Genomic DNA, 56,214 nt, shown 5'->3' on the forward strand with positions numbered 1-56,214 from the left:
TCAGGGGTGGTGACGAGTGGCTTTGGCAAAAGCTCGGCTCCTTTGGGGCCCGCAGGCTGCGGGCCCCTTTTTTTATGCGTGGATGGCAACAAAGGGGGCAGGAATGACAAGCGTGACCGGTGAGCACACGCAGAACGTGAATGGCAGGCACAGGGCAAGGGACTGGACCAGATGGCTGCCCTTGGCCGCCGTGCTGGCCGCAGCCTGGCCTGTGGCGGCGCAGCTGCAGCTGCAAGGCGGCGGGCGCACCCTGGTCTTTGCGCTGGCGCTGGGCCTGCTGCTGGGGCTGGTGCTGCAGCGCTCGCGCTTTTGCTTTTACTGCCATGCGCGCGACTGGTTCGAGTTCGGCGATCCGCGCGGCGTGCTCTCCATCCTGCTGGCGCTGGCCGTGGGATCGGCGGGCATGACCGTGGTGCTGGGCAGCTGGGTGGCCGTGCCCCAGCCGGGCCAGTTGCCGCCCGACATGCACATAGGTCCCGTGAGCTGGGTGCTGGTCCTTGCGGGCCTGGCCTTTGGCGCGGGCATGTCGGTCTCGGGCTCGTGCATCAGCGCCCACTGGTACCGGCTGGGCGAGGGATCGCCCGTGGCGCCGTTTGCCCTGGTCGGCACGGGCCTGGGCTTCGTGCTGGGGTTTCGCAGCTGGAACCCGCTGTACAGCCTGGCCATTGCCGATGCGCCCGTCATCTGGCTGCCGGCCCATCTGGGCTATGGCGGCGCGCTGGCGCTGCAACTGGCCGTGCTGGGCCTGCTGGCGGCCTGGGTCTGGCGCATTCATGGGCGCTCGGGCCGCGCACAGCCACGGCCTGCGGCAGAACCGGCGCAGCCACCGGGCCTGCGCCAGCTGTGGCTGTCACTGTGGCAAGGCCGCTGGAACGCCGCGCTGGGCGGCCTGGCCGTGGGCCTGATCGCGGCCGCCGCCATCGTGCGCATGCGGCCGCTGGGCGTGACCACCACGCTGGGCAGCACCGTGCGCGGCTGGGCCCAGGCGGGCGGCTGGGTGCCCGAGCGCCTGCACGGCCTCGACACCCTGGGCGGATGCGCCACGGCCGTACTCAACAGCCTGCTCACGCCCCATGCCGTGCTGCTGCTGGGCCTGGTGGCCGGCGCCTGGGGCGCTGCCGTGGCCAGCCGCCAGTGGACGCCGCGCCGCCCCACCTGGCGCGATGCGGCACGCGGCCTGGCCGGTGGCGCCTTGCTGGGCTGGGGCGCCATGACGGGGCTGGGCTGCACCATCGGCACGCTGCTGTCGGGCAGCATGGCGGGCGCGCTGTCGGGCTGGGTCTTTGGCGCGGCCGTGTTCACGGCGCTGTGGGCGGGTTTCGTGCTGCGGCGCTGGCAGGCCAGCCGGGACTGAGGGCCTTCAGCCGGCAGCCACCCCCAGCAGCAGATCCGCGATCTCCTCCGGATACCGCTGCCGGCTTCCGTCGATGAGCACGCAGCCGGGCGCCTCGGGGTCGGGCCTGGCCAGGGGCATGCCGTGGTCGATGAGGGCCTGGGCGCAGCCCAGCCAGTCGCCGCCGCCGGGTTCCGTGGATTCGGGCCGGTTCAGCGAAGCCCAGCACAGGGTGCCTGCGCAGTTGTCGCCGTAGGCGTGGCGCTCGGTCCATTGCGCGCCGTGCTCCAGCAGGAAGCGCGCCATGGCGGCATCGCCACGGAACACGGCCTGGTTCAGTGCGGATGCATCCCAGTCGCCGCCGCGCGCGGCGATGGGCCAGCCCAGTTCCACCATGCAGCGCACGGCGTCCATGCAGCCCAGGGCCGCCAGTTCGGGCAGCATGCGCAGTTGTTCGGGTGCCAGGCCCTGGAGCAGCCCGGGGTGGGCTGCGGCAAGACGGCGGGCCTGTGCTGCGTCGCCCACGGCGCAGGCGGCCAGGAGTTGCTCCTGCGGCGTGGTGGGCTCGCTGCCCGCCGCCTGTTCCAGCAGGGCGGCCACGTCGGCCAGGCCAAAGCGCCGCGCCAGTGCCGCGGCACTCAGGCCCTGCGGCGTGCGCACCGACGGATCGGCGCCGGCATCCAGCAGCGCCTGCACATGGGCGGGCGAGCGGCGCCGGCGGATGGCCCACAGCAGCGGGCGGCCCCATTCGCCCTGGCCGTTGTCCTCGTTCGGATTGGCGCCGTGGTCCAGCAGCAGGCGCAGGGCCTGCACATCGTCCAGGTCCAGCACGCGGAACAGGGCATTGCTGCCGTCCACGCGTGCGCCGGCTTGCAGCAGCAGCCGCGTGCATTCGCGGCTGGCGGGCGTGCCTTCCAGCGAGTGGTAGAGCGATTCGCCGTCGTTGGGGTCGGCGCCGGCCTGTAGCAGCATCTGCGTCAGTTGCGCATCATGGTTCTGGCCTGCTGCGCCATAGAGGGCCGACAGCCGCTCGGTATCTGAGGGGGCCTGCAGCGAGGCGGGTGGCCAGCGGTTGCCTATGGTCTGCAGCGGGTCGGCGCCTGCGTCCAGCAGCCAGCGCGCGCATGCGTGCAGGTGCTCGGTGAATTCGGGCAGGCGCAGCAGGCAGGAATGGGTGACGGCCATCAGCGGCGGCAGCGCCAACGGCCCGCCTGCACGGCGCAGCCAGCCGGGGTCGTTGCGCCCGGCCTCGCGCAGCACGGCCAGATTGCCGGTGGCGCAGGCTACCCAGGGATCACCGCCATCACTGCCCGCCAGTTCCGGCCGCTCGTCCAGCAGGCGCCGGGCCAGCGCGGGCTGCGCGCGGTGCGTGCCGCCCGCCACATCGCCGGCATAGACCAGGGCCAGCCAGTGCAGCCGGGATTTCTCTGGGTCCGCCGCCAGGCGCTGGCATGCCTCGACGTAGCCTGACAGCTCGCTCCATGAAGCGAAACCGTGCTCGCGCGCCACGCAGGACTGGGCGTCGTGCAGCCGCAGGTCCTTGGCGGCCAGTGCCTCATCGGCAAGGCCTTTGGTCGCTGGCAGGTGGGAGCGCAATTGCTCCATGGCCTGGGCCGAGCCTGAGCGATAGGCGGCCAGCAGTTGCTTGGCCTGTTTCTTGAGGTGGCCCATGTCGGGCCGGGCGGGGATGCGTTTCACAGGGATACCTCCGTGCACGAAGGCCAATGACCTGCAGCTTGGCGCACAAAGGCATGTGGCAAGAGAAAAACGCCGGGAGGCGCATACAGGTGGGTTCAACCCTTCCCGCAGGTCCGGGTGCGGCCTGCACCGCAAGCGCGGATGTTAGCGCAAGGCGACAGTCATCTGGGTGACAGCCGGCAGCCCCTGCTTGCGGGTTCCTACCCGCATGGCGGGCCAGTTGTCTGGCATAGGCTGCGTCGGCAATCCCGCTTGAACCTGATTTTTTGCGCGCGTTTCCCTCAACACCTTCATCCCAAGGAGACAGTCTTATGCGAGCCCTGCGTTGGAATCGTTGGAAGTATCTCGGTCTGCTGGCGGCCACGGGCCTTGCGGCCTGCGGCGGGGGGGACGGTGATGCGCCCGAGGAGACGCGGGCACAGGACAGCCGCAGCTTTGCGCCGGCCAATCCTTCGGCCACCAGCTTCGAAGCGCTGGCCGCCGCTTCGGGCGATGTGGTCGACAACGCCAGCACCAGCCGCTGGGCCGGTGTGCTGGAAGGCGCGGCCTACCGCATCGAGGTGCCGGCCAACTGGAATGGCCGCCTGGTGATGTATGCGCACGGCTATGCGGGCGAGGGCAGTGCGCTCAGCGTCACCAATCCGTCCATACGCCGGTACCTGATCCAGAACGGCTATGCCTGGGCGGCGTCCAGCTACAGCAAGAACTACTACGACGTGCGCGCCGGCGTGGAGGACACGAATGCGCTGGCGCTGGCCTTCAACCGCCTGGCCGCATCTCACGGCCGGCCGCTGGCGCAGCCGCAGCGCCTGTACATCACCGGCCATTCCATGGGCGGCCATGTCACGGCGGCGGCCATCGAGGCCGAGGCCCAGGCCACCGCGAGGAACAAGGTGCGCTACCAGGGCGCCGTGCCCATGTGCGGCGTGACGGGAGATACCGAACTGTTCGACTACTTCGCCGCGGCCCAGGTCACCGCGCAGGCCATGGCCGGCGTGGCCCAGCGCCCTGTCACCGAGTGGGCCGCCATCCAGGGCCAGGTGACCTCGGCCCTGTTCACCACCTTTCCGTCGGCTCCCACCGCGACGGGGCGCGCCTATCTGTCGGTCATCCAGAACCTCACGGGTGGCCCGCGCCCGCTGTTCGATCTGGGCGTGGCCGTGGGCGGCTCGTTCGCGCCGGTCTGGGGCGTGTTCGGCAGCGATGGCTCGGTCAACGGCATCCTGAACCGCAATGTGACCGACACCAACCGCTTCACCTACCGCATCGACGGGGATGCCGCGGCCTCGGCCGCGCTCAATGCCGCTGCGCAAAAGCGCACGGCCGCGCCCGATGCCAACCGGCCGCGCCGCGACGGCCTGCGCTGGATTCCCGTGACTTCCGGCGATATCAACATTCCCGTGGTGACCCTGCATACGCTGGGCGATCTGTATGTGCCCTTCAGCATGGAGCAGATCTACCAGCGCCGCGTGGCCGACAAGGGCCGGAGCCAGTGGCTGGTGCAGCGCGCCATCCGCGGCGCATCGCACTGCGACTTCACCGTGGCAGAACAGGTGGAAGCCTTCGATGCCATGGTGCAGTGGGAGCAGGGCGGCGCCAAGCCGGGCGGTGACGATGTGCAGACGGCCGCCACGGTGGCCGCGCCCACCTATGGCTGCCGCTACACGCGCAACACGCTGGGCCCGGATGACAGCACCACCACGCGGCAGTTGCGCGCCGTGATCTCGCAGAACGCGGCAAGCTGCCCGTAGCGTGGAAGGCGGCGCAGGCTGCGCCGCTCAGCGCGGGCTTGCTGGCGCGGTGGGCGCCTGTGCGAGCAGGCGCAGCCCGAACAGCTCGTCCAGCGCCTGCCGGTATTGCTCCATGGCGCGCGACTGGGTGTTGTGGTGGTTGCCGCCTTCGATGAGCACGAAGCGCTTGGGCTCGCTGGCCGCGTCGAAAAGCTGGCGGCCCAGCGTGGCGGGGATCAGCGGGTCGGCGCTGCCATGCACGACCAGCAGCGGCGAGCCTATGCCGGCCACCTTATCGATGGAGGCAAAGCGCTGCGTGATCAGCGGCCCCACGGGCAGCCAGCCCCAGCGGAAGCTGCGGACCACGTCGGGAATGCTGGTGAAGGTCGCCTCGACCATGACGCCGGCCTCATCCTGGACGCTGCGCGCCAGGTCGATGGCGATGGCGCCGCCCAGCGAATGGCCGAAGATGAAGCGCGGCCGGCCCGGAGCGTGCCGGCCCAGCCAGTCCCAGCCTGCGCGTGCGTCCTCGGCGGCCGATTCCTCGGACGGCAGGCCGGCGCTGCTCTTGCCAAAGCCCCGGTAGTCGATGGCCAGCACCGAAAAGCCCAGTTCGTGCAGCCGCCGGATGCGCGGCGAGGAGCCGGCAACGTTCCAGCGCGCGCCATGCAGGTACAGCAGCACGGGGGCGTTGCCGGCCGTGACCGGCTGGGGCAGCCACAGCGCATGCAGGCGGGCGCCGTCCTGCGCTGGCATGTCGATCCAGACATCTTCCATGCCGGCCGTGTTGGCGCCGGGCCAGCTGCGGTCGCTGGGCTGGAAGATCCATTCGCGCTGCTTGGTGTCCAGCACGGAGCAGCCGCTGGCCGCCAGCAGCGCGGCCACGCCCAGCGCCGCCGTGATCCGGTGCAGGCGCCTTCGGGGCCACAGAAAGGGAAGCATTGAGGGCATGACGCAACAATGGATGCACGGGCCGGCCAAAAGTTCAGCGCCGCTGCCCTGCGGGCCGGCGCTGTCATGGATTGGCGCTATTCTTGCCGCTGGTTCGCGGGCCGACAAGGCGATGCGGACCTCTCCCCACTGTTGATGAGTGAACCTGTATGCCGATACGCCTGGGCCTGGCCGCCAACCGAATCCACCACCAAACCGAGGATGCCGCACTGTTCGGCTGGCTGCGCGCCTGCGAGTCCGGCATCCGCGAGCTGCAGCTGGGCCTGCATGCCGTGGGCCGTACCTTCGACGCCATCCAGGCCGCCGGCATGCTGGCGTCCTACCGGGGCCTGCGCCGCTATCCCTATGGCCGCGAAGGCGGGCTGATGAAACTGGTGGCCGAGGTGGTGGGCGTGGAAGGCGACGAGCGTACGATTGACGGCGCCATTTATCTGACCGACCCGGTCGATCCGTCCTCCATCTTCCCCGAGGCCGTGGCGCTCAAGCGCCAATGCGTGATCCACGGCAAGCCCTTCCTGTCCACCGTGGCCTCGGCGCGGGACTGGATCGAGATGGAGCGCATCCATGCCGGCCTTCCCAGGGATGCGGGCGCGCAGCGCTTCCATGACTATGCGCAGCAGACGCTGGCGCTGATCGCCCACGATGCGCTCAAGCCCACCATGCTGGATTTCGCGGCGCGCAACTTCGAGCTGCTGTCGCGCTTTGGCCGGCGCGTGGGCACGGGCACCACGGGCCAGCGGCTCAACGAAATGGCCTGGAGCCGTGGCTGGCCCGAGGACCGGCCCTGGGTGGACCGCTACAACAGCGGCCCGCTGGGCGGCGATGCGCAGATCGCCGACCTGGTGCTGGACCGCCGCTGCCAGCGCGTGATCTTCTTCGAGGACCCGCATGTGGCGCGCCAGCACGAGGCCGACATCCAGCTGCTGGAGCGCGCCGTGACCACGGTGACGCACGACACGGTCTGCACCACTTCTCCGGCCGTGGCGCAGCGCTGGTGCGATGCGGCCTTGATGCGCCGCTGAAATCTTCGTCGCGCAGACGACAGCCTTGCGGCCTGCGGGCGGGCGAACACCCGTGACCGGCCGGAGGCTTTCTGCAAGACTGGCCGTTTCCAAAAAATCAAGGAGACAACGATGGTCAGTCAGCTCTTTCGGCGTTCCCGGCATGCCATGGCCCTGCTGGCGCTGCTGCCCGGCTGGGCTGCAGCCCAGGCCACCGCAGCGCCCGCGCTGCCGCCGCCCGACAGCGTGCGCCTGGAGCAACTGGGGCTGATGCAGGGCTTTCCTCCGGCCGCCGACAAGCGAGTGGACGTGTCCAACGGCTACCGCTATCCGCAACTGCGCTGGGTGGTGCAGCACCTGCGCGAAATCCAGCCCACGCAGAACATCCGGCGCGGCGCGGCGGCGCCCTCGGCCCTGCCCGAAGCGCCCATGGCCCTGGGCGGCCTGCGCTTTGACGACGACAAGGGCCAGCCCGTCACCGTGGACCAATGGCTGGACCGCACCTATACCGACGCCATCGTGGTGCTGCACAAGGGGCGGGTGGTCTTCGAACGCTACCAGAACCAGATGCAGGCCAGCTCGCCGCACCTGCTGTTCTCGGTCACCAAATCGTTCACCGGCCTGATGGCCGCGCAACTGGCCCACGAGGGGCGCATCGACCCCCAGGCGCTGGTGACGAAGTACGTGCCTGAGCTGGAAGGCTCGGCCTGGGGCGACATGACGGTGCGCCAGGTCATGGACATGACGGGCGCCGTGCGCTTTCGCGAGGACTACACCGACCCCAAGACCGAGATCTTCGGCTACTCCTGGGCCTCGGGCATGCTGCCGCGTCCGCCCGGCTACGCGGGGCCGACCAATGTCTACGACTTCCTCAAGACGCTGCCCAAGGAAGGCACGCATGGCGAGGGCTTTGTCTACCGCACCGTGCATTCCGAGGTGCTGGGCTGGATCGTCTCGCGCGTCACGGGCCGGCGCTGGAGCGATCTCATGAGCGAGAACATCTGGCAGAAGCTGGGCATGCAGGAAGACGCCTATGTGATGGTGGACAGCACCGGCACGCCGCTGCAGGGCGCGGGCCTGAACGCCACGGCGCGTGACCTGGCGCGCGTGGGCGAGATGCTGCGCCTGGGCGGCAGCTTCAACGGCCACAAGATCTTCGACAAGGCGGTGCTGGACGACATTGCGCGCGGCGGCGACCGCGAGCAGTTCAAGTTCCGCGGCATCCAGGCCGCGCGGCCCGGCTACAGCTACCGCAACCAGTGGTGGGTGCTGCACAACTCCGACGGCGCCTACGAGGCCGCCGGCATACACGGCCAGTTCATCCACGTGAACCCGGCCGCGCAGATGGTGGTGGTCAAGCTGTCATCGCACCCGGTGGCGGGCGCGGCCTTCACGCATGCGCTGACGCTCAAGGCCTGGGCGGCGCTGGCCGATGCGGTGCGCGACAGGTAGCAGGAACAGGCAGCAGGAACAGGTCGCAGGCAGCAAAAAAGGCAGCGTGCGCAAACACGTTGCCTTCGGCCCGTGGGCAGGCCGGGCCGGCTTCTGATCGCCTGGCACGGCCCGCAATGGAGCGCACGCGTCAGACCTGGCGGCGCCGCATCCGGGTCATGCCGAACAGGGCCAGCAGGGCCGACATGGCTATCAGGCACCACTGCGACAGGGTGGGTACCGCGGTGGTGGTGGCGGCTGCCGCAGGCATGGCCACGACCACGGGGTCGAGGATGGCGCCGTCCTGGGCTCCGTCATCGTCGCCATCGCCGCCGTCCGTGACGGTGTAGCTGGCAGTGCCAGCATTGAAGCTGGAAATCTTCACCCATTGGGCAGGCGTTGCCAGCGGCTTCCATTTCAGCAGAACGGCACCTGCGGGCACGTCTGCATGCGTGACCTGCATGGTCAGCGTGTCGCCGACGGTGCAGTCCCGGGTCTCAAACTCCAGCACGGGCCTGGGCATGTCGGGCACGGCCGTGAAGCCGGCGGGCAAGGGGCCGGGCAGGGCGCTGGTGAATGCGACATGGCGGAAGGTGCAGGTGCCATTGGGCTGGCCTTGCGTGAACTGTGTCCTGCTCGTTCCATCGGCGTGCTGTGTGAGGCCGAGAACAGTCACGGAGACGGTGCCGGTTGCGGCTGCGTAGTTCAAGGGATCGCTGCTGGCCTTGGTCCCCCGCACGACGCAGGTGCCGGTGGCCGTGCCGGTCAGCTGGTTGCCGCTGACCGTACATGGCCCGCTCAGGAGCTGGAAGGCGGGGGTGGCGTTGCCTATGCCGCCGCTCAGGGCCAGGGTGGTGGTTTCGCCCACGGCGACGGCTGTCGGCGTCGCGGTCACGATGGCTGCCTGGGGCTCGGGGATCTTGATGGGATTGAGCGTGTAGCTGCGGTCCAGCGTATTGGCTTTGCTGTCGGTGACCCGGATCGTGAACGAGGTGCTGCCTGCGGCCGTGGGCGTGCCGCTGATCGTGCCTGTGACGGGGTCCAGTTCAAGTCCTGCAGGCAGCGCTCCGCTTTGCAGTGCAAACGTGTAGGGTGCGCCCAGGCCGCCGGTTGCCGTCAGCGTCCGGGAGTACAGGCTGCCGACCTGGGGGCTGGGCAAGGTCGAGGGGCTGATGCTCAGGGGAATGAAGGGCTCGACGGAAACGGACTGCAGAGCCGCACCCACAATGTCGGCGGCCGAGAAAGTGATTTTCACGGTGCTGCTGTTGGTGATGGGCTCGTCCAGCGCAATGGTGGAGATGCCCACCGGCGCCGTCTTGGTGTATGTCACGGCGCCCGATGTGATGGTCAGTTGCAACGGATTGGCCGTGCTGTTGCGCATCACGAATGATTGGAAATTGATCTTTCCGGTGAGAGCCGATACCGACCAGGATGCAAAGGGATAGGCCGAGCCGCTGATTCGAAAGCTCATCCAGCCGTTGCTGTCGGTGCCGCAGCGGGTGGTGCCGCCGACCATCTGTGCGGAGAAAAAATAGTAGGGCGATGAAGGCGTCGTGTCAGTCGTGGATCTGCAGTTGCCGTTGACATCCAGATCGGGTTTGAAGCCGAGGGATTCGTAGGCGAAGGCATTGCCCAGCGACAGGGCAGCGGCGCCGACGAGCAGCGCTTTGGTGATGGGTCCAGGGAGCATGGGGAACGGGGTTGGAGACAGGGCGCGCTGAGTGTCCTCTCCCGTTGGCCGGCGAATCTGAGCAATTCTGAGAATTGGCTTTCAATAGCGAAGGCCGTCGCGCTTTCTGTGTGCGGGCCAGCCATGAAAAAAGCCCATGCAGCAGGCTGCATGGGCTTTCGTCAGGGATGGGGAGCGTTGATGCTCAGATCACGCCCTGGGCCAGCATGGCGTCGGCCACCTTGACGAAACCGGCGATGTTGGCGCCGTCGATGTAGCTGACCGTGCCGTCCTCGCGCTTGCCGTACTTCAGGCAGGCGGCATGGATGCCTTGCATGATCTGCAGCAGGCGGGCATCGACTTCTTCGGCCGGCCAGGACAGGCGGGCCGCGTTCTGGCTCATCTCCAGGCCCGAGGTGGCCACGCCACCGGCGTTGCTGGCCTTGCCCGGAGCGTACAGCACGCCGGCCTTCTCGAAGGCCTTGGCGGCTTCGATGGTCGAGGGCATGTTGGCGCCTTCGGCCACGCAGACCACGCCGTTGGCGATCAGCACCTTGGCGTCTTCCTCGGTCAGTTCGTTCTGCGTGGCGCAGGGCAGGGCCACGTCCACCTTCAGGTGCCACGGCGTCTTGCCGCGCAGGAACTCGGCGCCCACCAGCTTGGCGTACTCGTCCACGCGGCCGTAGCGGTGGTTCTTCACGTCCATCAGGATGGCCAGCTTCTCGGTGGTGAAGCCGTCCTGGTCATACACGGTGCCCGAGGAGTCGGAGACCGACACCACCTTGGCGCCCAGCTGCAGGGCCTTCTCCACGGCGTACTGGGCCACGTTGCCCGAACCCGAGACGGAGACGGTCTTGCCTGCGAAGGACTGGCCGCGCGTGGCCAGCATTTCCTGGGCGAAGTAGACGGTGCCGTAGCCGGTGGCTTCGGGGCGGATCAGCGAGCCGCCGAAGGACAGGCCCTTGCCCGTGAACACGCTGGCGGCGCTGTTGGACAGCTTCTTGTACATGCCGGCCATGAAGCCCACTTCGCGGCCGCCCACGCCGATGTCGCCTGCCGGCACGTCGGTGTCCGGGCCCACGTGGCGGAACAGCTCGGTGACGAAGGCCTGGCAAAAGCGCATGACTTCAGCGGGGCTCTTGCCCTTGGGATCGAAGTCCGAGCCGCCCTTGCCGCCGCCCATGGGCAGCGTGGTCAGCGCGTTCTTGAAGGTCTGCTCGAAGGCCAGGAACTTGAGCACGGACAGCGTGACCGAGGGGTGGAAACGCAGGCCGCCCTTGTAGGGGCCGATGGCCATGCTGTGCTGGATGCGGAAGCCGCGGTTGACCTGCACATGGCCCTTGTCGTCGGTCCAGCTCACGCGGAACATGACCACGCGCTCGGGCTCGACCAGACGCTCCAGCAGGCCGAGTTCGGCGTACTTGGGGTTCTTCTCGATGAAGGGCCAGAGGCTTTCCATCACTTCTGTGACGGCTTGCAGGAATTCGGGCTGGCCGGGGTTGCGTTGCGCCACTTCTTCAAGGAATTGGCCGACGGACTCGTACTTCATGGAAAAACCTCTGACTAAAAAACGGCTGCGGGAAGGGGTGAGTGCAAACCAAAATTATGCCAAAAAGTTATGCCGTCATGCATCGTTTTGGTGAACAGTGCCCGTGCTTGGTGCCTGAATGCCGTTTTTCGGTGCATTTCCAGAGAGGTGCCGACGGTATTTGGTGCATGGGCAGGGCCTGCGTGCCGCAGTGAGCGGGCAGGCAGCGGCCTGGATCAGCCGTATCCGGTGGCGTGCATGGCCATGGCGAATGGGAATGGCTGGCGCCATGCCAGCTGACATGAAGAGTGGCTAGGAAGGCCTTGCAGCCGGACGGGGCTTGGGCCCGCCCGGCCATCCCATCGACGGCCTTTCAGCTGCGCTGCAGCTGGGGATGGCGCGCGAACAGGTCGGCCGCCCAGTCCACGAAGGCCCGCACCTTGGCGCTGAGGTGGCGGTTGGGCGGATAGACCACGTGAATGGGCAGCGGCGGCTGGGTCCATTCGGGCAGCACCTCGACCAGTTCGCCGCTGTCGATCAGCGGCTGGGCAAAGGCCGTGACCAGCTGCGCGATGCCGAAGCCCGCCAGCACGGCGGCCGTGTAGGCATTGCTGTCGTTGGCCGCGATGCGGTAGTTGCCCGCCACCTCGATGGATTCATCGCCCCGCTGGAATTCCAGCGGGTACATGCGCCGCGTATGGCCCGCGAAGAAGGCGACGATCTGGTGCTTCGTATCCAGCTCGGAAGGGTGCTGGGGCACGCCGTGGCGCGCCAGGTAGGCGGGCGAGGCCACGGTGACCCAGTTCATCGAGCCGATGCGCCGCGCCACCAGGGACTGGTCGCTGAGCTCGCCCCCGCGGATCACGCAGTCCACGTTGTCGCTGATCAGGTCCACCAGGCGGTCGCCCACGCCCAGGTCGATCTGTATGTCGGGGTAGCGTTCGCAGAATTCGGTCAGCGCCGGAATGATGATCAGCCGGGCCATGGAGCTGCCCACGTCCAGCCGCAGTCGCCCGCTGGGCGCGGTCTGGGTGTTGACCATGCTGGCTTCGAGATCGTCGAAGTCATTGAGCAGGCGTGCCGCGCGTTCGTAGTAGGCCGCGCCATCGGGCGTGACGGTGACGCGCCGCGTCGTGCGGTTGAGCAGCTTGACGCGCACGCGCGCCTCCAGCGCCTGTATCTGTTTGGTGACCGTGCCCTTGGGCAGGTCGAGCGAATCGGCGGCGCGGGTGAAGTTGCCGGCTTCCACCACGCGAACGAAGACACGCATGGCCTGGATCTGGTCCATGGAAAGTTGCTCCTGCAGCGCCCGGCAAGGGAATGCCGGCTCGGCGGAATTCTCACATGCGCGGTATCGGGCGATTGTTCGTGAAACGGAAACAGAGCGATGGCTGCGTTGCTATTTCAGACATGGCCGGCGCCGCCTATATTCCAACCATCGACCATTGCCGCAGGTTCGCGCCATGTCCACTTCCCCGTCGCTTCCGAACGGCCCCGCCGCCGGGGCGCAGATTGCCGAAACAGAATTCTCCATCGAGCTGCCCGAGCACGGCACCGTGGCTGCGCGCGCCTATGGCCAGCGCAGGCCCGGCACGGTCTCGCCGCTGGTGCTGCATTTCCATGGCGGCACCTTTGTCTGCGGCACGCTGGACAACGGGCGCTACATCGGCCGGCTGCTGGCCGAGGCGGGCGCCGTCGTGGTGTCGCTGGCCTACCCGCTGGCGCCCGAGCATCCGTTTCCTCAGCCCATCGAGGTGGGCTACGCCGTGCTGCAGTGGCTGTACAAGCACCGCGTGAAGATGGCGGGCAAGGGCGCACCGCTGTTCCTCGCGGGTGAAGAAGCCGGCGGCAACCTGGCCGCTGCAGTGGCCGTGATCTCGCGCGACCGGGGCCATCCGCCGCTGGCGGGCCAGATCCTGGTGTCGCCCATGCTCGATCCCTGCACCGGCACCGCCTCGCAGCGCGAGGCCACGCCCGAGGCCGGCGAATGCCGCTGGGCCACGGGCTGGCGCGAGTACCTGAGCTGCCCCAAGGACGCCATGCATCCCTATGCCGTGCCCGGCAGCTCGCTGCGCCTGGCCCAGCTGCCGCCGGCCCTGGTGCTGGTGGGTGGTGACGACCCGCTGCGCGACGAGGCCCAGGCCTATGCGGCCCGCCTGCGCGCGGCCGGGGTGACAGCCAGCAGCCATGTGCTGCCCAGCGCGTCGAACTGGCCGCAGGCCCTGTCCGAGGCCGAGGCCTGTACGGCCTGCAGCGCCGCCGTGTCCCAGCATGTGCATGACTTCTTCGAGGCCACCATGAACAAGCCCGCAGCACCGGGCTAGGCCCCGCGCCGCCGCAGCCGGCGACACCTGCTGCCCCGTTTTCCCCTTCCGCCTTCCCGGCGCGTTCAGGCGCCGGGCGGGCATCGTGTTCCCTGAATTTCGCAAAAAAACACCATGTCCACCGAATCCACCTCATCCTCTTCTTCTGTCTCGGCCCAGCGCAAGGGCTGGAGGCTGCCTGCCGCCGCTGCGGCCATCCTCGCCGTCAGCGCCGGCCTGTTCGGCCTGCATGGCTTCGAGGCCAAGGCCGATGACGCGCCCGCCAGCGCCCAGCCCGCCGCCACGCCCGTGTCCGTGGCCACGGTCGCCGAAAGCGAAGTCACCGCCTGGGACGAGTTCTCGGGCCGCCTTGAAGCCGTGGAGCGCGTGGACATCCGCTCGCGCGTGGCTGGCGCCGTGCAGGCCGTGCACTTTCGCGAGGGCGCGCTGGTCAAGCAGGGCGATCTGCTGATCACCATCGATCCCGCACCGTATGCGGCCGAGGTCGAGCGGGCCGAAGCCCAGGTGGCCTCGGCCCAGGCACGCCAGTCCTATGCGCGCAGCGAGCAGGAGCGCGCACGCCGACTGTGGGACGAGCGGGCGATTGCCCAGCGTGAGCTGGACGAGCGCATCAACGCAGGCAGCGAGGCCGAGGCCAATCTGCGCGCGGCCCAGGCGTCCCTGCAATCGGCGCGGCTGAACCTGGGCTACACCCAGGTGCGCGCCCCCGTGTCGGGCCGCATCGGCAAGCGCGAGATCACCGTGGGCAACCTGGTGGCCGCAGGCCCGGGCGCGCCGGTGCTGACCACGCTGGTCTCGGTCAGCCCCATCTATGCGAGCTTCGATGCCGATGAGCAGGTCATCACGCGCGCACTCAAGGAGCTGGGCGGCGGCGCGGGCAACCGCGCCAAGATCGACAGCATTCCCGTGCAGATGGGCACGGCCACGGCCGGCAGCACGCCCTTCGAAGGCCGGCTGCAGCTGATCGACAACCAGGTCGATGCCCGAAGCGGCACGGTGCGCGTGCGCGCGGCCTTCGACAATAAGGACGGCGCCCTCATGCCCGGCCAGTTCGCCCGCATCCGCATGGGCCAGGCGCGCGACAGCAGCATGCTGCTGGTCAGCGAGCGCGCCATCGGCACGGACCAGAGCAAGAAGTACGTGATGGTGGTGGGCGGCGACAACAAGGCCGTCTACCGCGAGGTGGCCCTGGGCGCCTCGGTCAACGGCCTGCGCAACGTGACCCAGGGCCTGCAGCCCGGCGAGCGCGTGGTCGTCAACGGCCTGCAGCACATCCGCCCCGGCGCCCTGGTCGCGCCCAAGGAGGTGTCCATGGATGCGCGGGCCGATGCCCGCCAGCCGGGCACCCGGCAGGCAGCCGAACAAGTGGCTGACGCAACCAAGTCCTGATCTAGCCGCACACCTTTCCTGCCTCTGAAATGCCGCCTGACCGCAGGCGGCATGGGCCGCGCTTTGCCGTGGCGGAGCCAAACACCATGAACCTATCCAAATTCTTCATTGACCGGCCGATCTTCGCAGGCGTGCTTTCGCTGCTGATGCTGATCGCCGGCCTGATCGCCATGGGCGGGCTGCCGATCTCGGAATACCCCGAGGTCGCGCCGCCGTCCGTGGTGGTGCGCGCCCAGTACCCGGGCGCCAATCCCAAGGTGATCGCCGAGACCGTGGCCACGCCGCTGGAAGAGCAGATCAACGGCGTCGAAGGCATGCTCTACATGGGCAGCCAGGCCACCAGCGACGGCGTGATGACGCTGACCGTCACCTTCCGCCTGGGCACCGACCCCGACAAGGCGCAGCAGATGGTGCAAAACCGCGTCTCGCAGGCCGAGCCGCGCCTGCCGGAAGAGGTGCGCCGCCTGGGCATCACCACGGTCAAGAGCGCACCCGACCTGACCATGGTGGTGCACCTGGTCTCGCCCAACCAGCGCTATGACATCAACTACCTGCGCAACTACGCGGTGCTGAACGTGAAGGACCCGCTGGCGCGCATCGAAGGCGTGGGCCAGATCCAGATCTTCGGCGGCGGCGACTACGCCATGCGCGTGTGGCTGGACCCGCAGAAGGTGGCGCAGCGCGGCCTGTCGGCCAGCGATGTGGTGGCTGCCATCCGCGGCCAGAACGTGCAGGCTGCGGCCGGCGTGGTCGGCGCCTCGCCGGGGCTGCCGGGCGTGGACATGCAACTGTCCATCAACGCCCAGGGCCGCCTGCAAAGCGAGGAGGACTTCGGCGACATCATCGTCAAGAGCGGCTCCGACGGCGCCGTGACCCGCCTGCGCGACATCGGCCGCCTGGAGATGGGCGCGGCCGACTATTCGCTGCGCTCGCTGCTGAACAACGACCCGGCCGTGGGCATGGGCGTGTTCCAGGCGCCGGGCTCCAATGCGCTGGAGATCTCGGCCAACGTGCGCAAGACCATGGAGGCCCTGAACAAGAACATGCCCGAGGGCCTGGAGTACCGCATCGCCTACGACCCCACGCAGTTCGTGCGCGCCTCCATCGAATCGGTGGTGCACACGCTGCTGGAGGCCATCGTGCTCGTGGTGCTGGTGGTGATCCTGTTCCTGCAGACCTGGCGCGCCTCCATCATCCCGCTGCTGGCCGTGCCGGTGTCGGTGATCGGCACCTTCGCCGTGCTGCATCTGCTGGGCTTTTCCATCAACGCGCTGAGCCTGTTCGGCCTGGTGCTGGCCATCGGCATCGTGGTGGATGACGCCATCGTCGTGGTCGAGAACGTGGAGCGCAACATCGAGGCGGGCCTCACGCCGCGCAACGCCACCTACCGCGCCATGCGCGAAGTGTCCGGGCCCATCATCGCCATCGCCCTGGTGCTGGTGGCGGTGTTCGTGCCGCTGGCCTTCATCAGCGGCCTCACGGGCCAGTTCTACAAGCAGTTTGCGGTGACCATCGCCATCTCCACGGTGATCTCGGCCATCAACTCGCTGACGCTGTCGCCCGCGCTGGCGGCCCTGCTGCTGCGCGGCCACGATGCGCCCAAGGACGCGCTGACGCGCGGCATGGACCGGGCCTTCGGCTGGCTGTTCCGCGGCTTCAACCGCATGTTCCACCGGGGCTCCGAGGCCTACAGCGGCGGCGTGGGCCGCGTGATCTCGCGCAAGGCGCTGATGCTGGCCATCTACCTGGCGCTGATCGCCGTGACCTTCGGTCTGTTCAAGGCCGTGCCTTCGGGCTTCGTGCCCGCGCAGGACAAGCAGTACCTGATCGGCTTTGCCCAGTTGCCCGACGGCGCCACGCTGGACCGCACGGACGAGGTGATCCGCCGCATGGGCGAGATCATGAAGGACAACCCCAACGTGGAGGACACCATCGCCTTCCCGGGCCTGTCCATCAACGGCTTCACCAACAGCTCCAACTCGGGCATCGTCTTCGCCACGCTCAAGCCCTTCGACGAGCGCAAGCGCGCCGACCAGAGCGGCGGCGCCGTGGCCGGCCAGCTCAACCAGGCCTTCGCAGGCATCCAGGACGCCTTCATCGTCATGTTCCCGCCGCCACCCGTGGCGGGCCTGGGCACGACGGGCGGCTTCAAGCTGCAGCTGGAAGACCGCGCCTCCCTGGGCTATGACCAGATGGACGCTGCCGTGAAGGCCTTCATGGCCAAGGCCTACCAGACGCCCGAGCTGACCGGCATGTTCACCAGCTGGCAGGTCAACGTGCCCCAGCTGTATGCCGACATCGACCGCACCAAGGCGCGCCAGCTCGGCGTGCCGGTGACGGACATCTTCGACACCATGCAGATCTACCTGGGCAGCCTGTATGCGAACGACTTCAACAAGTTCGGCCGCACCTACAGCGTCCGCGTGCAGGCCGATGCGCCCTACCGCGCGCGTGCCGAGGACGTGGGCATGCTCAAAGTGCGCTCCAGCTCGGGCGAGATGATTCCGCTGTCGGCGCTGATGAAGGTGGACTCCAGCTTCGGCCCCGAGCGCGCCATGCGCTACAACGGCTACCTCACGGCCGACATCAACGGCGGTGCCGCACCGGGCTTCTCTTCGGGCCAGGCGCAGGACGCCATCAAGCGCATCGCGGCCGAGGCCCTGCCCAAGGGCATCGACTTCGAATGGACCGACCTGACCTACCAGGAAATCCTGGCCGGCAATTCGGCGGTGATCGTGTTCCCGCTGGCCCTGCTGCTGGTCTTCCTGGTGCTGGCCGCGCAGTACGAGAGCCTGACCCTGCCGATTGCCATCATCCTGATCGTTCCGATGGGCCTGCTGGCGGCCATGACCGGCGTCTGGCTGTCGGGCGGCGACAGCAATGTCTTCACGCAGATCGGGCTCATCGTGCTGGTGGGGTTGAGTGCGAAGAACGCCATCCTGATCGTGGAGTTCGCGCGGGAGCTGGAGTTCGAGGGCCGCACGCCCATACAGGCCGCCATCGAGGCCAGCCGGCTGCGCCTGCGCCCCATCCTGATGACTTCGCTGGCCTTCGTCATGGGCGTGCTGCCCCTGGTGCTGTCCACGGGCGCGGGCTCGGAAATGCGCCGTGCCATGGGCGTGGCCGTGTTCTCGGGAATGATCGGGGTGACGGCCTTCGGCCTGTTCCTGACGCCCGTGTTCTACGTGCTGATGCGCCGCCTGGCAGGCAACCGGCCGCTCAAGCAGCATGGGCCCGAGATGGAGGAAGAGGCCCCTGCACATGCACCCGCCCACGGCCATGCCTCGGGTGGCGGCGCGCGACCCATGCCCTCTGCTGCGCGTGGCGAGCATGAATGAGCCCACACCACAAGAACAGGAACCGATCATGAAGATCCCATCGCTTTCGAAACTGTCCAGGCGTCTGCTGCCCCTGGTGGCGGCGCTGGCCCTGGCCGGCTGCGCCAGCGTGTCCCAGAGCCTGCCAGAGCTGCCGGCCGCCCCTGCCTTCAAGGAGCAGGGCGCCGCGCCGCAGGCGGGCTGGACCCAGGCCCTGCCCGCTGAAGCCCAGGCACGCGGCCAATGGTGGCTGGCCTTTGCGGATCCGGCGCTGAACGCGCTGGTGGACAAGGCCACGCTGGACAACCAGGGCATCCAGGCCGCGGCCGCACGCCTGGCCGAGGCCCGCGCCCTGGCGCGCAGCGCCAATGCCGAGCGCCTGCCCCAACTGGGCCTGGGCGCAGGGGCCACGCGCGGCGCGGGGCTGGACAAGGCCTCGGGCACGCGGCCTGCCACCCTGGTCAATGCGGGACTGAACCTGTCGTATGAGGTCGATCTGTTCGGCCGCATTTCCCAGGCGGCCGACGCATCGAGGCTGGACGCCGAGGGCCGCGAGGCCCTGCTGCAAAGCACCCGGCTGGCCGTGCAGGCCGAGGTCGCACAGACCTATCTGCAGCTGCGCGCGCTGGACGCCGAGCGCGCTCTGATGCGCGAGACCGTGGAGGCCTACCGCGACACGCTGCGCCTGTCGGAGCGAAGGCTGCAGGCCGGCGACATTGCCGAGCTGGACGTGGCCCGCATCCAGGCCGAGCTGTCGGCCACCGAATCGGACGCGCTGGCACTGGACCGCCAGCGCGCCCAGGTCGAGCATGCGCTGGCCGTGCTGGTGGGTGACTCGGCCTCGCGCTTCGGCCTGGGCGAAGGCGCCTGGACCACGGCTCTGCCTTCTATTCCAGCCGGCGTGCCGGCCACGGTGCTGATGCGCCGGCCCGACATCTCGGCCGCCCAGCGCGCCGTGTTCGCCGCCCAGTCGCGCGTGGGCGTGGCGAAGACGGCATGGTTCCCCAGCATCTCGCTGACCGGCGCGGCCGGCCACGCCTCGCCCGAGGTCGGTGACCTGTTCAAGTGGTCCATGCGCTCCTGGGGCGTGGGGGCCCTGCTGTCGCTGCCGCTGTTCGACGGCGGCCGGCGCGAGGCCGGCGTGCAGGCCGCAGGCGCGCAGCTCGATGCCGCGCTGGCCGCCTACCGCCAGCAGGCGCTGGTGGCCTTCCAGGAGGTGGAGGACCAGCTGTCGTCCATCCGCATCCTGCAGGAGCAGTCCACCGTGCAGGGCCAGGCCGTGGTGGCCGCCAAGCGTGCCACCAGCCTTTCGGACACGCGCTACCGCAATGGCTATGTCAGCCAGCTGGACCTGCTGGATGCCCGCCGCAGCGAACTGCGCAACCGCCGCCAGGCGCTGCAGGTGAAGTCCGCGCAGTACCAGGCCGCCGTGGGCCTGATCCGCGCGCTGGGCGGGGGCTGGGATGTGCCGGCTGACGTGCCGGTGGCCCAGGCCACGTTGCGCTGAGGCACCCTCAGGCCAGCACGTCAATGGAGCGGAACACGCGCTGCAGCACCGGGTCCGGGCTGTGGCGGCAGGCGTGGACCTGCTCCATGAGGTGGTGCACGAAGCGCTCGGCCACCCAGGGCAGGGGGCCGTGGCCGCGCTGGACCACGCCCACCGTGTGGGGCTCGAACTGCTCGCGCAGGGACAGCGGCACCAGGGTGCCCTGGGGCACGCCCGATTCGATCAGCGGCCAGGGGCACAACGAGAGCATGTCGCTGTGCGCGATCAGGTGCAGCAGCAGCGATGCCGAATGCACCAGGTGGATGTGGCCCACGGGCACGGGCAGGCCATGGCGCAGGAACAGGCGCCGCACCAGGTCGTCTTCTTCAGGCGGGGTGTAGTTGAGCAGCCAGTCGCAGTTCATCAGCTCGGCCAGCGAGCGCGCGCCTGCCAGCGGATGGCCGGTGCGGGCCACGACGGTGGCGTCATAGCGGAACAGCGGCGTGCCATGCAGGTCGCCGCCTGAGGGGCCCGAGGGCACGCGGCCGATCAGCAGGTCCAGCGTGCCTTCGCGCAGGCGCGGATGGGCCACGGCCGACAGGCCCTCGAACAGCTCCAGCCGCACCTGGGGCAGTTCGGCGCGGAAGGCGCGCAGCACATGGGGCAGCAGGCTCTGGCCCACCCAGGGCGTCACGCCCACGCACAGGCGCGCCACGGCGCAGGTGTCGCGCAGGCGAGCCATTTCATCCTCGGCCTGGGCCATCTGCCCGGTGATCAGTTGGGCGTGGCGCAGCAGCGTGCGCCCGGCCGGCGTGAGGACGATGCCGCTGCTCTGGCGCTCGAACAGCGCAAGGCGGTGGCTTTCCTCCAGTTCGCGCAGGGCCTGGGTGATGGCCGACTGCGTGATGCCCAGCGCGCGTGACGCGGCGCGCACGCTGCCGCAGCCGGCCACGGCGACGAGGTAGCGCATCTGGTGCAGCTTCATTGCGGGGCCGGCATCGGGGTGGGGCTGGGAATGCATGGGCCGATCTTGCAGGTTTCGTGCCATGTGTGCCATGCCCGTGATTGGCGCGTGCATGTGTTCAGGGGATGACAGGCAATGCCTGGCAGGGCAGGCGCTGGCGGTCTTCCGCCCGCTGCCCACGCTTCCTAGACTGCGGGCATGAACATTGAACCGCCCGTTTCCACCATGGCCGAAGCCGCCGATCCGGTGCTTGCCGGCATACGCGCCACGCAGGCCGAGATGGTGGCCCTGCGCCATCACCTGCATGCCCATCCCGAGCTGGCATTCGAGGAGTTCGCCACCAGCGACTTGGTGGCCGAGCGCCTGGCCTCCTGGGGCTACGAAGTGCACCGGGGCCTGGGAGGCACGGGCGTTGTCGGCACGCTGCGGGTCGGGGCAGGCACGCGCCGGCTGGGCCTGCGTGCCGACATGGACGCGCTGCCCATCCACGAGCAGACCGGCCTGCCCTACGCCAGCCGCCACGCGGGCCGCATGCATGCCTGCGGGCATGACGGCCATACCGCCATCCTGCTGGCCGCCGCGCGCGAGCTGGCCCAGGCGCGCGGCTTCGACGGCACGCTGCACCTGATCTTCCAGCCGGCCGAGGAGGGCCTGGGCGGGGGCCGCAAGATGGTGGAGGATGGGCTGTTCGATCTTTTCCCCTGCGATGCCATCTTTGCGCTGCACAACATGCCGGGCTTTGCAGAGGGGCAGTTCGGCTTTCGCGAGGGCTCGTTCATGGCCTCGTCGGACACGGTGATCATCACCGTGCGCGGCAAGGGCGGCCATGGCTCGGCCCCCCATCTGTCGGCCGACCCGGTGGTGGCGGCGGCCCACCTGGTGCTGGCGCTGCAGACCGTGGTCTCGCGCAATGTCGATCCGCGCGACATGGCCGTGGTCAGCGTGGGCGCCATCCATGGCGGCGATGCGCCCAATGTGATTCCTGGCGAGGTGGAGCTGCGCCTGTCCGTGCGCGCCTACCGGCCCGAGGTGCGTGCCCTGCTGCGCGAACGCATCACCGCGCTGGCCCACGCCCAGGCCGCCACGCTGGGGGCCGAGGCCGTGGTGGACTACCGCTGGCGCTATCCGGCCCTGGTCAACGACGCGGCCAGCACGGCCTTCGCCCGCGAGGTGGCGCGCGACTGGCTGGGCGAGCAGGCGCTGATCCCCGACCTGCAGCCACTGACGGGCAGCGAGGACTTCTCCTTCATGCTCGAACAATGCCCGGGCAGCTACCTGATCGTGGGCAACGGCGTGGGCGACACGCATGGCACGGGCGGCTGCATGGTCCACAACCCCGGCTACGACTTCAACGACCGCATCCTGCCGCTGGCAGCCACCTACTGGGTGAAGCTGGCCCGGCGTTTTCTGTCCGCCGCCTGAGGCGCCGCGCCCGCACCGGATTCCTTTCACGACTTCACCTGCGATTGCCACCATGCGCACTGCATTTCCTCTCTCCTCCGAGGCCCGCCAGGTCCTGAGCCGCCGCAGCCTTCTGGGCGCCGCTGCGCTGGGGCTGGCCCTGCCGGCTGCTGCACAGGTCGGCTTTCCTGCCAAGCCCTTGAAGCTGGTCGTCGGATACCCGGCCGGTGGTTCGGTGGACCTGGTCGCCCGCGTGGTGGGCGATGCGCTGGCCGCGCGGCTGCGCGGCACGGTGGTGGTGGACAACGTGGGTGGGGCGGCCGGCGCCATTGCGGCCCAGCGCGTGGCCTCGGCACCGGCCGATGGCTACACGCTGCTGGTGGGGGCCAGCAACGAGCTGGTGGCCACGCGCATCGTCAACCCCGCGCAGCGCTACGACGGCCGCCGCGATTTCACGCCGCTGGGCCTGGTGGCCACCGGCCCGCTGATCCTGGCCGCACGCCCGGGCCTGGGCGTGAAGAGCATGGCCGACTTGCTGGAGCTGGCGCGCCGCCAGCCCGGCAAGCTCAGCTACGGCAGCTCGGGCGTGGGGTCGACCCTGCATTTCGCGGGAGAGCTGTTCAAGCAGCGCGCCGGTGTTTCCATCACCCATGTGCCCTACCGCGGCGTGGCGCCGTTGACCAGCGACCTGGCGGGCGGCAGCCTGGACCTGGCCATGCTCTCGCCCACGGCGGCGCAACCGTTTCTGCAGAGCGGGCGCATCGTGCCCCTGGCGGTCACCAGCGCGCAGCGCCTGTCCGCCTTGCCCCAGGTTCCGGCCATGGCCGAGCTGGCGCCGCTGCGCGGTTATGAATTGGTGGGCTGGTTTGCGCTGATGGCGCCGCGCGGGCTGCCCGCCGCCACCGCGCAGCACATCACGGCGGCCCTTCAGGAGGCGCTGGCCGAGCCCGCCGTGCGCAAGCGCCTGGAAGATGCAGGCATGGTGCCCGCCTCCGGCCGCGAGGACCTGGCGCGCCTGATCGCCGAGGAAGACCGCAAGTACGAGCAGCTCGCGGCCTTCGCGAACATGCGCGACTGACGGCGTTGACGGCAGCCGCGCAGGTTCAGCGACCGCGCAGGAACAGTGCGTCCAGCTCCTTCATGCTCATCTGCCGCCAGGTGGGGCGGCCGTGGTTGCATTGGTCGGAGCGCTCGGTGACTTCCATCTGGCGCAGCAGGGCGTTCATCTCGTCCAGCGTCAGGCGGCGGTTGGCGCGCACGGCGCCGTGGCAGGCCATGGTGGCCAGGATCTCATTGCGCGCGCGCTGAACCACGGTGCTGGCGTCGTGCTGGGCCAACTCGGCCAGCACGCTGCGCGCCAGCTCCACGGCATCGCCCTGGGCCAGGGTGGCGGGCACGGCACGCACGGCCAGCGTCTTGGGCGAGAAGGGGGAAACCTCCATGCCCAGGGCCTGCAGCGTGTCGCCATGGGCCTCGGCCGTGGCCACCTCCTCGGGCGTGGCGGCGAAGGTGGCGGGAATCAGCAGCGGCTGGCTGGGGATCTGCTCTGCCGCGTTGACGGCATTCTTGAGCTGCTCATAGACGATGCGCTCGTGCGCCGCATGCATGTCCACCACGACCATGCCCTGGGCGTTCTCGGCCAGGATGTACACGCCGTGGATCTGGGCGACGGCGCGGCCCAGGGGCCAGATGGTTTCCTCGGCAGCGGCAGGGGTGTCCGCTGCCGGGGGCGTGAAGTTCGCAGGTGAAGGCTCGGAGACGGTGACGGTGACGGTGACTGGCTGGGGCTGTGCAGCGGGTGCATAGCTGGCGGGCACATCGCCGGCAGGCCATTGCACGCCGGGCGTGTCCACCGCGACTTCGGCGGCACCGGCAGCCTGCATGGCCGTCTGGGCAGGAAGCGCCACGGAGTCCGGCGCGGCTTCGCGCATGGGTGCCCACAGGCCCGCCATGTTGCTGACCTTGTGGCCGCCCTGTTCATCGCCAAAGCTCATGCGCGCCTGGGGCCAGGCGGGAGCCGCCACCTTGGGCGCGGTGGCCGGTGCGGCAGGGGCCAGCTCCGGGGTGCGGGCGGCTTCCTCGGCGGCAGCGGCGGCGGCGGCCGCGCGCGGGGCGGCCAGCGCGTTCTCTATGGCGTGGCGCACGGCCTGGTGCACCTCGCGGCTGTCGCGAAAGCGCACCTCGATCTTGGTGGGGTGCACGTTCACGTCCACGCGCGCAGGGTCGATCTCCACATACAGCGCATAGACGGGCTGCTTGTGGCCGTGCAACACATCCTCGTAGGCGCTGCGCGAGGCGTGGGTCAGCACCTTGTCGCGCACGAAGCGGCCATTGACGTAGCAGAACTGGTGGTCGGGCCGGGAGCGCGCCGCATCGGGAATGCCCGCGCGGCCCGTGACGTGGACGGCGCCCGACCAATGCTCCACCGTCACGGAGTTCTGCACGAAGGCGTCGCCCAGCACATCGCCCAGGCGGCGCGCAAGGGCTTCATCCGACATGCTGCCGGCGGCACGCCACTGCTCGACCAGCTTGCCTTCGTGCCAGATGGCAAAGCCCACGTCGGGCCGGGCCAGCGCATGGCGGCGCACGGACTCGATGCAGTGGGCCAGCTCCGTGGCGTCGCTCTTGAGGAATTTGCGGCGGGCCGGGGTGGAGAAGAACAGCTCCTTGACCTCGACCGTCGTGCCCTGGTTGCGGGCGGCGGGGCGCAGCTCGCCGCTGCGCGCATCGAGCAGATAGGCAGAGTCCTGGCCCGCAGGGCGCGAGAGGATGGATGCCTCGGACACCGAGCAGATGGCCGCCAGCGCCTCGCCGCGAAAGCCCATGGTGGCCACGGTCTCCAGGTCGTGCAGATCGGTGATCTTGCTGGTGGCATGGCGGCGCAATGCCACGGGCAGCTCGTCGCGCGGGATGCCGCCGCCGTCGTCCTCCACCGAGATCAGCCGCACGCCGCCGGCCAGCAGCCGCACGTTGATCTGGCGGGCGCCCGCATCCAGTGCGTTGTCCACGAGTTCGCGCACCACCGAGGCAGGGCGCTCGACGACTTCGCCGGCCGCGATCTGGCTGATCAGCTCGTCGGGCAGGTCGCGGATGGGGCGGCGGGGGAGGGTGTCGGAGGATGGGATGGATGCGTTCACGCGGCAATTCTAGGGGCTCGCATCCACCGCTTGCGGGCTGTGGGAATGGGAGTGTGTGTCGCCTGCGCCCGAAAAAAAAAGGAGCCGCGAAAGCGGCTCCAAGAGGCGTCCCCGGCAACAAAGGCCGGAGCCGGGGGCACTCTTTGAATGAGGGGGGCTGCAGGGTCAGCGGCGGCGGCCTGCGCGGTCGCTGTTGCTGCCCATCTGGTTGCCGACCAGCGCACCGGCCGCGGCGCCGCCCACGGTGCCCAGCGTGGTGCCGAACAGCGCGCTGCCCAGCACACCACCAGCCACGGCGCCCACGCCCGTGCCCAGTTGCGCGTTGTTGGGACGGTGGGCGCAGCCGCCCATCGCGAGCGCGCCGGTCAGCAGGGCGGCGATGGCCAGGGTGCGGCCTATCGTGGAGCCGGACTGGCGTTCGGACTTGTGCGCGAAAGTGCGAAGGGTCTTGTTCATGGCTTGCTTCCTTGTGTCTTGGCGATGGTGGTGAGGCCGGGCCGGCATTGCCGACGGCATGGAAGCACTTTGCCTGCAAAAAGCTGACGCACTCATGAGTTTTTCGTAGAGTTTTATCAAGTTGTGTAACAAAACAAGCTTGATTTCAAGCATTTGTAGATTCCTGCAAGCGCCGGTGTGTGCGATAGCGTGACCGGCTCCGGCTCGGCCGTGGGGGCATGCCGGCGAAGTACAGTACGGGCCGGTGCGGCGCCCGCCGCGGAGGACTCTCTTTTGGAAATCATTCAGTTCCTGATCGACTTCATCCTGCACATCGACAAGCATCTGGAGGCCTTTGTCGTGGCCTATGGACCCTGGGTGTATGCGCTGCTGTTTCTCATCGTCTTCGTGGAGACGGGCGTGGTGGTCATGCCCTTTCTGCCCGGCGACTCGCTGCTGTTCATCGTCGGCGCGCTGTGCGGCGCGGGCCTCATGGACTATTCGATCGCCTGCACCGTGCTGCTGGTGGCGGCCGTGCTGGGCGACCAGTGCAACTACACCATCGGCCGCTACATAGGGCCCAAGGTGTTCCAGTGGGAGGACTCGCGCTGGTTCAACCGCCGCGCCTTCGACCAGGCCCACGCGTTCTACGAGCGCTATGGCGGCATCACCATCGTGCTGGCCCGCTTCATGCCGTTCATCCGCACCTTTGCGCCCTTCGTGGCCGGGGTGGCCGCGATGAACCGGGGCAAGTTCACTGCCTTCAATGTGGGCGGGGCGATTGTCTGGGTGTTCGGCATCAGCGCAGCCGGCTATTTCTTCGGCAACCTGCCCTGGGTGCGCGAGAACCTGGAGAAGATCATCTGGGGCCTGATCCTGGTGCCGGGCCTGATCGCCATCTTTGGCGCCTGGCGCGCGGGGCGCGCGCCCAAGACGGCTGCCTGAGCTTTCAGCGCATAGAAAAAACCCCTTGCACCTTCATGGCGCAAGGGGTTTTTTCATGGAGCGGGAGTGGGGATCAGCGGCGGTCGTTGCGCTTGCCCACCTCGTTACCGATCAGTGCACCGGCGGCTGCACCGCCCACGGTGCCCAGCGTGCTGCCGAACAGGGCATCCCCCACGACACCACCGGCCACGGCGCCTACGCCGGTACCGATCTGTGCACTGCTGGGATTGGTGGAACAGCCGGCAGAGAACAGGGCAATGGCTGCTGCGGCGGCAATGGAATAAAGGCGTGTCTTCATGTTCATCTCCTGTGATGGCCTGCCTTGTCGCCGTGAGTGGCGTGTGGCGCAAGCACTGTGTGGAACATGTTTGCATGCTCTCATTCAGGGCTTGCGGCAGCGGTAGGAGATCTGCCCGAGCTGCCGCCGGGCGGCTCGGAAGTGTCGCGTCTTTGCCGTCCGACAGCGGCTGCGGGCGGCATCGCCCGCGGCCTTCGCCCGTGCTCTACGCTCGTGCCTTTTGGCTCTGTCAGACGGAGCGGCTGCGTGCCAGCGGCGGGTTGTGCGCGAAGTAGTTGCGGATGCCGCGCATCAGCGCGTCGGCCAGTTGCACCTGGTAGGCGCTGCTGCGCAGCCGGGCCTCTTCCTCGGGGTTGCTGATGAAGGCGGTTTCCACCAGCACGCTGGGAATGTCGGGCGCCTTGAGCACGGCAAATCCGGCCTGCTCCACGCGCGGCTTGTGCAGCTTGGCCATGTTGCCGATCTCGCCCAGCAGGGCGCCGCCGAGCTTGAGGCTGTCCTTGATCTGGGCCGTGGTGCTCATGTCCAGCAGCATGCGCTGCACATGCTGGTCCTGCGAGCCCATGTTCAGGCCACCGACGATGTCGGACTGGTTTTCCTTGTTGGCCAGCCAGCGCGCGGCCGTGCTGGAGGCGCCCTTGTCGCTGAGCGCAAAGACGCTGGCACCACGCGCGGCCGGCGTGGTGAAGGCGTCGGCGTGGATGCTGATGAACAGGTCGGCCTGCACGCGCCGGGCCTTTTCCACGCGCGTGGCCAGGGGCACGAAGAAGTCGGCGTCGCGCGTCATGAAGGCGCGCATGGGGCTGCCGCCGATGCGGGTGTCGTTGATGCGGTCGCGCAGCAGGTGGGCGATCTTGAGCACCACGTCCTTTTCGCGCGTGCCGCTGGGGCCGGTGGCGCCGGGGTCCTCGCCGCCGTGGCCGGGGTCCAGCGCCACGATGATGATGCGGTCGGTCTGGCGCGAGGTGGCGATGTTGGGCGCGGCGATCGGGGCAGGGGCCGGAACGGGCGCAGGCGCGGGAGGGCGGGGCGCCGGGGCCGGAGCGGCTGGGGAAGGTGCCTGTGCCACCACGGCGGGCGGTGCAGGCGTCTTGCCGCCGGAGCCGCTGCTGTGCTGGGCGATCAGGTCGCCCAACGGGTCGGGGGCTGGCGCCGTGGGGCCTGAGGGCCGGGGCAGCGGTGGTGGAGGCGGCGGCGGTGCCGATGCGACAGCGGTATCGTCGCCGGAGGCATCGCGCAGGCGCTCGCTGATCAGCGCCTCCAGCGGGTCCACGGCCTTGGCGGGGTACAGGTCGAACACCAGCCTGTGCTTGTAGGCCGCCACGGGCTGCAGCGTGAAGACCTGGGGCTTGGCGGGCTGCTTGAGATCGATCACCAGGCGCACCACGCTGGGCGAGTTCTGGCCCACGCGTATGGAGGCGATGTTGGGATCGTCGGAGCGGACCTTGGCCACCAGTTCACGCAGCGCGGGATTGAGGTCGATGCCCTCGATGTCCACGGCCAGCCGCGGGGGCTGGTCCACGAAGAACTGCTTGGCAGCCAGCGGCCGGTCGGACTCAATGGTCACTCGCGTGTATTCGGGCGCGGGCCAGACGCGCACGGCCACGATGGTGGCGCCGTGCGCGATGTGCTGGCGGCCCAGCAGCAGCACGATGGAGCCCGCCTGCAAAAGATTGCGGCGCGACAGGCCGGACGGATAGGAGGAGGAGTTGGCGTCGCTCATGCCTTGAGTGCTTGGATCACGGCGCGTCCGACGGGCGTGCCGGCGAGCAAGGTCACCTGGCGCTGCGTCTCGTCGATTGCTTCGATATGAATAGCTATATCTGCCGCAGGCGTAAGCGCTGCGGCCTTTTCGGGCCATTCTGCCAGCTTGAGACCGGGGCTGGCGAAAATATCGCGAAATCCTGCATCCTCCCACTCGCGCGGATCATCGAAGCGGTAGAAGTCGAAGTGCCAGATGGCCAGGTCCGGCGCCTCATGCGGCTCCACCACGGCATAGGTGGGGCTTTTGATGCGGCCCTGCACACCCAGTGCGCGCAGCCAGTGCCGCACCAGCGTGGTCTTGCCTGCGCCCAGGTCGCCGTGCAGCGTGACGTAGGCGTTGCGCAGCGCGGGATGGTCTGCAAGCTGCTGCGCAAACCGCTGCGTGTCTTCCTCGCTGCCCCATATCCAGCGACGGCCCGCAGTTTCCGCATCCTGCGGCTGGGCGCTTTCTACAATCGAGGGAGTATGTTGTGCAGCAGTCAATTGGTTCCTTTGATGCAAGGCTGGGCCCGCGAACTGGGATTTTCCCAAATTGGCGTGGCCGGCGTGGATTTGTCTTCTGCGGAGCCGGGTTTGATGCAGTGGCTGGCCCAAGGGTTCCATGGCGAGATGGACTATATGCAGGCCCACGGCCTGCGCCGCGCCCGGCCTGCCGAGCTGGTGCCGGGCACGGTCAGCGTGATCACGGCGCGCATGGACTATCTGCCGCGCGACACGCCTGCCGATGCGCCGGGCGCCTGGCAAGCGGTGGAGTGGGCGCGGCTGCAGCGGCCCGACGAGGGCATTGTCTCCGTCTATGCCCGGGGGCGCGACTATCACAAGGTGCTGCGTAACCGGCTGCAGAAGCTGGCCGAGCGCATTGCACAGGAAGTCGGCCCCTTCGGGCACCGCGCCTTCACCGATTCCGCGCCCGTGCTGGAGGCCGAGCTGGCCCGGCGCAGCGGCCAGGGCTGGCGCGGCAAGCACACGCTGGTGCTCAATCGCGAAGCGGGCTCCATGTTCTTCCTGGGCGAGATCTATGTGGACCTTGCGCTGGAGCCCACGGCGCCGGTGACCGCGCACTGCGGCAGCTGCGCGGCCTGCATCACGGCCTGCCCCACGGGCGCCATCGTGGCGCCGCACCGGGTGGACGCGCGGCGCTGCATCTCCTATCTGACCATCGAGCATGCGGGCGCCATTCCCGAGGAGCTGCGGCCGCTGATGGCCAATCGCATCTATGGCTGCGACGACTGCCAGCTGGCCTGCCCCTGGAACAAGTTCGCCCAGCCCAGCCGCCTGCCCGACTTCGATGCGCGCGAGGCCCTGTCCGGCGGGCAGCTGGTGCACTTCTTTGCCTGGGACGAGCCGACCTTTCTGCGCCTGACCGAAGGCAGCCCCATCCGGCGCATAGGCCATGCGCGCTGGCTGCGCAATGTGGCCGTGGCGCTGGGCAATGCCTGGCGTGAAACCGGCAACGCGGCGTTGCAGCAGGCGCTGGCCAGCCGCGCCGAACATCCGGACGCTCTGGTGCGCGAGCACGTGGCCTGGGCGCTGTCGCAAAGATCGGATTGAGCTGATAAGACCAGGGCGCTTGTGTGTGAAACAATTGTTGCGCTCTGTCGGAGTGCCCCCCGGCGGCCTGTTGCGGGCCACTGCCCTTGAAGGCGCGGGGCCTGTGTGACTCAACATGATGTTTGATATGCGCGCAAAGCCTCCCCGCAGCCTGTCCCGCCTGCTGAACGCAGAACCGCTGACCCAGACCACGGTGGCCGTCTGGGTGGGCCTGTGCTGCGTGCTGCTGGCCACGGTGGCGTACTGGACGGTGCTGGTGGACAGCCACCGCACGCAGCGCAGCTTTACCGAGTCCCAGTCCTGGCTGCGGGTGGGGCAAATGTCGCATGCGGTGTCGGTGCAGGTGCAGACCCTGCTGTCCGGCCTGGACTACACCATGCGCGGGCTGGAGTCCGACTTTGCCGATGGCGATGTCGACGGGTTCCGGCGTGCCGTGCAGACCACGTTCGACGCCTACCCGGCCGGCACCTTCCTGCAGATCGCCGTGGCCGACGAGAAAGGGGACATCGTGTACTCCAACCTCCAGCAGGAAGCGGAGACGCGGGCTGCCAAGGTCTCCATCCGGGACCGCGAGCATTTCCAGGTGCATGCCAACCGCGAGAACATGGGCATGTTCATCGGCCGCCCCGTGCAGGGGCGTGTCTCGCACAAATGGACCATACAGCTGAGCCGCGCGCTGTACCGCCAGGGGCAGTTCTCGGGCGTGCTGGTGCTGTCGCTGTCGCCCGAATACATCTCGCGCTATTTCCAGTCCATCTTCGATGGCGCCAACGACGTCATCCTGCTGCTGCGCTCCGATGGCGCCTACCTGGCGCGCTCGCAGGGGCAGGAGCAGGTGATGGGCCGCTCGGTCTCCGATGTGCGCGTGGCGCTGTTTGCACCGGCCCTGGAGCGCGGCACCTACGAGGCCGAATCGTCCGTCGATGGCGTGCAGCGCATGTATGCCTGGAGCCGGGTGGAGGGCTATCCGCTGATCGTCAGTGCAGGGCTGGACAAGAAAGCCATCTTCGAGTCGCTGGAGGCATCGCTGGAGCGCGGCCTGCTGCGCAACGGCATAGGCACGGCCGTGCTGCTGCTGGGCATGCTGCTGACGCTGTGGCTGGCGCGCCAGCGCCAGCTCAGCGAGCGCATGCGGCTGCAGGGTGAGCGGCGCTTCGCGCGGCTGGCGCAGGAGGTGCCGGGCGGGCTGTTCCAGTTCCGCATAGGCGCGGATGGACAGTTCCGGTTCCCTTTCACCAGCCCCGGATTCTTCGAACTGCATGGCGCCAAGGCCGATGCCGCCAGGTTTGCCGACCATGAACTGCTCAAGCGGGTCCACCCCGAGGATTTGCCGGCCCTGGCGGCCTCGGTGCAGGCCAGCGTGGGCAGCAAGGGTGTCTGGGAGCACAAGTATCGCGTCTACGGCCCTGCAGGCGAGCTGCGCTGGCTGCATGGTCACGCCCGGCCGCAGCAGGAGGAAGACGGCTCCCTGCTGTGGCATGGCTATGTGCACGATGTGACGCAGGACCAGGCCATGCAGGAATCCATACGCCACAGCGAGGAACGCCTGCGTCTGACCGTGGGCGCCGTGCGCGACGGCCTGTGGCAGTGGGACTGCCGCAGCGGCCATGTGGAATGGGATGCCCGCTGCTACCAGATGCTGGGCTTCGAGGCCGCGCAGTTCCCCATGACCTATGACGCCTTCTGCGCCATGGTCCATCCCTCGGACAGGGCGCGGATGCTGGCGCGGCTGCAGCGCCATGCCGAGGCCGGTGCCGACTTCCGCGTGGAGATGCGGCTGCGCAGCTCGGCCGACAGCTGGCTGTGGGTGGAGTCGCGTGGCGAAATCACCCAGCGTGATGCCGACGGCAAGCCCGTGCGCATGCTGGGGACGCACACCGACATACAGCAGCGCGTGGAGCAGTCCCGGCTCATCAAGGCCTTGCTGGACCGGGGAAGCGCCCTGATCGTCATGGCCGGTCCCCAGCGCGAAATCCTCTATGCCAACGAGCGCGCGGTGCAGACCTTCGAGATCGAGACAGACCGGCTGCCCGGCGGCGTGAACTTTCGCGCCCTGCATGTCAGCGACGAGAGCTTCGAGCGCTTCGGCCAGCTCTACGCACAGCTGAACGCACGCGGCACGGTGCGCACGGAATGGATTTTGCGCATGCCTTCGGGCTCGGGCCACTGGTTCGACATGCAGGGCTCGCTGCTGGACCCCGACGAGGACGACGGCCGCGTCATCTGGACCATGATCGATACCGACGCGCGCCGGCGCGCCGAGACCGCGTTGGCCGAGACCCAGCACCGGCTGGAAGCCATCATCGACCGCTTTCCCGCAGGCATTCTGGTCACCGACGCCCAGGGCCGCCAGGTGCTGGCCGCCAACCGCATGCTGGCGGCCGCGCTGCGGCTGGACATGGCGCCTGCCGCCCTGGTGGGGCTGGGCATGCCGGCGCTGATCCAGCTGCTGCCGCCTTCGGTGGCTGGCGTGCTCAGTGCCGGGCCCGTGGCTGGCCGGTCCCTGCATGCGCTGCCCGACGACCACTATGTGGAGATCGAGGGCATGCAGCTGCGCGACGGTGACCGCTCCATCGGCCACTGCTGGGTCTTCCACGACGCGACGGAGCGGCAGCAGCGCGAATCCCAGCTGGAGACCCTGGCGCTGACCGACGCGCTGACCGGCATTCCCAACCGCCGCGCCTTCATGGAGCGGCTGGCGATGGAGCTGGACCATCTGCGCAGCGGACTGGTGGCGCACTCCACGCTGATCATGCTGGACATAGACCACTTCAAGCAGGTGAACGACGGCTACGGCCATGCGGTGGGCGATATCGTGCTCAAGGAGCTGCTGGCCTCGGTGGCGCAGGAAATGCGCAAGGAAGACATGGTGGGCCGGCTGGGCGGCGAGGAGTTTGCCGTGCTGCTGTCCGACACCGATGCCGAGGTGGGCCTGCGCCGCGCCGAAAGCCTGCGCGAAACCGTTGCCGCGCGCGCCATCGATGCGGGCCTGGCCGGCGACCTGCGCATCACCATCAGCCTGGGCGTGTACGAGCTGCAGCGCAGCGATGCCTCGGCCCAGGGCTGCCTGGAGCGTGCCGACGCAGCGCTGTACTACTCCAAGCGCAACGGCCGCAACCAGTCCACGCTGTGGAGCGAGCGGCTGCCTGCCATCGCGCGCTGATACGCGCTGATCCGGCTGGTGCGGGCTGGTGCGGGCTGGTGCGGCGCACAGGCCTAGGAATTCACCCCGGTGAATTTTCAGAATCATCCAATGGCCTGATCGGGCCGCAATCCCGAAAATCCTGGGTTCATGCTGTCGCGTGGACCTGCCGCCTCTTGCCTGGCCCCAACACTCGGGTGCGGCCGACTCTCCGTGCAACCCATCACAAAAAGAGGCTGCGCGCCGAGCGCAGGGCGAGGAATGTATGACGTACAACCGCTGGTCCACGGTGCATATCGCGCCGCTTTCGCGAGCGCAGTTCTGGAGCGATGCCAGCCGCGAGGCGCAGATGCCGCACACGCCCTTGGTCGCGCAGCCCGAGCGCTTCGAGGCCGTGCTGACATCGCGCGGCGTGGGCGCGGTGGTGCTCAACCGCATCCAGATGGCGGCCGAACATGGCATGGAGCGCCTGCATGACGATGGCCAGCGCGCAGGCCCGCCCTGCCTGCTGTGCGTGCTCTATGCCAAAGGTGGAGCCCAGGTATTCGCACCGGATGCACCTGACGTACCTGACCTGTCGGACGTGCTGGACGTACCGGATGCCTCGGCGTCATCCGGGGAACCGGGCATGGCGGTTGCGGGCAGGAGGCTGCAGGCGCAACCCGGCCAGCTGTTCCTGCTGGACGAGCGGCGCGGCTACCGCATCTGGCAGAAAGAGGCCGTGGACCTGGTGGTGCTGGCAGTGCCGCTGGCACTGATCGATCCGCGTGGCGGCCTGGCTTCGCAACTGCTGGCACGCAGCCTGCCCGACTGTGCATCGCTTCAACTGCTGGTTCAGCAGATGCAATTGCTGGCCGCGTGGCAGGACCCCTTGCCCGAGGCCGAATCCGCCAGGCTGTCCGACTTGGTCATCAACACCGTGAAGACCGTGCTGCAGGCCAGCGCCGACATGGCGACGGCCCGACCCGGCGCGCCCATGCACGTGCTGTTGCGCAGGGTGCGCCAGCTCATTGCCCGCCAGTACCCGGACCCGGCGCTGGGGCCCGAGCGCGTGGCGTCCAGGCTGGGGCTGTCCGTGCGCTCGCTGCAATCCCAGCTGTCGCGCGAAGGCACCAGCCTCAGCGCCGAACTCATGGCCTATCGCCTGGAGCGCGCCCATGCGCTGCTGCGTGGCACGGAGCCGGGAACGCTGGGCATTGCGGAGATCTCGCAGCACTGCGGTTTCAGCTCACCCGCGCATTTTTCCCGGCGGTTCAGGGCACGCTACGGCAGCACGCCGCTGGGGCTGCTGCGGGATGCGGAGGGCGGGCAGGGGGCCTAGGCAGGCTGGGTGGCGCCACTCCCGGCGTGGCGTGCGCAGATCAGGCCGAGGATTTCGAACATCATCTGCGCGCCCGCATGGGCGGTGTTGGTGGTGGCGTCGTAGGCTGGAGACACCTCGACCACATCGCCGCCCACGATGTGGATGCCGGCCAGGCCGCGCACCATGGCCTGTGCCTCACGCACGGTGAGACCACCGACCTCGGGCGTGCCCGTGCCGGGCGCAAAGGCCGGGTCCAGGCAGTCGATGTCGAAGGAGACGTAGACGGGCGCATCGCCCACCACCTCGCGTGCGCGGGCAATGACGCCGTCCACGCCCAGCGCGGGAATGTCTTCGGCATGGATCACGGTCATGCCCGACTCATAGGAAAACTCCCAGAGATATTCGGCCGCGCCGCGTATGCCGATCTGAATGGTCCGCGTGGGGTCGAGCACGCCGTCCAGCACGGCCTGACGAAACGGGCCGCCGTGGTGGAAGCGGCTGCCGTCGAAGGGGCCGCCGGTATCGCAGTGGGCATCGAAGTGGACCAGGGCCAGTGGCCGGTCGCGGCCCAGCGCCCGCAGTATGGGCAGGGTGATGGAGTGGTCTCCGCCCGCAGACAGCGGAATCACGCCGGCCGCATGGATCTTCGCGAAGGTCGACTCTATGTCGCGGTGCGACTGCTCTAGGCTGTAGCGGCTGGACAGCGGCACGTCGCCGATGTCCGCCACGCGCAGCTCGCGTGTGGGAGCGGATCGAAGCACATGGTTGTAGGGGCCCACGCGTTCGATGGAACGCAGGGCCCGGGGGCCGAAGCGGCAGCCGCTGCGGTTGCTGATGCCCAGGTCCATGGGCACGCCGATCAGCGCGGCCTGGAGGTCGCCAAAATCCGGGCGGCTCCAGTCCATGGGACGCATGGGCGCGTCCAGCAGCGTGGGCATGCCTGCGTAGGGCGCGTTGCGCGTGCCGCTGGCGTCGATGATGTGGGCGGCCACGGCGCGGAAATGCGGGTCGTGGATCACGGACTCGTTGGCGCCGCCGAAGCGTGCGCGCAGCGCCTGCAGCCTGTCTGGTGTGAAAAGCGTCATGTCGTCTCCGATTCAGTGCCGTGATCAGGATTGAATGCCCGACAGCGAACGCTGCTGCGTGCGCTGCGCCAGGCTGATGAGGATGAAGCTGGCCGTGCTCACGGCCAGGCTGGCATAGATGGGCGTGTTGGCGGCCAGGCCGTCCCTGACCATGAAGGCGACGGCCGTGGTGCAGCCCAGCAGCATGCTGGCGATGGCGCCCGCCGTGGTGGCCCGGCGCCAGTAGATGGCGCCGATCAGCGGCACCAGCATGCCGCCCACCAGCAGGTTGTAGGCGGTGGTCAGGGCATTGAGCACATCGTCCACCACCAGGGCGATGCCGAGCACGGCCAGCCCCACCAGCAGCGTCAGCAGCCGGTGCCAGCGCACATCGACCAGCGGCCGGCCGCCCCGCAGCAGGGGCACGAGGTCCTCGGCCAGCACGGTGGAGCCGGCCAGCATGGCGGCGCTGGCGGTGGACATCATGGCCGCCAGTGCGGCAGCGATCACCAGGCCGCGGATGCCGTCCGGCAGGCTGGCCTGCACGATGGCGGCAAAGGCATTGTTGGCGTTGTCCAGGTCCGGCAGCAGCACGCGCGCTGTCATGCCCACCAGGGCGCCGACCAGTCCGTAGACCACGCAGTACACGCCGGCGAGGCTGCCCGCCACGGCGGCCACCCGTTCGCTGCGGGCCGTGAACACGCGCTGCCACACGTCCTGGCCGATCATGATTCCGAAGAAATAGATGACGAAGTAGGTGGCAATGGTGTCCCAGCCGATGTGGGTGACATCGAAGCTGGACGCAGGCAGCCGTGCAACCAGCTGGTCCCAGCCACCCACGCGGTACAGGCAGATGGGCAGCAGGATCAGCATCAGGCCCGCGGTCTTGATCACGAACTGCACGATGTCCGTCAGCGTCAGCGACCACATGCCGCCCACGGCCGAGTAGATGACCACGACGCCCCCGCCCACCAGGATGGAGATCCACAGCGGCAGGTCGAACAGCACCTGCATCACGGTGCCGATGGCGATCACCGACGTGGCCGCCAGCATCAGCGAGTAGGCCAGCATCACCAGGGCACTGGCCTGCTTGGTGCGGGCGCTGTAGCGCCGCTCCAGCACCTGGGTCACGGTGCAGATGCGCAGCCTGAGCAGGGGCTTGGCCAGGAACAGGTTGAGCACCAGCAGGCCCGCGCCCAGCGCCGCGCAAAGCCAGAATCCGGAGATGCCGTACACATAGCCCAGGCGCACCGTGCCCACGGTGCTGGCGCCGCCTATCACCGTGGCGGCCATGGTGCCCATGTACAGGCCTGGCCCAAGGTTGCGGCCGGCCACGAGAAAGTCCTCCTGCGTCTTCGCGCGGCGCATGCCGTACCAGCCCAGCAGCAGCATGGCTGCCGCGTAGATCACCACGACCGAGATATCGAGCAACATGGTTTGTCTCCCTTTTGTTGCGGCCCTGTTGGCAGGAGCCTCTTGGAACAGCGGTATCCATGGAAGTGAATTCCCTGGCCCGCCCCTCTTGTTCTGTATTGCAGTCCCTCTTTGTTCAATCCAGATGTGCTGCAACAGCCGTGGATGCTAGACAGCAGCCCGGATTGCATCCATTTCAAGTTCCATTTACAAACATCGACAAGAATCGATCTTTTCCGAGTGAAAACCCCATGCTCCATACCGTTTCAGATCTGGACCTGCGGCTGCTGCGCGTGTTTCTGGCCATCGTTGACGCGGGCGGCGTGTCGGCGGCGCAGGCCAGCCTCGGCGTAGGGCAGTCCACGCTCAGCAGTCAGCTGTCCACACTGGAGACGCGGCTGGGTTTCAGTTTGTGCGAACGCGGGCGCGGCGGCTTTCGCCTGACGGCCAAGGGCCGGCGCTTCGTCGATATGGCTCGCACGGCCCTGCAGGGACTGGAAGGCTTCAGTGCGCAGGCGCGCAACATGCACCGGCAGCTGGTCGGCAGCCTGGCCATCGGCCTGATCGGCAATGCACCCATGGAATACAACGCGTTGATGGGGCGGGCCATACAGCGCTTTCGCCAGCGCGACGAGGCCGTGCGCCTGTCTGTGCTGGTGCGCGGGCCGCGCGAGCTGGAAGAGATGCTGCTGCGCGACGAACTCCAGGTCGCGGTGGGCTATTTCCTGCACCGCGCGCCAGCGCTGGAATACACGCTGCTGTTCAGCGAAAGGCAGGTGGCCTATTGCAGTGCCAGCCATCCCTTTGCCGCACGCGCGGGCCGCATCGGCGCGCAGGAGGCGGGCGAGGCCGACTGGACCTGGCGCACCTATCCGCTGCCGCAGGCACCGCTGACGGGGCGCCCGCGCCATGTCACCTCAGAGGCGGACAACATGGAGGCGGCCGCCATCCTCATCCTGTCAGGCGCCCACCTGGGCTACCTGCCAGAGCACTACGCGGCGCCCTATGTGGCTGCCGGCCTGCTGCATGCGCTGGACGAATCCCTCTTCAGCTATGACGTGGACATCACCATGGTGGCCAAGAAGCGCGCACGCCAGGATGACATCACGGCCGCCTTCACGGACGACATGCGTGCCGTGCTGTAGGGGCGCCGCGGCACCGCGGCATCAGTACTGCAGCAGGCTCAGCGCAAACGGCAGGCTGAGCACGCCCAGCAGCGTGGACAGCGTGACCAGCCCCGCCACATATGAGCCGTTGTAGCCCATGCGCGCGGCCAGCACATAGCACGACGATGCGGTGGGCAGGGCCGAGAAGGCCATGAGGATCAGCGCCTGCGCACCGCTCAGGCCAAACGCCCGCACCATGGCATAGGCGATCAGCGGCTGCACCAGATGCCGCACGGCCAGCAGGCACACGGCCAGCAGCTTGCCGGCGGCCAGCGCGCCGAACTGCATGCCTGCGCCGGCCGACATCAGGCCCAGCGCGATGGAGGCTGCGCCTATGCGGGAGATCGACGGCTCGATCAGCGCGGGCAGCTTCAGCCCCAGCGCGCTGAACACCAGGCCCGACAGCGTGCCCACGATCAGCGGATTGCGCACCAGCTGCCCCAGGAAATGCTGGTTGCTGCCGCGCGCCATGGGCCAGACGGCCGCGATATTGCACAGCGGCACGCTCACGCCGATCAGCACCGAGATGAACAGCAGGCCCTCAGGCCCCGCCAGCCGGCTGGCCAGCGCCAGGCCGATGAAGGAGTTGAAGCGAAACGCCACCTGCACGGCGCCGGCATGCTCGCGTGTGTCGATCCGGCCGCGCAGGCCCGGCCACCAGGGCAGGCTGTAGGCTAGGCCGATGCCGACCAGGGCCGCGCACACGCCAGCGGCCAGCAAGTGGGAGGTGGCACCCCAGTCCACCGGGCTCTTGACGATGGAGTGGAACAGCAGCACCGGGAACAGCAGGTAGTACACCAGCGCCTCCACTGCCTGCCAGACCGTGCGGTTGAGCTGTGTGAAGCGGCACAGCACGTAGCCAAGCACGATGAGCGAAAAATCGGGGAAGAGCAGCACGGCGTAGTTCACGGGGGCAGAGCATAAGCGCAACCCCGCAGTCGCCGCGTCTCCCGAGAAACCATGGCGCGAGGCTAGGGGTAAACACCGGGAAATCAGTGCTGCGACAAACTGTGACAACCGGGCCCCGGGCCTTAGCATCGCTGGGGTCCACACAGCCGATCCGAAAGCGCAGGTCCTGACGACCGTCAAGCGCGCAGCGGGCTCCAGGCCCCACCATGGCTGTTCCGTGGCAGCGTTTGCGAGCCTTCGTTTCGCAGACCATCCATCCGCAGGCACGGCCTTGCGGATGTCCATGAAACCTTCTTCGTCAACACGACCCCCAAAAGGAGATCTTGTATGAATCGTCGCAGCTGGATGGGCCTGACCCTGGTCCTCGCAAGCACCGGAGCCCTGGCCCAGGCCTATCCCACCAAGCCGATCAAGCTGGTGGTGCCCTTCGCCCCCGGTGGCACGACCGACATCATCGCCCGCGTGATCGCCGAACCCCTGACCAAGGAACTGGGCCAGCCCGTGGTGGTGGACAATCGCGGCGGTGGCGGTGGCGTCATCGGCGCCATGGAAACCGCGCGCTCGCAGCCCGATGGCTACAGCCTGGGCATCGCCACGGTTTCGACCACGGCGACCAACCCCGCGATCAATCCCAAGATCTCGTACAACACGCTGACGGACTTCACGCCCATCATCAACGTGGCGGCCACGCCCAACGTGATCGCGGTGAACCCCAAGTTCCCCGCCAAGGACTACAAGAGCTTCGAGGCCGAACTCAAGAAGTCCCAGGGCAAGTACTCCTATGCCTCCTCGGGCACGGGCGGCATCCAGCACATGCTGATGGAGCTGTACAAGAGCCTGACCAACACCTTCGTCACCCACATCCCCTACCGCGGTGCGGGCCCTGCGCTCAACGACGTGGTGGCGGGCCAGGTGCCCATGGTGCTGGACAACCTGCCCTCGGCCCTGCCGTTCATCAAGGACAACCGCTTGGTGCCCATCGTGGTGGCCGCGCCCCAGCGCCTGGCCGTGCTGCCCAATGTGCCCACCTTCAAGGAAGTGGGCCTGGAGCCGGTGAACCGTATGGCCTACTACGGCATCCTGGGCCCCAAGAACATGCCCAAGGACGTGGTGGACAAGATCAATGCCGCCGTGCGCAAGGTGCTGCAGGACCCGGCCGTGCGCAAGCGCATCGAGGACACGGGCTCCCTGGTCATCGGCAACTCGCCTGAAGAGTTCGCCAAGCAGATCAAGGACGAGTACGAGACCTACAAGAAGGTGGTTGCTCAGCAGAAACTCACGCTGGAGTAAGCACCGCCTTGAGCGGTTGGCTCGGAACCCGAGGCTCCTTGCGGACCTCGGGTTTTTTCGTTGTAGGCTTGATGGGATGTCCCAAGTGCCTGTTGCTTCCATCGCTTCCCCATCGGCTGCCGAATCCGAATCTGCTGCCGATCCGGCATCCTGGCCGGCGCCGCTGCCGGCCAGCCTGGATGCGCTGGACCTGTTCATGGATGCGCTGCTGCTGGAGGACGGGCTGTCGCGCAATACGCTGGCGGCCTATCGCCGGGATCTGACGGCCTGGGGGCGGTGGCTGGCGCACCAGCAGCCGCCGCTGGCGCTGGATGCGGCGGGCGAGCTGGAGCTGCAGGGCTATTTCGCGGTGCGGGTGGAGCAGACCAAGGCCAGCTCTTCCAACCGGCGGCTGACGGTGCTGCGCCGCTACTACCACTGGGCGCTGCGCGAGCAGCGCATTGCCGCCGATCCCACGGCACGCATGCTGGCGGCCCGGCAGCCGCCGCGCGTGCCGCATACGCTGACGCAGGCGCAGGTGGAGGCACTGCTCAGGGCGCCCGATGTCGATACGCCACTGGGCCTGCGTGACCGCGCCATGCTGGAGCTGATGTATGCCAGCGGCCTGCGCGTGAGCGAGCTGGTGGATCTGCCCTTGCATGGCATCGATCTGCGCTCGGGCGTATTGCGCGTGACGGGCAAGGGGCAAAAGGAAAGGCTGGTGCCCTTCGGCCAGGAGGCGCACTGGTGGCTGGAGCGCTACCTGGCCACGGCGCGCGGTGCCATCCTGGGCGGGCAGCGCAGCGATGCGGTCTTCGTGACCCAGCGCGGAGCGGCCATGAGCCGCGTGATGTTCTGGGTCATCGTCAAGCGCTGCGCGCAGGTTGCGGGCGTGACGGCACCGCTGTCGCCGCACACGCTGCGCCATGCCTTCGCCACCCACCTGCTCAACCATGGCGCAGACCTGCGCGTGGTGCAGATGCTGCTGGGCCATGCCGACATCTCCACCACCACCATCTACACCCATGTGGCACGCGAGCGGCTCAAGGCATTGCACGCTTTGCACCATCCGCGTGGTTGATTGGATGTGGAGGGTTCGCCGGTTTGGGTGTTTCCGCCGTTGAAATCGTCGAAGTGGCAAAGCCTGTCCCGGGGATATGCGCTTTGCAGAACAATCACCGCCGTGTTCGATGTGTTTCTGCGGAGTTTTCGATGACTGATTTCCTGCGCCGGCATGTGCTGGTGACTTCCATGCTGGCGGCGACGGTCGCTGCTGCGGCCATGCCGATGTCCGCGTCGGCCGCCGATGCCGCCTGGCCCAGCCGGCCCATCCGCGTGGTGGTTTCCTATCCGGCCGGTGGCGTCAGCGACGTGGTGGCGCGCGCCCTGGGCGAGAAGCTGGCCGCCCGCCTGGGCCAGCCCGTGGTGGTGGACAACAAGGCCGGCGCCGGCGGCGCCATCGGCCTGGACCTGGTGGCCAAGGCCGCACCTGATGGCTATACGCTGGGCTTTTCCTCCATCAGCCCGCTGACGCTGAGCCCGCACCTGGGCAAGCCGCTGTTCGATCCGCAGCGCGATCTCGTGCCCGTGACCAGCGTGATGTATTCGCCCGTGCTGCTGCTGGGCACGGCCCGCTCCACGGCGCCCGATTTCAAGGCACTGGTGGCGCAGGCCAAGGCCCAGCCCGGCGAAGTCCGTTGGGCCACGGCAGGCCTGGCTTCGCTGGGCCACATCATGCTCGAGCAGATCATGTATGCCTCGCAGGCCAAGATCACGCACATTCCCTACAAGGGCGGCGGCCAGCAGCTCAATGATGGCCTGAGCGCCCAGTTCGAGGTGCTCTCCACCAACGCCGGGCCGGCCGTGCTGCAGCACATCAAGGCGGGCAAGTTCAAGGCCCTGGCCGTGGGTGCTCCCCAGCGCCTGGAGTCGCTGCCCGGAGTGCCCACGCTGGCCGAGTTGGGCTACAAGAGCGCCAACATGACCTCGGTGTTCGGCATCTTCGCGCCCGCAGGAACGCCCGCGCCCGTGCTGCAAAGGCTCAATGCCGAGATCAACCAGGTGCTGACCCAGCCCGACATGCGTGCCAAGCTGGAGGCCACCGACAACGTGGCCACGGGCGGCAAGGCCGAGGATTTCGCGCGCCAGATCGAGGCCGAGTCCCAGTCCAACGCGCGCATCATCCAGGCTGCAGGCATCAAGCTGAACTGATACCGCTGCGGCGCGTGGCATGCAAAAAGGGCTTGCGGCTTCCCGGCCGCAAGCCCTTTGCCATGGTGGCTGGCCCGTTCAGACCGTGGCGTCGTCCGCCGTGAGGTTGTCGGCCCAGGCCAGGGCCTGCAGGTGCGCCCAGTTGACCTGGTGGTTGGACAGCTGCAAGGCGTTGGCGGCGCGCGCAAAGCCTTCGTCGTCGCCGCTTTCGCAGGCGCGCGTCAGCTCCAGGAAGGGCGCGAACACGCCCTTGTTGTGCACCAGCGCATCGATCACGGGCTGGGGCAGGGCGATGGATTCCAGCGCCTTTTCCATGGGCTGGCCCAGCATCACGTCCAGCAGCGAGAACACGCCCACCACGAAGGCGTTGTCGCATTCCTCGGGCGAGAGCAGCTCGGCCGTCAGCAGCTCCATCAGGCGTCCGCGCACCACGGCGGTCTGGCCCACGGCCGGCGGCGTGCCGCCCGCGCGCGAGGTGGTCAGCAGCAGCGCGGCCCAGCGGAACAGCTTCTTGAGGCCCAGGATCATCACCGCGTGGCGGAACGAGGTGATCTCGCAGGACAGGCCGAATCCCGAGGAGTTGATGAAGCGCAGCAGGTTGAAGGACAGCGTGGGGTCCTTCTTGAGCAGGGCCTCGATCTCGTCCGTGCTGGCCTGCTGGCGCACCAGGTTGATCAGCTGGATGATGGTGGCCTGCGTGGGGCGGATGGTGCGCGCCTGCACCAGCTGCGGCTGGGCGAACCAGAAGCCCTGGAACAGCCGCACGCCCAGGTCGCGCATGCGCTCGAACTGCTCGGAGGTCTCGACCTTTTCGGCCACGATCTGGGCATTGGTATGGGCGCGCGCGAAATTCACCAGGGTCTCGGCATCGGCCAGTGCAAAGGTCTGCATGTCCAGCTTGATGAATGCGGCCGCAGGCAGCCAGCTGGCATAGGCGCGGCGCAGCAGGTGCTGGTTGAAGGCCAGGCGGAAACCGCGCTGGCGCAGGGCCTGGAAGGTGGGCAGGCGCTCTTCGATATCGGCTGTGGTGGCGTTCTCGCCCAGCGTGGTCACTTCCAGCACCACCTTGTCGGGGTGGATCAGTTCCAGGTGGCCACCGGCCAGGCTGTCATGCGTGCAGTTGATGAAGACCGTCTTCTTGCCCACCAGCGCCTCGGCTCCCGCATACGACAGTGCGTTGAACAGCAGGGCGGCATCGGAGGCCGCCGTGTGCGCATGCTGGGCTGTGGAGCGATCGAAGAGTTCATAGCCGAAGACATCGCGCGCCTCGTTGACGATGGCCTGGCGCGCAATGACGGCCACCTGTCCGTCCTCCACTCCTTCTGGCAGGGGTGGTGGCGGAGCGGAGGAGTTGTCGTTGGTAGTCATTTGGAAGCTGAGAAAGATGAAGGAGCGGCGGCGTTGAGTTGCGTGCGATAGCTCATGACTATAGCGAGCTGTCTGCCAGTTGATCGGTCCAGGCCAGGGCCTGCAGATGGGCCCAGTTGATCTGCTGGCTGCTCAGGCGCAGTGCGTCTGCGCTGCGGTTGAAGGCTGCGTCGTCGCTGGCTTCGCAGGCCTGGGCCAGGATCAGCAGCTCGCCCAGCACGCCTTCACGGCGCAGCACGGCGGCGGAGACGGCATCGGGCACGGGGATCAGGCTCATGGCCACGTCCTGCGGCAGGTCCAGCATGCTGCCCAGCAGCGAGAAGATGCCGACGACGAAGGCCTGGTCGGAGTCTTCCTCGCTCAGCGATTCCTGGGCCAGCAGCTCCATCAGCCGCCCGCGGATCACGGCGGTCTGGCCGATGGCCGGCGGCGGGCCGCCGTTGCGCGATGCGGTCAGCAGCATGGCCGCCCAGCGGAACAGCTTCTTGAGACCCATGAGCATCACGGCCTGGCGGAAGGAGGTGATCTCGCGTTGCACGCCAAAACCCACGGAATTGATCAGGCGCATCAGGTTGAACGCCAGGCCCGCATCCTTCTTGAGCACATCCTCGATGGCATCGGTGCTGGCCTGCTGACGCACCAGATTCAGCAGCTGGACGATGCTTTGCTGCGAGGGCGACAGCAGCTTGGTGCGCACCACCGTGGGCCGCGCAAACCAGAAGCCCTGGAACAGCTGAATGCCCAGGCGGCCCACCTGTTCATGCTGCTGGGCGCTTTCCACCTTCTCGGCGATCAGCTCGGCGCGCGTGTGGCGGCCGGCGAAGTTGACCAGCACGGCCAACTGGTCAGGGGCCAGCACGGACAGGTCGAACTTGATGTAGTCGGCCAGGGGCAGCCAGGCCGCATAGGCGGACTCCAGCACCGTGTGATTGAAGGCCAGGTTGAAGCCGCGCGCGCGCAGATTGCTGAGGATGGGCAGGCGGGCCTGCACCTCTTGCTGTGCGGCCAGGCCCAGCGGCGGGATCTCCAGCACCACCTTGTCGGGGTTGAGCAGCTCCAGATGCCCGCCGGCCAGGCTTTCATGCGTGCAGTTGACGAACATCAACTTGGTGCCGACCAGGTCCTCTTCGCCGGCATGCGACAGGGCCGTGAACACCAGGGACACGTCCGACGCCGCCGTATGGTCCGGGTAGGCGCGAGAACGGTTGAAAAGCTCGTAGCCGATGATCTGCTGCACCCCGTTGACGATGGCCTGGCGCGCGATCATTCCCCGGTCTGTGGACGCGGGGCTGGCCGCAGGGGCATCGTTGAAGAGATGGACAGGCAATTCGGTCATGGAGTGTTCGGTCGAAGAGGCACGGTAAGCAGCAGATCTGATTGTAGGAATGTTCTGAATAAATATGCCGACAGGCAGTGTCTGCTGGGACAAGTCCGATTGCGGAGTCGGACCCATCCTAGTTTGTAAACCATTGTGCGGCCATGCGGACGGGACGGGCCCGTCCGCGCGGCTGCGGCAGTCTTTCTTCAGACCTGCTGCAGCCAGGCCAGTTCGGTATCGGTGAAGCCAGCGGCGCGGCGTGCGCGCTCGTTGAAGGGCGGGCGCAGGCGCGGTGCCTCGTAGCGCTGCGTCAGGTGCTGGTAGTGCGCCTCCGGCTCCAGGCCTTCACGCTCGCACAGCCAGCGGTACCAGTGGTTGCCTATGGCCACGTGGCCCACTTCCTCGCGCAGGATGATGTCGAGGATGTCCACGGCCGCCAGCGCATCGGGCGCGCGCGTGTTGCGCAGCTTGTTCTGTATCTGGGGCGTGGCGTCCAGGCCCCGTGCCTCCAGCGTGCGCGGCACCAGGGCCATGCGGGCCACCACGTCATGGGCGGTCTTCTCGCACATGGTCCACAGGCCCTGGTGGGCCGGGAAATCGCCATAGTCATGGCCCAGGTGCGCGCGCAGATGCTCGCGCAGCAGGCGAAAGTGCTTGGCCTCCTCGGCGGCCACCTGCAGCCAGTCCAGGTAGTACTGCTGCGGCATGCCGTCAAAGCGCCAGACGGCATCCAGCGCCAGATTGATGGCGTTGAACTCGATGTGGGCAATGGCGTGGATCAGCACGGCCCGGCCTTCGGGCGTGGCCGGCGAGCGCCTTGCAACGGCAGTGTGGTGGCGCAGCTCGGGCCGCAGCGGGCGGCCCGGCAGGTCCGGTGCGGGATCGGGCAGGGCCGGTGCCTGCGCTGCTATTGAATAAAGCGCCTGCCGTGCATACATGTCCAACGCGGCGGCGGCCTTTTCTTCGGGGTCCGGGAGGCACAAAACCTCAAGGGCGCGGTGACGTAACTCCATCCCTACAATTCTAGGTTTCCTGCCATCACCAATAATTGACGGAGACAAAGACCCATGGCGATTTATGAACTGGATGGAGTGGCCCCTGAAGTGGCGGCATCGGCCTGGGTGGCCGACAGCGCCGAGGTGATGGGCAATGTGCAGCTGGCCGAAGACGCCAGCATCTGGTTCGGCGCCGTGCTGCGCGGCGACTGCGAGAGCATTTCCATCGGCGAGGGAAGCAACATCCAGGACGCCAGCGTGCTGCATGCCGACCTGGGCAAGCCGCTGGTCGTGGGGCGCCATGTGACCGTGGGCCACCAGGTCATGCTGCATGGCTGCACCATCGGCGACGAGTCGCTGATCGGCATCGGTGCCGTGGTGCTCAACGGCGCGAAGATCGGCAGGAACTGCCTGGTCGGCGCAGGTGCCCTCATCACCGAGGGCAAGGAATTTCCCGATGGCTCGATGATCATCGGCAGCCCGGCCAAGGCCGTGCGCCAATTGACGCCCGAGCAGATCGAAGGCTTGCGCCGCAGCGCCCAACACTATGTCGATAATGCGCGCCGGTTCAAGACCGGGCTGCGCAAGCTGGGCTGAGCGAGGCCCGGCACTTTTTTACGGAATCCATCAGCGTGTCTGAACTGCATAAATTCATCTTCGAAGGCCTGCCCGTGCGCGGCTCCATCGTCCGCCTCACCGACGCCTGGCAGGAAATCCTGCAACGCCGCGCGGGCAACGGCGAGACCGGCGCCTACCCCGCCGCCGTGCGCGAACTGCTGGGCGAAATGGCGGCTGCCGGCGTGCTCATGCAGTCCAACATCAAGTTCAACGGCGCCCTGGTCTTCCAGGTCATGGGCGACGGCCCGGTCAAGCTGGCCGTGGCCGAGGTGCAGTCCGACTTCGGCCTGCGCGCCACCGCCACCCTGATCGGGGAGGCGCCCGAAGGCGCCACGCTGGAGCAATTGCTCAATGTGAACGGTGGTGGCCGCTGCGCCATCACGCTGGACCCCAAGGGACGCCAGCCGGGCCAGCAGCCCTACCAGGGCGTGGTGCCGCTGCAGGATGCGCAAGGCCGCAGGTTCTCCAAGGTGTCCGATGCACTGCAGCACTACATGCTGCAGTCCGAGCAGCTGGACACCGTGCTGGTGCTGGCCGCCAATGACCAGTTGGCTGCCGGCCTGCTGATCCAGCGCATGCCGGTCAAGGGCGAGGCCAACCTGGCCTCCGCGACTGAAAGCGAGCAATCGGGCCAGGACGCCATCGGCCTGAACGAGGACTACAACCGCATCGCCACGCTGGCCGCCAGCCTGACGCGCGACGAACTGCTCACGCTGGATGTGGAAACCATCCTGCGGCGCCTGTTCTGGGAAGAGAAGCTGATGCGCTTCGTCCCCCAGCAGGACGAAGAGCGCCCGCGCTTTGCCTGCACCTGCAGCCGTGAGCGCGTGGGGGCCATGCTGGTGTCGCTGGGCATTGAAGAGGTGGACAGCATCCTGGAGGAGCGCGGCAATATCGAGGTGGGCTGCGACTTCTGCGGCAAGCAGTACGAGTTCGATCCCATTGATGCCGCCCAGCTGTTCACCGAGGCCGGCAAACAGCCGCCGACCTCGACGAACGTTCAGTAAATACGCTCGGAGTCAGTCTCGCCCGCTGCGCAGCGCGTCGAACAATCGCCGCTCGCAGTCCGGGTCGCTGCATTGCTCGCAGCCGTAGGGGCGAAGGCGGGCGCTGCGTTGCGCGGGGCTTGCGGGCAGCCAGGACCAGTCCATTTGCGGAGCCTTGAGCCTGAGCGACTCGGCCAGCTGTTGCCATTGCCGGGCGGTATTGCCGTAGAGCACCACGTAGTCGCGCGACTGGCCTTGCAATTGGTCGCGCCAATGCTGGAGCTGAGCGGCAGGGCCATTGCTCACCCCTTCGTGCTCGGTGACGGAGGCTCTCCAATCCAGTCCCAGCAGGTAGACGGCCCCATGTTCCGGCAGAGACTGCCCCGGCTCGGCCGCCAGGCATTGCCAGTCAGCAGGAGATGCTCCGTGGTGCCGCCAGGCCTGGCGCAGTGCATGGGCCATGGAAAGCGCGAGCGCGGGCGGCGATCCCAGAAGAATCACCGGGGGCGGGGGCAAGCGGTCTGTGTCCAAGTACCTGTCTCGGCTTGCGCGCGGGCCCGGTTAAGGGGCGCAGGCGCCTTGTTGCAAAAGCACAAGGCCGGCATGAAGCCGGCCTTGGTGCAAAAAATCCCAACCCTCAGCGCCGCACGATCTGCACGAAGATCTCGTTGGGCTTGACCATGCCCAGCTCGCTGCGGGCCTTTTCCTCGACCATGGCCAGGCCGTCCTTGAGGTCGTTGACTTCGGAGGCCAGGCGGTCGTTCTCGGCCTTTTCCAGGGCATTGGCCACGTTCTGGTCGTGGATCTGCTGCTGCAGTTCCTTGACGTAGGCCACGCTGCCATGGCCCAGCCACAACTGCGCGTGCACGGCGGCGAGCAGGGCGAGCAGGACAAGGGGGACGACGCGGTTGACCATGGCAGCAGATGTTGCGGAAAGGAAAAAGGCTTGCAGGCCGGATGGCTTGCAAGCCTAACGCTTTTCAGCGCAGGTTGTAGAAAGCCTCGCGGCCGGGGTAGTGGGCGATGTCACCCAGGTCTTCCTCGATGCGCAGCAGCTGGTTGTACTTGGCGATGCGGTCCGAACGGCTCAGCGAGCCGGTCTTGATCTGGCCGGCATTGGTGCCCACGGAGATGTCGGCAATCGTCGAATCCTCGGTTTCACCCGAGCGGTGCGAGATCACGGCCGTGTAGCCTGCGCGCTTGGCCATTTCGATGGCGGCGAAGGTTTCGGTCAGTGTGCCGATCTGGTTGATCTTGATCAGGATGGAGTTGGCGATCTTCTTGTCGATGCCTTCCTTCAGGATCTTGGTGTTGGTGACGAACAGGTCGTCGCCCACCAGCTGGACCTTGGCGGCCAGGCGGTCGGTCAGGATCTTCCAGCCATCCCAGTCGCCTTCGGCCATGCCGTCCTCGATGGAGATGATGGGGTACTTGTCGCACCAGCCGGCCAGCATGTCGGTCCACTGGGTGGCGGTCAGCGTCAGGTTGCCTTCACCGGCCAGCACGTACATGCCGTCCTTGTGGAACTCGCTGGCGGCGCAGTCCAGGCCCAGAGCGATCTGTTCGCCGGCCTTGTAGCCTGCGTTTTCGATGGCCTGCAGGATCAGTTGGATGGCGGCTTCGTGGTTTTCCACGGAAGGCGCAAAACCGCCTTCGTCGCCCACGGCCGTGCTCATGCCCTTGTCGTGGATGATCTTCTTGAGCGCGTGGAAGACTTCGGCACCCCAGCGCACGGCTTCGCGGAACGAAGGCGCGCCCACGGGGATGATCATGAATTCCTGCAGGTCCAGGCTGTTGTTGGCGTGCGCGCCGCCGTTGATGACGTTCATCATCGGCACGGGCAGCTGCATGCCACCCATGCCGCCCAGGTAGCGGTACAGCGGCAGGCCGGCCTCTTCGGCAGCGGCGCGGGCCACGGCCATGGAGACGGCCAGCATGGCGTTGGCGCCCAGGCGGCCCTTGTTGTCGGTGCCGTCCAGGTCGATCAGGGTCTTGTCCAGGAAGGCCTGCTCGGAGGCGTCCAGGCCCAGCACGGCTTCGGAGATTTCGGTGTTGATGTGCTCGACTGCCTTGAGCACGCCCTTGCCCAGGTAGCGGCTCTTGTCGCCGTCACGCAGCTCGATGGCTTCGCGCGAGCCGGTGGACGCGCCAGAAGGCACGGCGGCACGGCCCATCACGCCCGATTCCAGCAGCACGTCGCACTCGACGGTGGGGTTGCCGCGGCTGTCCAGCACTTCGCGGCCTACGATGTCAACGATTGCACTCAATTTTTCACCTCTTGTCAGAGAGTTGGAGAATACGATTAATAAAGCTGACCGTTCCGGGTCAGTTCTGTAGTTTTCAAGATTGTCTTGCCAGTGCCATCATCCATCTTGATGAGTATTCCTTTGTAGATCCAGTCGCGGTGTGTGCCGTAATTGAATCTGCAGGCAGTGACCGATCTGGATCCAATGGCTACTGCATCTCTCCCTTCAAAAACCACCTCTATTTCAGTGTTGATGTCCTTGCTCACCGGGATGGGGTTGCTGAAGGAGGATGTGGTGCTATTGCCTGCGATGGAATATTTCAGGGATTCGCCTTGCTTCAGCTTGAATTTTTTATCTATCCACGCGGGGGTGTAGATTATCTTTTCAAATGATTTTAATTGAGCTCCGGCAAATTCTGATTCTTTTCCATGGGTCGTAAGCTCTTTTTCTGTTATTGGGCTTAGGTAGCTTGTCTGGAGTGAGCTACCAAATCCCATTGGCAGATATTCGGTAGGACTTCTCATCTCCTTATATGCAAGAAGATCCGATTTCCCATTGAACGTGGCATTGGTGCTTGCAATGCTGATCGAGAGAGATCTTCCTGGTGGGCTTGACCTCGTATCCTCGTATTTTTGCTGGATCGCGCTCCCAGGGGAATACGTTGCGATGTCAAAACAGCTTTCCGCAGATACTGCTTCATGAGGTCCATCGCTGCCGCCGCCGCAAGAGACAAGAATGAAGGCAATGTTCGTCGATAAAAGAATTTTTGTGATTTGTTTCATAGTGTCCTCCTCCGCATCATGATGGTTTGATCTGGTCAGACGCCTTCCACGCAGACCATGCGCATGATGGATGCGCCTTCACGCGCCTCGCGGGCACGCAGGTACTCGGGCGTGTCGTAGAAGGCCTGGGCGGCCTCGAAGCTGGGGAACTTGAGGATCACGGTGCGGCCGGGGTTCCAGTCGCCTTCGAGCACTTCGACCTTGCCGCCGCGCACGCAGACTTCGGCGCCATGCACGCGCATGGCCTCGGTGCTCCACCTGCGGTATTCCTCGTACTGCTCGGGCTTGGTGACGGTGACGGACGCAATGATGTAGCCGCTGGCCATGGGTCAGACTCCAAAGTCGTTTTCGAGGAAGCCGTTCTTCTTGGTCACGTCGTCGAGCGCGACCAGGGTTTCGAGCAAGGCCTTCATGTGCTTGAGCGGCACGGCGTTGGGGCCGTCGCTGAGAGCGCAGGGAGGGTTGGGATGGGTTTCCATGAACAGGCCCGCCACGCCCACGGCCACGGCCGCGCGCGAGAGCACGGGCACCATCTCGCGCATGCCGCCGCTGCTGGTGCCGTTGCCGCCGGGCAGCTGCACGCTGTGCGTGGCGTCGAAGACGACGGGCGCGCCGGTCTCGCGCATGATGGACAGGCTGCGCATGTCCGAGACCAGGTTGTTGTAGCCGAAGCTGGCGCCGCGCTCGCAGGCCATGAAGCTGTCCTCGGGCAGGCCGGCTTCCTTTGCAGCCGCACGGGCCTTGTCGATGACATTCTTCATGTCATGCGGGGCCAGGAACTGGCCCTTTTTGATGTTCACCGGCCGGCCCGACTGGGCCACGGCGCGGATGAAGTCGGTCTGGCGGCACAGGAAGGCCGGCGTTTGCAGCACGTCCACGACCTGGGACACGGCCGGGATTTCGGACTCGGTGTGCACGTCGGTCAGGATGGGGACCTGCAGGTCCTTCTTCACCTTGGCGAGGATCTCCAGGCCCTTGTCCATGCCCGGGCCGCGAAAGCTGGCGCCCGAGCTGCGGTTGGCCTTGTCGTAGCTGCTCTTGAAGATGAAGTGGATGCCCAGGGCCGCCGTGATTTCCTTGAGATGCCCCGCCACGTCCATCTGCAGCTGTTCGGACTCGACGACGCAGGGGCCTGCAATGAGAAAGAAGCGCCGGTCGAGGCCGACATCGAAGCCGCAGAGTTTCATGGTGGGGATTCCTTGGGAAATGGTGGGCGGCGTTGCGGGGTCAGGACTTGCGCGGCGCCTTCTGGCGTTCGATCGCAGCCTTCACGAAGGCATTGAACAGCGGGTGGCCGCTCCACGGCGTGGACTTGAACTCGGGGTGGAACTGCACGCCGATGTACCAGGGGTGAACTTCCTTGGGCAGCTCGACGATCTCGGTCAGCTGCTCGCGCTGCGTCAGCGCCGAGATCACCAGGCCCGCTTCGCGCAGCTGGTCCAGATACTGGACGTTGGCTTCATAGCGGTGGCGGTGGCGCTCGGTGACCACATCACCGTAGATGCTGTGGGCCAGCGTGCCGGCCTGCACGTCGGAGGACTGGGCACCCAGGCGCATGGTGCCGCCCAGGTCGGAGTTCTCGTCGCGGGTCTTGACCGTGCCGTCGGCATCCTTCCACTCGGTGATCAGGGCGATCACGGGGTTGGCGGACTTGGGGTCGAACTCGGTGGAGTTGGCGCCTTCGAGGCCGGCCACATGGCGGGCGTATTCGATGGTGGCCACCTGCATGCCCAGGCAGATGCCCAGGTAGGGCACCTTGTTCTCGCGGGCGTAGCGGGCCGTGGAGATCTTGCCTTCCACGCCGCGCGAGCCGAAGCCGCCGGGCACGAGGATGGCGTCGTACTGCGAGAGCTTGTCACGCGCATTGGCGTCGCTGATGGTCTCGGAATCGACGTGGGTGATCTTCACTGCCACATGGCTTTGCATGCCGGCGTGCTTGAGTGCCTCGTTGACGGACTTGTAGGCGTCCGACAGCTCGACGTACTTGCCGACCATGGCGATCTTGACCTCGCCCTGCGGGTGCTCGGTCTCGTGGACCAGGTCGTCCCAGCGCTTGAGGTTGGTGGGCGGCGTGTTCAGGCGCAGCTTGTCGCAGATCAGGCCGTCCAGGCCCTGCTCGTGCAGCATGCGGGGCACCTTGTAGATGGTGTCCACGTCCCACATGGAGATCACGCCCCACTCGGGAACGTTGGTGAACAGCGAGATCTTTTCCTTCTCCTCTTCCGGCACCTGGTGCTGCGCGCGGCACAGCAGGGCGTCGGGCTGGATGCCGATCTCGCGCAGCTTCTGCACGGTGTGCTGCGTGGGCTTGGTCTTGAGCTCGCCGGCCGTGGCAATCCAGGGCAGGTAGGTCAGGTGGACGAAGGCCGTGTTGTTGGGGCCCTGCTTGAGGGCCAGCTGGCGAACGGCTTCGAGGAAGGGCAGGGACTCGATATCGCCCACCGTGCCGCCGACTTCGCAGATGGCGACATCGACAGCGTCAGGCGTGCCCAGGCCGGCGCCGCGCTTGATGTACTCCTGGATTTCGTTGGTCACGTGCGGGATCACCTGCACGGTCTTGCCCAGGTAGTCGCCGCGGCGCTCCTTTTCCAGAACGCTCTGGTAGATGCGGCCGGTGGTGAAGTTGTTGGACTGCTTCATGCGCGTTTCGATGAAACGCTCGTAGTGGCCAAGGTCCAGATCGGTCTCGGCGCCATCATCGGTCACGAACACTTCACCGTGCTGGAAGGGCGACATGGTGCCCGGGTCCACGTTGATGTAGGGATCCAGCTTGATGAGGGTGACTTTGAGGCCGCGCGATTCGAGGATCGCAGCAAGGGAGGCTGAGGCGATTCCCTTGCCCAGGGAAGACACCACACCGCCTGTGACGAAGACAAATTTGGTCATGTCTTTTATTGGTGGTGGTAAAGCAGGATTATAGATGCGCCGCCGAATTCGCCGCGCCGCGCGGGGCTGCTCGGATGCTCCGGCTCTGCTAAATTGCGCGCCATGACTGAAGTGTTCGCAGGTAAACATCTGGTGCTCGGCCTCTCCGGAGGCGTGGCTTGTTACAAATCTGCCCAGCTGGTGCGCCTGCTGGTGCAGGCCGGGGCCACCGTGCAGGTGGTGATGACCGAGGCGGCAGAGCAGTTCATCACGCCGGTGACCATGCAGGCCCTGTCGGGCCGCCCTGTCTATGGTTCGCAGTGGGACGCGCGCGAGCCCAACAACATGCCCCACATCAACCTCAGTCGCGAGGCCGATGCCATGCTGATCGCGCCTTGCAGCGCCGACTTCATCGCACGCCTGGTGCAGGGCCGTTCCGACGAGCTGCTGAGCCTGATGTGCCTGGCGCGCCCCATGGACCGCGTGCCCCTGTTGCTGGCGCCTGCCATGAACCGCGAGATGTGGGCGCACCCGGCCACGCAGCGCAACCTGGCGCAGGTGGCGGCCGACGGTGCGCTGGTGCTGGGCGTGGGAACGGGCGACCAGGCCTGTGGCGAGGTGGGCGACGGCCGCATGCTGGAGCCCGAGGAAATCATGGAGGAGCTGGCTGCCTTCTTCACGCCCAAGCTGCTGCAGGGCCGCCAGGTGCTGGTCACGGCGGGCCCGACCTTCGAGGCCATCGACCCCGTGCGCGGCATCACCAACCATTCCAGCGGAAAGATGGGCTTTGCCATTGCGCGCGCCGCCCGCGAGGCGGGCGCCCAGGTGACCCTGGTGGCCGGGCCCGTGCACCTGCGCACGCCGCGCGGCGTGCAGCGCATCGACGTGCAATCGGCGCAGCAGATGTTTGACGCCGTGCACCAGCAATTGCCGCAAGCCGGTGTGTTCATCGCCACGGCGGCCGTGGCCGACTGGCGCCCGGCCACGGCGTCAGACCAGAAGATCAAGAAGGACGGCTCGGGCCAGACCCCCACGCTGACCTTCGTCGAGAACCCCGACATCCTGGCGGCCGCCGCGCAGTCCGAGCCTGCGCGCAGCGGCCGGCTGTACTGCGTGGGCTTCGCCGCCGAAAGCCATGACCTGCTGCAGCACGCCAGCGCCAAGCGCCTGCGCAAGCAGGTGCCGCTGCTGGTGGGCAATATCGGTCCCGCAACCTTTGGGCGGGATGACAATGCCCTGCTGCTGATCGACGAGGCTGGCACCATGGAGCTGCCGCACGCCTCCAAGTCCCTGCTGGCGCGCCAGCTGGTGGCCGAGATCGCCCGGCGCCTGCCACCCGTCCGTTGACACCACCGAAGGCCCGCATGTCACAGAACACCTACGAAGGCCCCCGCCACGGCGACTATGTGCGCTATGTGGATGAGCTGCTGCGCGCCAGCCCCCTGTACCGCTCTGCGGCCCACGGCTGGATGGTGCAGGGACGCAGCGATTTCACCGATGCGGTGGCCACGCCGGGCGCGCAGTCCCAGTCCGTGGTCGAGCGCGTGCGCGAGCAGGTGCAGGCTGCAACCGAGAAGGCGCGCATCGCCGCGCAGCAGGCTTCGGTGCCTGCCCTGCCGGGGCGCCCGCCGTCTGCAGGCGACAGGAACGGCGACAGGAATGGTGGCAGGGCCGATCGCGGCCGGCAGGCGGCGCGGGCACAGCAAGCCCAGGCGTCCTCCGCCGCCAAGGCCGTCAAGAAGACGGTCTTCAAGATAGGTCCGGGCCAGTTGCTGGGTATCGTGATCGGCCTGATCCTGGCCGTGGTGATTCCGGGCATCGGCCCTTTCATCCTGCTGCTCACCATCATCAATGCCATCGTCAAAGGCTTTCGCAGCGGGCTCAAGTCGTCCGGGTGACGGCGCGGGGCACAATGCGCGCTTTGCTTTTCAAGAGAGCCTGCCGTGAGGCGCTCCCCAGATTGTTTCCATGAACGTTGATATCAAGATCCTTGACGCGCGCCTGCGCGAGAACATGCCCGCCTACGCCACGCCGGGAAGCGCGGGCCTGGACCTGCGCGCCTGCATCGATGCGCCGCTGACGCTGGAGCCCGGCCAATGGCAACTGGTGCCCACGGGCATGGCCATGTACCTCAAGGACCCCGGCTACGCGGCCATGATCCTGCCGCGCTCGGGCATGGGCCACAAGCACGGCATCGTGCTGGGCAA

At 67.5% G+C, this 56,214-nt stretch carries 47 protein-coding genes (1 of these 47 running past the window's edge); 23 read left to right on the plus strand and 24 right to left on the minus strand.

Features of this window, described 5'->3' with window-relative positions; translation table 11 throughout:
* Positions 1-103 precede the first annotated feature (103 nt).
* Entirely contained in the window at positions 104-1,354 is a 1,251-nt protein-coding gene (locus tag AC57B5_RS26325) for a YeeE/YedE family protein (protein WP_043819208.1), read from the plus strand.
* A gap of 6 nt (positions 1,355-1,360) precedes the next feature.
* Here the strand turns inward: AC57B5_RS26325 and AC57B5_RS26330 are convergent, their stop codons facing one another.
* Positions 1,361-3,031 carry an ankyrin repeat domain-containing protein gene (locus AC57B5_RS26330; RefSeq protein ID WP_496400618.1) on the minus strand — a complete coding sequence of 557 codons (1,671 nt, stop codon included), beginning with the start codon at positions 3,029-3,031 and terminating at the stop codon, positions 1,361-1,363.
* Positions 3,032-3,342: 311 nt separating this feature from the next.
* Between AC57B5_RS26330 and AC57B5_RS26335 the strand changes: the two genes are divergently transcribed.
* Positions 3,343-4,782, plus strand: a complete 1,440-nt coding sequence (locus tag AC57B5_RS26335) for an alpha/beta hydrolase (RefSeq protein WP_496400619.1) — start codon at positions 3,343-3,345, stop codon at positions 4,780-4,782.
* Between the two features lie 27 nt (positions 4,783-4,809).
* On the opposite strand, the gene AC57B5_RS26340 is transcribed toward AC57B5_RS26335, so the two are convergent.
* A complete protein-coding gene (locus AC57B5_RS26340; protein WP_496400620.1) occupies positions 4,810-5,712 on the minus strand; it encodes an alpha/beta hydrolase in 903 nt (300 codons plus the stop codon).
* A gap of 149 nt (positions 5,713-5,861) precedes the next feature.
* Here AC57B5_RS26340 and AC57B5_RS26345 point away from each other — a divergent pair, with 149 nt between their 5' ends.
* Both AC57B5_RS26345 and AC57B5_RS26350 read left to right on the plus strand, forming a co-directional pair.
* Positions 5,862-6,734, plus strand: a complete 873-nt coding sequence (locus tag AC57B5_RS26345) for a methylglyoxal synthase (RefSeq protein WP_012206945.1) — start codon at positions 5,862-5,864, stop codon at positions 6,732-6,734.
* A 111-nt stretch (positions 6,735-6,845) separates the two neighbouring features.
* Complete coding sequence (locus tag AC57B5_RS26350) at positions 6,846-8,165, plus strand: serine hydrolase domain-containing protein (RefSeq protein WP_496400621.1); 1,320 nt, start codon at positions 6,846-6,848, stop codon at positions 8,163-8,165.
* A 130-nt stretch (positions 8,166-8,295) separates the two neighbouring features.
* On the opposite strand, the gene AC57B5_RS26355 is transcribed toward AC57B5_RS26350, so the two are convergent.
* The 3 genes from AC57B5_RS26355 to AC57B5_RS26365 form a co-directional block, all read right to left on the minus strand.
* On the minus strand, positions 8,296-9,834 hold the full coding sequence (locus AC57B5_RS26355) for an IPTL-CTERM sorting domain-containing protein (protein WP_496400622.1): 1,539 nt from the start codon (positions 9,832-9,834) through the stop codon (positions 8,296-8,298).
* 184 nt (positions 9,835-10,018) lie between these two features.
* The gene (gene gdhA, locus AC57B5_RS26360) at positions 10,019-11,362 is read right to left on the minus strand and encodes an NADP-specific glutamate dehydrogenase (protein WP_013801081.1); all 1,344 of its coding nucleotides are present in this window, start codon (positions 11,360-11,362) and stop codon (positions 10,019-10,021) included.
* Positions 11,363-11,714: 352 nt separating this feature from the next.
* Complete coding sequence (locus AC57B5_RS26365) at positions 11,715-12,629, minus strand: LysR family transcriptional regulator (RefSeq protein WP_043819201.1); 915 nt, start codon at positions 12,627-12,629, stop codon at positions 11,715-11,717.
* A gap of 175 nt (positions 12,630-12,804) precedes the next feature.
* Here AC57B5_RS26365 and AC57B5_RS26370 point away from each other — a divergent pair, with 175 nt between their 5' ends.
* The 4 genes from AC57B5_RS26370 (at position 12,805) to AC57B5_RS26385 (ending at position 19,878) form a co-directional block, all read left to right on the plus strand.
* Positions 12,805-13,665, plus strand: a complete 861-nt coding sequence (locus tag AC57B5_RS26370) for an alpha/beta hydrolase (RefSeq protein ID WP_043819199.1) — start codon at positions 12,805-12,807, stop codon at positions 13,663-13,665.
* Between the two features lie 114 nt (positions 13,666-13,779).
* Entirely contained in the window at positions 13,780-15,054 is a 1,275-nt protein-coding gene (locus AC57B5_RS26375; protein ID WP_034396497.1) for an efflux RND transporter periplasmic adaptor subunit, read from the plus strand.
* A gap of 86 nt (positions 15,055-15,140) precedes the next feature.
* On the plus strand, positions 15,141-18,392 hold the full coding sequence (locus AC57B5_RS26380; protein WP_496400623.1) for an efflux RND transporter permease subunit: 3,252 nt from the start codon (positions 15,141-15,143) through the stop codon (positions 18,390-18,392).
* A gap of 28 nt (positions 18,393-18,420) precedes the next feature.
* A complete protein-coding gene (locus tag AC57B5_RS26385) occupies positions 18,421-19,878 on the plus strand; it encodes an efflux transporter outer membrane subunit (RefSeq protein WP_496400624.1) in 1,458 nt (485 codons plus the stop codon).
* Between the two features lie 7 nt (positions 19,879-19,885).
* Here AC57B5_RS26385 and AC57B5_RS26390 read toward each other — a convergent pair whose 3' ends face one another.
* Entirely contained in the window at positions 19,886-20,905 is a 1,020-nt protein-coding gene (locus AC57B5_RS26390; RefSeq protein ID WP_496400625.1) for a LysR family transcriptional regulator, read from the minus strand.
* A gap of 114 nt (positions 20,906-21,019) precedes the next feature.
* Here AC57B5_RS26390 and AC57B5_RS26395 point away from each other — a divergent pair, with 114 nt between their 5' ends.
* The gene (locus tag AC57B5_RS26395) at positions 21,020-22,243 is read left to right on the plus strand and encodes a M20 aminoacylase family protein (protein ID WP_496400626.1); all 1,224 of its coding nucleotides are present in this window, start codon (positions 21,020-21,022) and stop codon (positions 22,241-22,243) included.
* A 52-nt stretch (positions 22,244-22,295) separates the two neighbouring features.
* Positions 22,296-23,300, plus strand: a complete 1,005-nt coding sequence (locus AC57B5_RS26400; protein ID WP_496400627.1) for a Bug family tripartite tricarboxylate transporter substrate binding protein — start codon at positions 22,296-22,298, stop codon at positions 23,298-23,300.
* Between the two features lie 25 nt (positions 23,301-23,325).
* Here AC57B5_RS26400 and mutL read toward each other — a convergent pair whose 3' ends face one another.
* Both mutL and AC57B5_RS26410 read right to left on the minus strand, forming a co-directional pair.
* Positions 23,326-25,359, minus strand: coding sequence for a DNA mismatch repair endonuclease MutL (mutL, locus tag AC57B5_RS26405; protein WP_496400628.1), 2,034 nt, complete (start codon positions 25,357-25,359; stop codon positions 23,326-23,328).
* A 165-nt stretch (positions 25,360-25,524) separates the two neighbouring features.
* A complete protein-coding gene (locus AC57B5_RS26410) occupies positions 25,525-25,815 on the minus strand; it encodes a glycine zipper 2TM domain-containing protein (protein ID WP_496400629.1) in 291 nt (96 codons plus the stop codon).
* 273 nt (positions 25,816-26,088) lie between these two features.
* Between AC57B5_RS26410 and AC57B5_RS26415 the strand changes: the two genes are divergently transcribed.
* A complete protein-coding gene (locus AC57B5_RS26415; protein ID WP_071956585.1) occupies positions 26,089-26,739 on the plus strand; it encodes a DedA family protein in 651 nt (216 codons plus the stop codon).
* 73 nt (positions 26,740-26,812) lie between these two features.
* On the opposite strand, the gene AC57B5_RS26420 is transcribed toward AC57B5_RS26415, so the two are convergent.
* The 3 genes from AC57B5_RS26420 to tsaE all read right to left on the minus strand — a co-directional run bounded on the left by AC57B5_RS26420 (position 26,813) and on the right by tsaE (position 29,284).
* Positions 26,813-27,037 carry a YMGG-like glycine zipper-containing protein gene (locus AC57B5_RS26420; RefSeq protein ID WP_012206927.1) on the minus strand — a complete coding sequence of 75 codons (225 nt, stop codon included), beginning with the start codon at positions 27,035-27,037 and terminating at the stop codon, positions 26,813-26,815.
* A gap of 229 nt (positions 27,038-27,266) precedes the next feature.
* Positions 27,267-28,760: an N-acetylmuramoyl-L-alanine amidase gene (locus AC57B5_RS26425; protein WP_013801091.1), complete on the minus strand. Its 1,494-nt coding sequence runs from the start codon at positions 28,758-28,760 to the stop codon at positions 27,267-27,269.
* Positions 28,757-29,284, minus strand: coding sequence for a tRNA (adenosine(37)-N6)-threonylcarbamoyltransferase complex ATPase subunit type 1 TsaE (gene tsaE / locus AC57B5_RS26430; RefSeq protein WP_034396474.1), 528 nt, complete (start codon positions 29,282-29,284; stop codon positions 28,757-28,759). The genes AC57B5_RS26425 and tsaE overlap by 4 nt, the downstream gene beginning before the upstream one ends.
* Positions 29,285-29,296: 12 nt before the next feature.
* On the opposite strand from tsaE, the gene queG reads away from it, so the two are divergent.
* From queG to AC57B5_RS26445, 3 genes are all read left to right on the plus strand, one after another.
* Complete coding sequence (gene queG / locus AC57B5_RS26435) at positions 29,297-30,352, plus strand: tRNA epoxyqueuosine(34) reductase QueG (protein ID WP_012206924.1); 1,056 nt, start codon at positions 29,297-29,299, stop codon at positions 30,350-30,352.
* Positions 30,353-30,467: 115 nt separating this feature from the next.
* Positions 30,468-33,515, plus strand: a complete 3,048-nt coding sequence (locus AC57B5_RS26440) for a diguanylate cyclase (RefSeq protein ID WP_492802015.1) — start codon at positions 30,468-30,470, stop codon at positions 33,513-33,515.
* Between the two features lie 244 nt (positions 33,516-33,759).
* The gene (locus tag AC57B5_RS26445; RefSeq protein ID WP_496400630.1) at positions 33,760-34,815 is read left to right on the plus strand and encodes a helix-turn-helix transcriptional regulator; all 1,056 of its coding nucleotides are present in this window, start codon (positions 33,760-33,762) and stop codon (positions 34,813-34,815) included.
* Here the strand turns inward: AC57B5_RS26445 and speB are convergent.
* Both speB and AC57B5_RS26455 read right to left on the minus strand, forming a co-directional pair.
* Entirely contained in the window at positions 34,812-35,882 is a 1,071-nt protein-coding gene (gene speB, locus AC57B5_RS26450) for an agmatinase (protein ID WP_496400631.1), read from the minus strand. The two genes, AC57B5_RS26445 and speB, sit on opposite strands and share 4 nt — an antisense overlap.
* Before the next feature lie 24 nt (positions 35,883-35,906).
* Positions 35,907-37,295 (minus strand): sodium:solute symporter family protein, encoded by a 1,389-nt coding sequence (locus AC57B5_RS26455; RefSeq protein ID WP_013801096.1) that lies wholly within the window; start codon positions 37,293-37,295, stop codon positions 35,907-35,909.
* A gap of 230 nt (positions 37,296-37,525) precedes the next feature.
* Between AC57B5_RS26455 and AC57B5_RS26460 the strand changes: the two genes are divergently transcribed.
* A complete protein-coding gene (locus tag AC57B5_RS26460; protein ID WP_012206919.1) occupies positions 37,526-38,419 on the plus strand; it encodes a LysR family transcriptional regulator in 894 nt (297 codons plus the stop codon).
* Between the two features lie 21 nt (positions 38,420-38,440).
* Here AC57B5_RS26460 and AC57B5_RS26465 read toward each other — a convergent pair whose 3' ends face one another.
* On the minus strand, positions 38,441-39,349 hold the full coding sequence (locus tag AC57B5_RS26465; RefSeq protein ID WP_043782648.1) for an AEC family transporter: 909 nt from the start codon (positions 39,347-39,349) through the stop codon (positions 38,441-38,443).
* Between the two features lie 327 nt (positions 39,350-39,676).
* Between AC57B5_RS26465 and AC57B5_RS26470 the strand changes: the two genes are divergently transcribed.
* From AC57B5_RS26470 to AC57B5_RS26480, 3 genes are all read left to right on the plus strand, one after another.
* Positions 39,677-40,639, plus strand: coding sequence for a tripartite tricarboxylate transporter substrate binding protein BugE (locus AC57B5_RS26470; RefSeq protein ID WP_012206917.1), 963 nt, complete (start codon positions 39,677-39,679; stop codon positions 40,637-40,639).
* A gap of 76 nt (positions 40,640-40,715) precedes the next feature.
* A complete protein-coding gene (gene xerD, locus AC57B5_RS26475; RefSeq protein ID WP_099733030.1) occupies positions 40,716-41,699 on the plus strand; it encodes a site-specific tyrosine recombinase XerD in 984 nt (327 codons plus the stop codon).
* A gap of 131 nt (positions 41,700-41,830) precedes the next feature.
* Entirely contained in the window at positions 41,831-42,829 is a 999-nt protein-coding gene (locus tag AC57B5_RS26480) for a Bug family tripartite tricarboxylate transporter substrate binding protein (protein WP_496400632.1), read from the plus strand.
* Positions 42,830-42,907: 78 nt separating this feature from the next.
* Here AC57B5_RS26480 and AC57B5_RS26485 read toward each other — a convergent pair whose 3' ends face one another.
* From AC57B5_RS26485 to AC57B5_RS26495, 3 genes are all read right to left on the minus strand, one after another.
* Positions 42,908-44,197, minus strand: coding sequence for an EAL and HDOD domain-containing protein (locus tag AC57B5_RS26485; protein WP_012206914.1), 1,290 nt, complete (start codon positions 44,195-44,197; stop codon positions 42,908-42,910).
* 58 nt (positions 44,198-44,255) lie between these two features.
* Positions 44,256-45,533: an EAL and HDOD domain-containing protein gene (locus AC57B5_RS26490; RefSeq protein WP_496400633.1), complete on the minus strand. Its 1,278-nt coding sequence runs from the start codon at positions 45,531-45,533 to the stop codon at positions 44,256-44,258.
* A 188-nt stretch (positions 45,534-45,721) separates the two neighbouring features.
* Positions 45,722-46,528: a ferritin-like domain-containing protein gene (locus tag AC57B5_RS26495; RefSeq protein ID WP_013801101.1), complete on the minus strand. Its 807-nt coding sequence runs from the start codon at positions 46,526-46,528 to the stop codon at positions 45,722-45,724.
* 54 nt (positions 46,529-46,582) lie between these two features.
* On the opposite strand from AC57B5_RS26495, the gene AC57B5_RS26500 reads away from it, so the two are divergent.
* Together AC57B5_RS26500 and hslO are read left to right on the plus strand one after the other, a co-directional pair.
* Complete coding sequence (locus AC57B5_RS26500; RefSeq protein WP_012206911.1) at positions 46,583-47,107, plus strand: gamma carbonic anhydrase family protein; 525 nt, start codon at positions 46,583-46,585, stop codon at positions 47,105-47,107.
* A gap of 35 nt (positions 47,108-47,142) precedes the next feature.
* Positions 47,143-48,135 carry an Hsp33 family molecular chaperone HslO gene (hslO, locus tag AC57B5_RS26505; RefSeq protein WP_012206910.1) on the plus strand — a complete coding sequence of 331 codons (993 nt, stop codon included), beginning with the start codon at positions 47,143-47,145 and terminating at the stop codon, positions 48,133-48,135.
* A gap of 12 nt (positions 48,136-48,147) precedes the next feature.
* Here the strand turns inward: hslO and AC57B5_RS26510 are convergent, their stop codons facing one another.
* The 7 genes from AC57B5_RS26510 to pyrG all read right to left on the minus strand — a co-directional run bounded on the left by AC57B5_RS26510 (position 48,148) and on the right by pyrG (position 54,028).
* Complete coding sequence (locus AC57B5_RS26510) at positions 48,148-48,576, minus strand: hypothetical protein (RefSeq protein ID WP_096916760.1); 429 nt, start codon at positions 48,574-48,576, stop codon at positions 48,148-48,150.
* 175 nt (positions 48,577-48,751) lie between these two features.
* The gene (gene ftsB / locus AC57B5_RS26515; protein WP_012206908.1) at positions 48,752-49,030 is read right to left on the minus strand and encodes a cell division protein FtsB; all 279 of its coding nucleotides are present in this window, start codon (positions 49,028-49,030) and stop codon (positions 48,752-48,754) included.
* A gap of 64 nt (positions 49,031-49,094) precedes the next feature.
* Positions 49,095-50,381: a phosphopyruvate hydratase gene (eno, locus tag AC57B5_RS26520; protein WP_013801103.1), complete on the minus strand. Its 1,287-nt coding sequence runs from the start codon at positions 50,379-50,381 to the stop codon at positions 49,095-49,097.
* A gap of 35 nt (positions 50,382-50,416) precedes the next feature.
* Positions 50,417-51,142: a hypothetical protein gene (locus AC57B5_RS26525; protein ID WP_496400634.1), complete on the minus strand. Its 726-nt coding sequence runs from the start codon at positions 51,140-51,142 to the stop codon at positions 50,417-50,419.
* A gap of 35 nt (positions 51,143-51,177) precedes the next feature.
* On the minus strand, positions 51,178-51,468 hold the full coding sequence (locus AC57B5_RS26530; RefSeq protein WP_496400635.1) for a DUF1330 domain-containing protein: 291 nt from the start codon (positions 51,466-51,468) through the stop codon (positions 51,178-51,180).
* A gap of 3 nt (positions 51,469-51,471) precedes the next feature.
* Positions 51,472-52,329, minus strand: coding sequence for a 3-deoxy-8-phosphooctulonate synthase (gene kdsA, locus AC57B5_RS26535; protein WP_012206905.1), 858 nt, complete (start codon positions 52,327-52,329; stop codon positions 51,472-51,474).
* 40 nt (positions 52,330-52,369) lie between these two features.
* A complete protein-coding gene (pyrG, locus tag AC57B5_RS26540) occupies positions 52,370-54,028 on the minus strand; it encodes a CTP synthase (RefSeq protein ID WP_071956573.1) in 1,659 nt (552 codons plus the stop codon).
* Positions 54,029-54,130: 102 nt separating this feature from the next.
* On the opposite strand from pyrG, the gene coaBC reads away from it, so the two are divergent.
* From coaBC to dut, 3 genes are all read left to right on the plus strand, one after another.
* Complete coding sequence (coaBC, locus tag AC57B5_RS26545) at positions 54,131-55,354, plus strand: bifunctional phosphopantothenoylcysteine decarboxylase/phosphopantothenate--cysteine ligase CoaBC (protein WP_013801106.1); 1,224 nt, start codon at positions 54,131-54,133, stop codon at positions 55,352-55,354.
* Positions 55,355-55,371: 17 nt separating this feature from the next.
* Positions 55,372-55,905 carry a hypothetical protein gene (locus AC57B5_RS26550; RefSeq protein WP_496400636.1) on the plus strand — a complete coding sequence of 178 codons (534 nt, stop codon included), beginning with the start codon at positions 55,372-55,374 and terminating at the stop codon, positions 55,903-55,905.
* A 70-nt stretch (positions 55,906-55,975) separates the two neighbouring features.
* A protein-coding gene (dut, locus tag AC57B5_RS26555; protein ID WP_034396440.1) for a dUTP diphosphatase crosses the window boundary here: on the plus strand, positions 55,976-56,214 show its 5' portion. Its footprint extends 211 nt past the window's final position; 239 of the gene's 450 nt are visible here — the first part of the coding sequence; the start codon lies at positions 55,976-55,978; its stop codon lies off the right edge, out of view.

The sequence above is a fragment of the Delftia sp. BGA-UO-ETr-SB1 genome, from assembly GCF_059567865.1.

Bases quoted from the DNA above. Each gene is read 5' to 3' on its own strand.
- AC57B5_RS26380 (WP_496400623.1), top strand. From the start codon at position 15,141: ATGAACCTATCCAAATTCTTCATTGACCGGCCGATCTTCGCAGGCGTG.
- AC57B5_RS26525 (WP_496400634.1), bottom strand. From the start codon at position 51,142: ATGAAACAAATCACAAAAATTCTTTTATCGACGAACATTGCCTTCATT.
- AC57B5_RS26420 (WP_012206927.1), bottom strand. From the start codon at position 27,037: ATGAAGACACGCCTTTATTCCATTGCCGCCGCAGCAGCCATTGCCCTG.
- pyrG (WP_071956573.1), bottom strand. From the start codon at position 54,028: ATGACCAAATTTGTCTTCGTCACAGGCGGTGTGGTGTCTTCCCTGGGC.
- AC57B5_RS26345 (WP_012206945.1), top strand. From the start codon at position 5,862: ATGCCGATACGCCTGGGCCTGGCCGCCAACCGAATCCACCACCAAACC.
- AC57B5_RS26440 (WP_492802015.1), top strand. From the start codon at position 30,468: ATGATGTTTGATATGCGCGCAAAGCCTCCCCGCAGCCTGTCCCGCCTG.
- AC57B5_RS26490 (WP_496400633.1), bottom strand. From the start codon at position 45,533: ATGACCGAATTGCCTGTCCATCTCTTCAACGATGCCCCTGCGGCCAGC.
- ftsB (WP_012206908.1), bottom strand. From the start codon at position 49,030: ATGGTCAACCGCGTCGTCCCCCTTGTCCTGCTCGCCCTGCTCGCCGCC.
- AC57B5_RS26390 (WP_496400625.1), bottom strand. From the start codon at position 20,905: ATGGCACGAAACCTGCAAGATCGGCCCATGCATTCCCAGCCCCACCCC.
- AC57B5_RS26485 (WP_012206914.1), bottom strand. From the start codon at position 44,197: ATGACTACCAACGACAACTCCTCCGCTCCGCCACCACCCCTGCCAGAA.
- AC57B5_RS26445 (WP_496400630.1), top strand. From the start codon at position 33,760: ATGACGTACAACCGCTGGTCCACGGTGCATATCGCGCCGCTTTCGCGA.
- AC57B5_RS26530 (WP_496400635.1), bottom strand. From the start codon at position 51,468: ATGGCCAGCGGCTACATCATTGCGTCCGTCACCGTCACCAAGCCCGAG.
- AC57B5_RS26425 (WP_013801091.1), bottom strand. From the start codon at position 28,760: ATGAGCGACGCCAACTCCTCCTCCTATCCGTCCGGCCTGTCGCGCCGC.
- AC57B5_RS26495 (WP_013801101.1), bottom strand. From the start codon at position 46,528: ATGGAGTTACGTCACCGCGCCCTTGAGGTTTTGTGCCTCCCGGACCCC.
- AC57B5_RS26395 (WP_496400626.1), top strand. From the start codon at position 21,020: ATGAACATTGAACCGCCCGTTTCCACCATGGCCGAAGCCGCCGATCCG.
- AC57B5_RS26550 (WP_496400636.1), top strand. From the start codon at position 55,372: ATGTCACAGAACACCTACGAAGGCCCCCGCCACGGCGACTATGTGCGC.
- coaBC (WP_013801106.1), top strand. From the start codon at position 54,131: ATGACTGAAGTGTTCGCAGGTAAACATCTGGTGCTCGGCCTCTCCGGA.
- xerD (WP_099733030.1), top strand. From the start codon at position 40,716: ATGTCCCAAGTGCCTGTTGCTTCCATCGCTTCCCCATCGGCTGCCGAA.
- AC57B5_RS26325 (WP_043819208.1), top strand. From the start codon at position 104: ATGACAAGCGTGACCGGTGAGCACACGCAGAACGTGAATGGCAGGCAC.
- AC57B5_RS26460 (WP_012206919.1), top strand. From the start codon at position 37,526: ATGCTCCATACCGTTTCAGATCTGGACCTGCGGCTGCTGCGCGTGTTT.
- speB (WP_496400631.1), bottom strand. From the start codon at position 35,882: ATGACGCTTTTCACACCAGACAGGCTGCAGGCGCTGCGCGCACGCTTC.
- AC57B5_RS26400 (WP_496400627.1), top strand. From the start codon at position 22,296: ATGCGCACTGCATTTCCTCTCTCCTCCGAGGCCCGCCAGGTCCTGAGC.
- AC57B5_RS26410 (WP_496400629.1), bottom strand. From the start codon at position 25,815: ATGAACAAGACCCTTCGCACTTTCGCGCACAAGTCCGAACGCCAGTCC.
- queG (WP_012206924.1), top strand. From the start codon at position 29,297: ATGCAAGGCTGGGCCCGCGAACTGGGATTTTCCCAAATTGGCGTGGCC.
- kdsA (WP_012206905.1), bottom strand. From the start codon at position 52,329: ATGAAACTCTGCGGCTTCGATGTCGGCCTCGACCGGCGCTTCTTTCTC.
- AC57B5_RS26335 (WP_496400619.1), top strand. From the start codon at position 3,343: ATGCGAGCCCTGCGTTGGAATCGTTGGAAGTATCTCGGTCTGCTGGCG.
- AC57B5_RS26470 (WP_012206917.1), top strand. From the start codon at position 39,677: ATGAATCGTCGCAGCTGGATGGGCCTGACCCTGGTCCTCGCAAGCACC.
- AC57B5_RS26455 (WP_013801096.1), bottom strand. From the start codon at position 37,295: ATGTTGCTCGATATCTCGGTCGTGGTGATCTACGCGGCAGCCATGCTG.
- AC57B5_RS26500 (WP_012206911.1), top strand. From the start codon at position 46,583: ATGGCGATTTATGAACTGGATGGAGTGGCCCCTGAAGTGGCGGCATCG.
- AC57B5_RS26385 (WP_496400624.1), top strand. From the start codon at position 18,421: ATGAAGATCCCATCGCTTTCGAAACTGTCCAGGCGTCTGCTGCCCCTG.
- AC57B5_RS26350 (WP_496400621.1), top strand. From the start codon at position 6,846: ATGGTCAGTCAGCTCTTTCGGCGTTCCCGGCATGCCATGGCCCTGCTG.
- AC57B5_RS26370 (WP_043819199.1), top strand. From the start codon at position 12,805: ATGTCCACTTCCCCGTCGCTTCCGAACGGCCCCGCCGCCGGGGCGCAG.
- AC57B5_RS26365 (WP_043819201.1), bottom strand. From the start codon at position 12,629: ATGGACCAGATCCAGGCCATGCGTGTCTTCGTTCGCGTGGTGGAAGCC.
- AC57B5_RS26510 (WP_096916760.1), bottom strand. From the start codon at position 48,576: ATGGCCCATGCACTGCGCCAGGCCTGGCGGCACCACGGAGCATCTCCT.
- gdhA (WP_013801081.1), bottom strand. From the start codon at position 11,362: ATGAAGTACGAGTCCGTCGGCCAATTCCTTGAAGAAGTGGCGCAACGC.
- AC57B5_RS26375 (WP_034396497.1), top strand. From the start codon at position 13,780: ATGTCCACCGAATCCACCTCATCCTCTTCTTCTGTCTCGGCCCAGCGC.
- AC57B5_RS26480 (WP_496400632.1), top strand. From the start codon at position 41,831: ATGACTGATTTCCTGCGCCGGCATGTGCTGGTGACTTCCATGCTGGCG.
- AC57B5_RS26355 (WP_496400622.1), bottom strand. From the start codon at position 9,834: ATGCTCCCTGGACCCATCACCAAAGCGCTGCTCGTCGGCGCCGCTGCC.
- AC57B5_RS26340 (WP_496400620.1), bottom strand. From the start codon at position 5,712: ATGCCCTCAATGCTTCCCTTTCTGTGGCCCCGAAGGCGCCTGCACCGG.